At 69.3% G+C, this 57,671-nt stretch carries 41 protein-coding genes (1 of these 41 cut by a window edge); 23 read left to right on the top strand and 18 right to left on the bottom strand.

All coding sequences use genetic code 11. From position 1 onward, the window contains the following. The first annotated feature begins 181 nt into the window (after positions 1-181). Positions 182-478 carry a hypothetical protein gene (locus KF684_02690; GenBank protein MBX3351817.1) on the top strand — a complete coding sequence of 99 codons (297 nt, stop codon included), beginning with the start codon at positions 182-184 and terminating at the stop codon, positions 476-478. A 377-nt stretch (positions 479-855) separates the two neighbouring features. Here the strand turns inward: KF684_02690 and KF684_02685 are convergent, their stop codons facing one another. After that, positions 856-2,451: a hypothetical protein gene (locus KF684_02685; GenBank protein ID MBX3351816.1), complete on the bottom strand. Its 1,596-nt coding sequence runs from the start codon at positions 2,449-2,451 to the stop codon at positions 856-858. A 285-nt stretch (positions 2,452-2,736) separates the two neighbouring features. Next, complete coding sequence (locus KF684_02680; GenBank protein ID MBX3351815.1) at positions 2,737-3,648, bottom strand: SDR family oxidoreductase; 912 nt, start codon at positions 3,646-3,648, stop codon at positions 2,737-2,739. Between the two features lie 278 nt (positions 3,649-3,926). Between KF684_02680 and KF684_02675 the strand changes: the two genes are divergently transcribed. The 4 genes from KF684_02675 to KF684_02660 all read left to right on the top strand — a co-directional run bounded on the left by KF684_02675 (position 3,927) and on the right by KF684_02660 (position 9,898). Further along, complete coding sequence (locus KF684_02675; protein ID MBX3351814.1) at positions 3,927-4,577, top strand: hypothetical protein; 651 nt, start codon at positions 3,927-3,929, stop codon at positions 4,575-4,577. Next, positions 4,574-5,734 (top strand): right-handed parallel beta-helix repeat-containing protein, encoded by a 1,161-nt coding sequence (locus tag KF684_02670; GenBank protein ID MBX3351813.1) that lies wholly within the window; start codon positions 4,574-4,576, stop codon positions 5,732-5,734. The genes KF684_02675 and KF684_02670 overlap by 4 nt, the downstream gene beginning before the upstream one ends. A gap of 185 nt (positions 5,735-5,919) precedes the next feature. Beyond that, entirely contained in the window at positions 5,920-6,510 is a 591-nt protein-coding gene (locus KF684_02665) for a sigma-70 family RNA polymerase sigma factor (GenBank protein ID MBX3351812.1), read from the top strand. After that, a complete protein-coding gene (locus KF684_02660) occupies positions 6,500-9,898 on the top strand; it encodes a protein kinase (GenBank protein ID MBX3351811.1) in 3,399 nt (1,132 codons plus the stop codon). The genes KF684_02665 and KF684_02660 overlap by 11 nt, the downstream gene beginning before the upstream one ends. A gap of 8 nt (positions 9,899-9,906) precedes the next feature. Here the strand turns inward: KF684_02660 and glsA are convergent, their stop codons facing one another. From glsA to KF684_02630, 6 genes are all read right to left on the bottom strand, one after another. Then, complete coding sequence (gene glsA / locus KF684_02655; protein ID MBX3351810.1) at positions 9,907-10,914, bottom strand: glutaminase A; 1,008 nt, start codon at positions 10,912-10,914, stop codon at positions 9,907-9,909. A gap of 47 nt (positions 10,915-10,961) precedes the next feature. Next, positions 10,962-11,948: an asparaginase gene (locus KF684_02650; protein MBX3351809.1), complete on the bottom strand. Its 987-nt coding sequence runs from the start codon at positions 11,946-11,948 to the stop codon at positions 10,962-10,964. 2 nt (positions 11,949-11,950) lie between these two features. Beyond that, positions 11,951-13,615 carry an MFS transporter gene (locus tag KF684_02645; protein MBX3351808.1) on the bottom strand — a complete coding sequence of 555 codons (1,665 nt, stop codon included), beginning with the start codon at positions 13,613-13,615 and terminating at the stop codon, positions 11,951-11,953. A 76-nt stretch (positions 13,616-13,691) separates the two neighbouring features. Then, on the bottom strand, positions 13,692-15,017 hold the full coding sequence (locus tag KF684_02640) for a hypothetical protein (protein ID MBX3351807.1): 1,326 nt from the start codon (positions 15,015-15,017) through the stop codon (positions 13,692-13,694). Between the two features lie 143 nt (positions 15,018-15,160). Continuing rightward, positions 15,161-15,745, bottom strand: coding sequence for a hypothetical protein (locus KF684_02635; GenBank protein ID MBX3351806.1), 585 nt, complete (start codon positions 15,743-15,745; stop codon positions 15,161-15,163). 148 nt (positions 15,746-15,893) lie between these two features. Next, on the bottom strand, positions 15,894-17,516 hold the full coding sequence (locus KF684_02630) for a hypothetical protein (GenBank protein ID MBX3351805.1): 1,623 nt from the start codon (positions 17,514-17,516) through the stop codon (positions 15,894-15,896). 200 nt (positions 17,517-17,716) lie between these two features. Between KF684_02630 and KF684_02625 the strand changes: the two genes are divergently transcribed. Then, complete coding sequence (locus tag KF684_02625; GenBank protein MBX3351804.1) at positions 17,717-19,759, top strand: S9 family peptidase; 2,043 nt, start codon at positions 17,717-17,719, stop codon at positions 19,757-19,759. A gap of 87 nt (positions 19,760-19,846) precedes the next feature. Here KF684_02625 and KF684_02620 read toward each other — a convergent pair whose 3' ends face one another. Next, on the bottom strand, positions 19,847-21,916 hold the full coding sequence (locus tag KF684_02620; protein ID MBX3351803.1) for a hypothetical protein: 2,070 nt from the start codon (positions 21,914-21,916) through the stop codon (positions 19,847-19,849). 261 nt (positions 21,917-22,177) lie between these two features. Between KF684_02620 and KF684_02615 the strand changes: the two genes are divergently transcribed. The 7 genes from KF684_02615 to KF684_02585 all read left to right on the top strand — a co-directional run bounded on the left by KF684_02615 (position 22,178) and on the right by KF684_02585 (position 30,543). After that, a complete protein-coding gene (locus KF684_02615; protein MBX3351802.1) occupies positions 22,178-22,756 on the top strand; it encodes a sigma-70 family RNA polymerase sigma factor in 579 nt (192 codons plus the stop codon). Next, positions 22,753-25,464, top strand: coding sequence for a serine/threonine protein kinase (locus KF684_02610; GenBank protein MBX3351801.1), 2,712 nt, complete (start codon positions 22,753-22,755; stop codon positions 25,462-25,464). Before KF684_02615 ends, KF684_02610 begins: the two co-directional genes overlap by 4 nt. Before the next feature lie 128 nt (positions 25,465-25,592). Then, the gene (locus tag KF684_02605; protein ID MBX3351800.1) at positions 25,593-26,924 is read left to right on the top strand and encodes a right-handed parallel beta-helix repeat-containing protein; all 1,332 of its coding nucleotides are present in this window, start codon (positions 25,593-25,595) and stop codon (positions 26,922-26,924) included. Positions 26,925-27,016: 92 nt separating this feature from the next. Then, complete coding sequence (locus KF684_02600) at positions 27,017-27,694, top strand: hypothetical protein (protein MBX3351799.1); 678 nt, start codon at positions 27,017-27,019, stop codon at positions 27,692-27,694. A 202-nt stretch (positions 27,695-27,896) separates the two neighbouring features. Further along, positions 27,897-28,565, top strand: a complete 669-nt coding sequence (locus KF684_02595; protein MBX3351798.1) for a hypothetical protein — start codon at positions 27,897-27,899, stop codon at positions 28,563-28,565. Between the two features lie 66 nt (positions 28,566-28,631). Next, the gene (locus KF684_02590) at positions 28,632-30,077 is read left to right on the top strand and encodes an MFS transporter (GenBank protein ID MBX3351797.1); all 1,446 of its coding nucleotides are present in this window, start codon (positions 28,632-28,634) and stop codon (positions 30,075-30,077) included. A 22-nt stretch (positions 30,078-30,099) separates the two neighbouring features. Next, positions 30,100-30,543, top strand: coding sequence for a hypothetical protein (locus tag KF684_02585; protein MBX3351796.1), 444 nt, complete (start codon positions 30,100-30,102; stop codon positions 30,541-30,543). Between the two features lie 53 nt (positions 30,544-30,596). Here KF684_02585 and mscL read toward each other — a convergent pair whose 3' ends face one another. Continuing rightward, positions 30,597-31,025 (bottom strand): large-conductance mechanosensitive channel protein MscL, encoded by a 429-nt coding sequence (mscL, locus tag KF684_02580; protein ID MBX3351795.1) that lies wholly within the window; start codon positions 31,023-31,025, stop codon positions 30,597-30,599. A gap of 241 nt (positions 31,026-31,266) precedes the next feature. Here mscL and apaG point away from each other — a divergent pair, with 241 nt between their 5' ends. From apaG to leuS, 4 genes are read left to right on the top strand one after another with little or no spacing between them, the layout of a single operon-like run. Next, a complete protein-coding gene (gene apaG, locus KF684_02575; GenBank protein MBX3351794.1) occupies positions 31,267-31,701 on the top strand; it encodes a Co2+/Mg2+ efflux protein ApaG in 435 nt (144 codons plus the stop codon). Between the two features lie 49 nt (positions 31,702-31,750). After that, positions 31,751-32,608, top strand: a complete 858-nt coding sequence (locus KF684_02570; GenBank protein ID MBX3351793.1) for a hypothetical protein — start codon at positions 31,751-31,753, stop codon at positions 32,606-32,608. Positions 32,609-32,654: 46 nt separating this feature from the next. Further along, positions 32,655-34,154, top strand: a complete 1,500-nt coding sequence (locus KF684_02565; protein ID MBX3351792.1) for a bifunctional folylpolyglutamate synthase/dihydrofolate synthase — start codon at positions 32,655-32,657, stop codon at positions 34,152-34,154. Positions 34,155-34,186: 32 nt separating this feature from the next. Further along, complete coding sequence (leuS, locus tag KF684_02560) at positions 34,187-37,108, top strand: leucine--tRNA ligase (protein MBX3351791.1); 2,922 nt, start codon at positions 34,187-34,189, stop codon at positions 37,106-37,108. 39 nt (positions 37,109-37,147) lie between these two features. Here the strand turns inward: leuS and KF684_02555 are convergent, their stop codons facing one another. The 5 genes from KF684_02555 to tpiA all read right to left on the bottom strand — a co-directional run bounded on the left by KF684_02555 (position 37,148) and on the right by tpiA (position 42,094). Next, positions 37,148-38,344: a PDZ domain-containing protein gene (locus KF684_02555; GenBank protein MBX3351790.1), complete on the bottom strand. Its 1,197-nt coding sequence runs from the start codon at positions 38,342-38,344 to the stop codon at positions 37,148-37,150. A 130-nt stretch (positions 38,345-38,474) separates the two neighbouring features. Then, positions 38,475-39,788 carry a phosphotransferase gene (locus tag KF684_02550; protein MBX3351789.1) on the bottom strand — a complete coding sequence of 438 codons (1,314 nt, stop codon included), beginning with the start codon at positions 39,786-39,788 and terminating at the stop codon, positions 38,475-38,477. 137 nt (positions 39,789-39,925) lie between these two features. After that, positions 39,926-40,801, bottom strand: a complete 876-nt coding sequence (locus KF684_02545; GenBank protein MBX3351788.1) for a YicC family protein — start codon at positions 40,799-40,801, stop codon at positions 39,926-39,928. Between the two features lie 8 nt (positions 40,802-40,809). Next, entirely contained in the window at positions 40,810-41,199 is a 390-nt protein-coding gene (secG, locus tag KF684_02540; protein MBX3351787.1) for a preprotein translocase subunit SecG, read from the bottom strand. A gap of 115 nt (positions 41,200-41,314) precedes the next feature. After that, complete coding sequence (gene tpiA / locus KF684_02535; GenBank protein MBX3351786.1) at positions 41,315-42,094, bottom strand: triose-phosphate isomerase; 780 nt, start codon at positions 42,092-42,094, stop codon at positions 41,315-41,317. Between the two features lie 336 nt (positions 42,095-42,430). On the opposite strand from tpiA, the gene KF684_02530 reads away from it, so the two are divergent. The 4 genes from KF684_02530 (at position 42,431) to KF684_02515 (ending at position 50,635) form a co-directional block, all read left to right on the top strand. Next, positions 42,431-45,265: a hypothetical protein gene (locus KF684_02530; protein MBX3351785.1), complete on the top strand. Its 2,835-nt coding sequence runs from the start codon at positions 42,431-42,433 to the stop codon at positions 45,263-45,265. Between the two features lie 133 nt (positions 45,266-45,398). Further along, positions 45,399-46,367 (top strand): hypothetical protein, encoded by a 969-nt coding sequence (locus KF684_02525; GenBank protein MBX3351784.1) that lies wholly within the window; start codon positions 45,399-45,401, stop codon positions 46,365-46,367. A gap of 49 nt (positions 46,368-46,416) precedes the next feature. Next, entirely contained in the window at positions 46,417-47,727 is a 1,311-nt protein-coding gene (locus KF684_02520) for a serine hydroxymethyltransferase (protein MBX3351783.1), read from the top strand. An 85-nt stretch (positions 47,728-47,812) separates the two neighbouring features. Beyond that, complete coding sequence (locus tag KF684_02515; protein MBX3351782.1) at positions 47,813-50,635, top strand: CHAD domain-containing protein; 2,823 nt, start codon at positions 47,813-47,815, stop codon at positions 50,633-50,635. Here the strand turns inward: KF684_02515 and ileS are convergent, their stop codons facing one another. The 3 genes from ileS to KF684_02500 form a co-directional block, all read right to left on the bottom strand. Further along, entirely contained in the window at positions 50,636-53,677 is a 3,042-nt protein-coding gene (gene ileS, locus KF684_02510) for an isoleucine--tRNA ligase (GenBank protein MBX3351781.1), read from the bottom strand. It lies immediately after the preceding gene. Positions 53,678-53,798: 121 nt separating this feature from the next. After that, a complete protein-coding gene (locus KF684_02505) occupies positions 53,799-54,731 on the bottom strand; it encodes a hypothetical protein (GenBank protein ID MBX3351780.1) in 933 nt (310 codons plus the stop codon). Between the two features lie 174 nt (positions 54,732-54,905). After that, positions 54,906-55,451: a hypothetical protein gene (locus KF684_02500; GenBank protein MBX3351779.1), complete on the bottom strand. Its 546-nt coding sequence runs from the start codon at positions 55,449-55,451 to the stop codon at positions 54,906-54,908. A gap of 264 nt (positions 55,452-55,715) precedes the next feature. On the opposite strand from KF684_02500, the gene KF684_02495 reads away from it, so the two are divergent. Beyond that, positions 55,716-57,611 (top strand): HEAT repeat domain-containing protein, encoded by a 1,896-nt coding sequence (locus tag KF684_02495; GenBank protein ID MBX3351778.1) that lies wholly within the window; start codon positions 55,716-55,718, stop codon positions 57,609-57,611. Continuing rightward, positions 57,608-57,671, top strand: the 5' end (the start) of a protein-coding gene (locus KF684_02490; GenBank protein ID MBX3351777.1) for a hypothetical protein. 293 nt of this gene lie beyond the right edge of the window; the window shows 64 of its 357 coding nt (coding positions 1-64); its start codon is at positions 57,608-57,610; its stop codon lies off the right edge, out of view. The genes KF684_02495 and KF684_02490 overlap by 4 nt, the downstream gene beginning before the upstream one ends.

Here is a 57,671-nt window from a genome sequence, read left to right as displayed (position 1 = left end):
ATCCAGCGAACCCATCTGCTGGCACCTTCTGGGAGCCTCTCCCGTGATCCTGTGTCGATGGCGCAACAACTGGTTCGTGAGCACCGGTGTCGATCGTGAGCGAGGTTTTGTGTGGTTGCGAAGTGGTCCAGGAATGGCTCACCCCGCACACTTCAAACCTCTGCCGCCCATCGGGTCAGTTATGTACGGCGATGTGCGGTTGGACTCAGATATTTCCTTCTACCCCGAGCTGCGCTACGAGGGCTGCAAGGTCTACCCGTGGGGCGGCTGGCGGCCCGACTCCGCAGAGCCCATCCTCGGTTGCTTGATCGGCGACCTGCGGGCGTCTCCCGACGAAACCGCCGACGATGTTCGTGCCCGCCGCGAGCGGCTCGTGGCGCAAGGCTGGGAGGACGGCGGGCGCGACGGCGTGGCGGGCTATGTGCATGTCGACGACCTCGAGAAGATCGAAGGCCCACCTCCCGACGGCCCGTTCTAAGCGCCGCCCTCAGCCCAACCGCTGACGCCAGCGCGGTGTACACCGCGCTCCTCCCCGAAATCGCCCCAAAACCGCGCCAGCCGCCGCATCGCTTGCAATCCGTAAACCCCGCCGGTATCGTGGGTTCTGAGTCCTGGCCACCGGCCTCGAACGCGCTTCCAAGCTGAATGCTGAGGGTTCGAATCCCTTCGCCCGCTGTCGGCGTGAGTTGCCGCGGCATTCACGTTCTGGTTCAGACGCCTGATCGAAAAAGCGACCCGCCTCCCGTGCTCTCCTCGCCGGGGGGGTGGAGGAGAGCGGTGGGGGGCGGGTCGCGAGTGCGGTCGGTCTCTTGCTGTTTGTCGCGACGCCCGCTCGGCGTCACGAAGCGGTGCGAATCACTTGCACGTCGCGCCGAAGTTGCTCAGGACGAGGTTCAGGTCCTGGAAGTTCACGACACCGTCGCCGTTCACGTCGCCCGGCAGGCCCATGCCCGACTGGCCGAAATCGCTCAGCACGGCGTTCAGGTCGGCGAAGTTCACGACGCCGTCGCCGTTCGAGTCGCCCGGGCACGGGTCGCTCGCGCCGGCGTCGAGGCGCATGAACGCCTGCGGCGCCCCGAACGCGGGCGTCGAGTTGTAGTCGTTGCCCATCCCGTCGTGAATGCTCGCGAGGAAGTAGACCACGAGGTCGTCGGTGAGGATCGAGTCGTTGGGCTCGAACGCGCCCGCGGTCAGGTTGCCGCGACCGATCAGCACAGGACCGTCGAACCCGGGCAGGTCGACCGCGTCGCCCTCGCGCACGAGCACGCGCTCGCCGTTGAGGACCATCACGGTGTCCGTGGCCGGGTCGGCGCTGTCCGTCGTGCCGACGAGCAGCCAGTCGCCATTGTTGTTCACGCTGAACGACAGGAACGACGCGCCCCAGTTCTCGCCCTCGCCGGTCGCGATGGTCTCGCCGGTGCGCGCGACGACCACGCCGTTGATCGCGGCCCACACGCCGCCGCCCAGGATCGCACCGCGCGCGTACCACTCGCCGCTGCTCGTGATGCCGGAGGTCACGATCGTCCCGACAACCACACCGGAGGTCCCGATCGCCGAGCCCTCCTGCAGCACGACCTGCCCGTTGAGCAGGAGCACGTCGTCGTTCGTCGTCCCGCCGGTCTCGATCTGCCCCTGCGCGATCCACGACTCGCCGTTGGGAGAGGTGTAAAACCCGTTCGCGCTGAGGTTCTTCACCGTGAAGACGCTCGAGCCGTCGAGGCCGACGACGGTGCTCCACCCGCGCTGGAGCAGGGCGTCGTTGTCGTAGAAGATCGCCGGGCGGCGCAGCGAGTTGATGTTCTGGATGCTCGAGTCCTGCGAGCCCACCGTGCCGTCGTTGAGGATGTGGATCGAGCCCACCGAGTTGCCCACCGTCTCATCGCCCGACGGGTTGGCGCCCGAATCGACGAGCCCCGTGTACAGGTCGCCCATCTGCGTCACGAGCTGGTAGTCGGAGGGTGAGGGCGTCATCCCGCCCGTGTAGACGATGACCTTCTGGAACACGGAGGCCAGCCCGCCGGTCGCGCGCGCCGAGTACGCGAACTGGTTCTGGTCGTTGAATCGCCCGAGACCGGACCCGAAGAAGTCGTAGACCTCGCCCGCGGCGCCGTCGGGGATCGGCTGGCGCCCCTGCGCGAAGTGCGCGACCTGCGAACCATCGCCAGCGCCCAGCAGCATGATGTTCTCGATGCTGCTGCCCTGGTTCGTGCGCCCCTTCAGGATCCACCTCGACCCATCGGGCGAGAGGATGATGTCCTCGAGGGCGCGCCAGTTCGTCTCCACCGGGTCCCCGTTGAGGTCGAGCGCGATCGGCACGATCGAGCTGGGGTGCGTGGCGATCTTGGTGTAGATCACCTCGACGGCGTTCCCAGCCAACACGGACGCCCCGGCGCAGGCCGCGAGAACGCCGGCAAGGCCGGCACGGGCGATGGGTCGATGCGAGTGATTCATCGCGTGATGTCTCCCTTTCCAATTCGTGGTGAATGCGCAGGCCGAATCGCGTGCCGGAGTGCCAACAACACCGGCCGCGTCAGGCCCGTCCAGAGTACTGGGGAAGACGCGGGCTCCGCAAGAGTGATTCAGCAAAAACAGCCGAAAAAGAGCCGCTCCAATTCCGACACTGCGGGACGCACGACCACCAGCGCCCACCCGTTCGTGACGTGTGGGGACCACCACCCCCGTGCTCGCCTCACGCACGAATCGAATCCACGAACACGCAGGACCCCGCTCCCCGGATCAGTTCTCGCCCCCGGTGATCGGAAGCACGACGCCGTTCACAAAGCTCGAGTCGGCATTGGAGGCGAGGAACACGAAGGCGGGCGCGATCTCTTCCGGCTGTGCCGGGCGCTTCATCGGAGATGATCCCGTCTTTCGCCCGAATTCCACGATGTCCCTCGCATCGAGCCCGCTGTCGGAGGGATTCAGCGGCGTCCACACCGGGCCCGGCGCCACGCAATTCACGCGGATCTGTTTCTCGACCAGTTCCTGCGCGAGGCAACGCGTGATCGAATGGATGGCGCCCTTGCTCGCGCCGTAGTCCGCGAGCCGTTCCGATCCGTTGAGTCCCACGATAGAGCCCGTCGCGATGATCGAACCTCCGGGCTTCATGTGGGGCGCCGCGGTCCTCGCGAGACGCAGGTACGCGTACACATTCACCTTCAGGGTCCTGTCGAGCTCATCCTCGTTGAGCTCCTCGATCCGCTTGCGGTTCTGCCACGCCGCGTTGTGAACGAGGATGTCCAGCCGGCCAAAGCTGTCGAGTGTCTTGTACACAACCTCCTCACAGAACGCGTTTTCGCGCAGGTCGCCTTCCGCGATGTGGCAGCAGCGCCCGAGCCTGTGGACCGAATCCCGAACAGCTTCCGCGTCGCTTCGCTCCTCCGGAAGGCAGGTGATCATCACGTCGGCGCCTTCACGGGCGAAGAAATACGCGACGGCGCGCCCTATCCCCGAATCGCCCCCCGTGATCAGCGCCGCCTGCCCCTTCAACTTTCCCGCCGCCAGATACCGATCGCCCTTCCATCGCGGCAGCGGATCCAGCTCCGACTCCAGCCCGGGCGAGTCCTGATGCTGTCGCGCGAACGGCGGCTTCGGCTCGGTGAGGGGCTGGCTGGTGGGTGTGTCGGTCTCCGAACCGTGATCAGTCATCGTGAATCCTCCAGAGTGACCGGGTGAATGCTGCCACGGCTGGATGAGCGGGCGGTGACCCCGGCGTGAGATCCGAATCATTCATCGTGACGCGTGCGACGCTTCCGACTCAGAAATCCGCTGACCGATGGCGCGATGCCGGCACGCCTCACGCGTGGTCGTCTGCACGGGGACCAAAGCCGGGCGTTCTCTCGCAGAACGCACCGGCCCAGTCCCGCGAAGCGGCCGATCCGACGATCGGACCCGCAGTTGAACCACGCACACAGTGAGAGAACGCCATGTCATCACCGTCCTCGATCACCCTCGCCGCCGCTTCCATCGCCCTGCTCGCTGGAGCCGCCCACGCCCAGGTCGTCATCCACAGCAACTTCGGCCCCGGCGACGACTTCAACATGGTCAGCGGCAACCTCGTCCTCGGTCCCGACGAGATGTCCATCGGCAATGTCGACCAGGCCATGCGATTCACCGTCGGGGGCATCGACACCTACTTCACCAACGCGCAGCTCGGCCTCCGACTCACCGACGGCCTCGATTTCGTCAACATCTACCTCATGAGCGACGCCGGGGGCCTGCCCGGCGCCGTCCTCCTCACCATGGGCGTCGGCGGCCTGCCCGGCCCCGATGTCCCGGGCATCGTCACCGCCTCCGCCGGGGCGGCGTTCCTGCTCTCGGCGAACACGACCTACTGGATCGCCGCCGACGCCGGGGGCGACACCGAGATCGTGTGGCATCGCAACAACATCGGCGACCTGGGACGCGCCGGACGCGCCGGCAACCCCGTCGGGCCCTGGAACTTCAATCCCGATCAGGAAACGCTGGCCTTCCGCGTCAACGGTCGTCTCGTCCCCACCCCGGGCGGCGCATCCCTCGCGATCCTGACCTGCGCCGCGCTCGGCGCCCGCCGGCGTCGCGAGGGGGTGACCCGGTGATCCGACCCGCCCTGATCTCCCTCACGCTCGCCTCTGCCGCGGCCTTCGCCGGGCCGATCGACCCGCCCGCGGGCCCGGTCGCGCCCACGATGAAAACACTCGCGGAAGTCGAGCCGCGCATCGCCATCAACGCCCAGAACACACCGGGCGACGCGAACTCGCTCTACCGCATCTCGCAGCCGGGGTCCTACTACCTCACCGGCAACATCACCGGCCAGCCCGGCATGCACGGCATCGAGATCGGCGCCAGCGATGTCACGCTCGACCTCAACGGCTTCCGGCTCCAGGGCGTCCCCGGTTCGCTCGACGGGATCGCCACCGGCTTCCTGCTTTTCCGGGTGACGATCCGGAACGGGACCATCACCTCGTGGGGCGGAGACGGCATCGATCTCACCGAGGGCGGCGCCCTCATGCGCCCTTCGCTGATCGAGGGAATCCACGCGACCGCTAACAGCGGCAGGGGCATCAGCGTCGGCCGCTACGCGACGATCCGCGACTGCACCGCAGCGAACAATGTGGGCGACGGGATCGTCGCTGTCAGGTACGCCATCGTCGAATCTTCCGTGTCCTCCGACAACGGCGGCGCGGGCTTCGACCTCGGCCAGGACTCGCTCGCCACAAACTGCATCGCGAACGGCAACGACAGCTACGGGATCACCGGTTTCGCGCACCTTGTCGTCAGGGACTGCGTGACCGAAGGCAACGGCCTCGACGGCATCCGTGGCCCCGAGGGATCCAACATCTCCGGGTCCGCGAGCCGCAACAACGGCGGGAACGGCATCATCCTCTTCAACGGGTCGACCGTTCGAGGATGCACCGCGGAAGGCAACACCTTCGCCGGGATTTACGCCTCAACCCGCTGCCTCGTGATCGAGAACAACGCGATGAACAACCAGGCCGCCGGCTTCCGGGTCTTCAACATCGACAGCCGCGTCGAGGGCAACAACTCGACGGGCAACACGGTCGGGTACCTCGTCGAATCAGCCGGCAATTTCATCGCCCGCAACACCGCGTCGGGCAACACGAGCAGCAACTGGAGCGTGGTCGCCGGCAACGCCTGCTTCGTGGTCAACGCCACGAACTCCGCCGCCATCAACGGCAACTCCGGCGGAGTCTCGCCCGGCTCCACCAACCCCAACGCCAACTACACCTACTGAAGCACGCACCAATGCAGCTCACGCTCCAGCACGCAGCGACGCCCTGCCCGGCGCACCCCGGTGGGCGTCGTCGCGCGCCAGCCCGGCGCGCGGAAACTCGTCGGGTCCGGGCCGGATCCCCTTCGGGATCGCCCACGCATCTGGTAGCATCTGGGCTCAGCCCTGCCCAGGAGCCCAGGCGCACGATGAGCACCCCAGACCCCAACGTGACCCAGCTCCTCCGCGCGGTCTCCAAAGGGGACGATCGCGACCGCGAGCGCCTGATGGCCGCCGTCTACGACGACCTCCACCGCCTCGCCGCCAGCCACCTGCGGGGCGAGCGCGCCAACCACACGCTCCAGCCGACCGCGCTCGTCCACGAGGCCTATCTCCGGCTCATCAACCAGCGTCTCACCGACTGGAACGACCGGCTCCACTTCTTCTCGATCGCGTCCACCATCATCCGGCGCATCCTGATCGACCACGCGCGCGAACGGCGCGCACTGAAACGCGGCGGGGTCGCCGGGCGCGTCTCCATCGACACGCACGAGCCCGCCGCCCCCGAACAGGACCTCGACCTCCTCGCCCTCGACGAGGCGCTGCGCGATCTCGCCCAGCTCGACGAACGACAATCACGCATCGTGGAGCTCCGCTTCTTCGGCGGCTGCACCATCGAGGAGATCGCCGAGCTGCTCGGCGTCGGCAAACGCACCGTGGACCGCGACTGGATGGCCGCGAAGGCGTGGCTCTACTGCCGGCTGCGCGACTCCGAGACGGAACCCGGCGATGATCGATGACCTCCAGCGCCGCGCGCACGAGATCTTTCTCGCCGCGATCGACGAAGAACCCGACGAGCGCCCCATGCTCGTCACCCACGCCTGCGCAGGCAACGACGCCCTCCGCACCGCCGTCGACAGACTGCTCTGCGCCCTCGAGGACACCGCCCACTTCCTCGAGACCCCGGCGCTCGGCGCGCCGCCCTCGCACCGCGCCGCCCCCGAGCCGCTCGCCCCCGACGCGATCCCCGGCTACCGCGTCCTCGGCGTGCTCGGCGTGGGGGGGATGGCCACCGTCTACGAGGCCGAGCAGCAGAAGCCGCGCCGGCGCGTCGCGCTCAAGGTGATGCACCGCTCCCTCACGCACACGTCGAGCATCCATCGATTCCACTTCGAAGCCGAGGTCCTCGCGCGCCTCCGGCACCCCAACATCGCGCAGGTCTACGAGGTCGGCGTCTTCACCGACTCGACCGGCCGGTCCTCGCCCTACTTCGCCATGGAGTTCATCGACAACGCGCGCCCGATCACCGAAGCCGCCCGGGCGGACGCCATCCCCCTGCGCGACCGGATGCGGATGTTCGCCGAGGTCTGCGACGCCGTCCAGCACGGCCACCAGGTCGGCGTTATCCACCGAGACCTCAAGCCCAGCAACATCCTCGTCGATCATCGCGGTGCGCCCAAGATCATCGACTTCGGCGTCGCGCGATCCGTGCTCTCCGACAGCGAGCGCATCACCACGATCTCCGATCGGGGGCAGATCCTCGGCACGCTCAACTCCATGAGCCCCGAGCAGTGCGCCGGCGCCGACCGCGTCGACACCCGCTCGGATGTCTACTCGCTGGGCGTCGTCCTCTACGAGCTGCTCACCGGGCGCCCGCCCTACGACCTCAGCGGCAAGTCCATCCCCGAAGCGATCGCCGCCATTCAGGCGCATGACCCGCCGCGCCCCGGCGTCATCAACCCCGAAGCCCGGGGCGACGCCGAGGCGATCGTGCTCATGGCGATGGACAAAGACCCGAAGCGAAGGTACCAGGGCGCCGACGCCCTCGCCGCAGACATCCGGCGGTTCCTCGCGTTCAAGACCATCCAGGCGTCGCTGCCCACGCCCTGGCGGCGAGCCGCCCTCTTCGCGCGCCGGCACAAGGTCGTCGCCGGCGCGATCGCGCTCAGCGCCGCGACGCTGCTCATCTCCTCGGCGCTCATCGCCGCCTTCGGGTACTCGAGCTGGCGCGAATCACTCCGACGCGCAGAGGCCGAACGCGTCGCGCTCGCCGAACGCGACACCGCGCTCCGGCAGACCTACGCCGCCAGTCTCGCGAGCGCGTTCCTCGCGTACCGCGCCAACGAGTTCAGCCAGGCCCGGCAGCACCTCGACCGTGCCCCGCTCTCGCACCGGGGCTGGGAGTGGGATCTGGTCAACGCCTTCGCCGACACCGGCGAGATCGTCGTCGAAGCCCACGACGATCAGGTCCTCGATATGGCGCTCGGCGCGAGCGCGCGCCGCATCGCGACCGTCTCGCGCGACGGGACAGCCGCGATCTGGGACGCCGACGGCGGCCAGCGGATCGCACGGCTCGCGCTCGATTCGATCCCACTCTCCGTCGCCATCACCGACGACGCCCGCGCCGTCTACATCGGCTGCGAAGACGGGAGCGTCCGGGAATGGAACCCCGGGGCCGATCCCCCCGCGCGAGTCATCGCCGCGCACGCCGCTGGCGTCCACCGTGTCTCGCTCGCGAACAACGGCCTTCTGGCGGCAACATCGCTCGACGGCGTCGCATCGCTCCGGCATGTCGGCGCCCCCGAGCGGTCGCGCGTCGTCCCCGGACTGCCCGGCGGCGTCGAGCACGCCGTGTTCTTCCCCGACCCGGCGCGTCTCCTCGTCGCCGGTCGCGCCGGCGACCTGCTCGTGCTGCGCACGGAATCGCTCGAGCCGGAACTCACGCTCTCCCTCGGCGCACGCATCGAAGCGATCGCGATCGCGGCGGACGGGCGCACGCTCGCCGCAGGCGGCGGCGAGGGCCACATCCGCGTATGGGACGCCGACACGGGCGAGACCCGCGCGGAAGACCCCGGCGTCTACGACATCAGCACCGTGCGCTCCCTCGCGCTCACGCCTGACGGTTCGTCCATCTTCATCGGACGCGTGAACCGGACCATGGCCGAGTGGCGGATGGCATCCAGTCAGAGCAGACGCTACATGCTCACCGGCCACGACGAAGCGGTCGCCTCGCTCGCCTACGACGCGCTGGCGCATCAGGTCGTCTCCGCGTCGTGGGACCGCACGCTGCGACTCTGGCCGCTCACCGAACTCACCGCGCCCGGCGCGATGATGAATCTGCCCAGAGCCCGCGACCACCTCCTCGCGGTCGCCTTCTCGCCAGGCGGCGACATGCTCGCCTCCAGCGGTCGCGACAACGTCATCCACGTGTTCGAGCCGCTCACCACCAGGTCGCTCGCCGCGCTCCGCGGCCACACCGACGCCGTCTACGACATCAGCTTCTCACCCGACGGGACGATCATCGCCTCGTCCTCCTTGGATGCGACGGTGCGACTCTGGAGCGCCCGCAACGCCGAGCCGCTCGCCACTCTCGAAGGCCCGGGCGGGCCGGTCTGGACCATCGCCTTCAGCCCGACCGGAGACCGCCTCTTCGCCGCCGGGAGCGCCGGCGTCGTCGCGTCGTGGGACCTGCCTTCGATGACTCCCTCCAGGTCCTTCCGGGCGCACGACGATCGGATTATCAAGCTCGTCGTCAGCCCCGACGGGGCCACGCTCGCGACGTGCGTCCGCGACGGCACGGTCGCCCTGTGGGACGCCCGGTCCGGCGCGCTGCTCCACACGCTGACGGGCCATCGCTCCGATGTCTTCGGCGCGGTCTTCTCCCGCGACGGCGCCCGGCTCTACACCGGGTCGCGCGATCAGACGGTCCGAGTCTGGGATGTCGCGACAGGCGAATCACTCCATACCCTCTCGTGCCGAGGCCACTTCATCACCTCCCTCGACATCACCCCCGACGGCGCACGCCTCGCCGCAGGGTCGTGGTACGGGGAGATCATGCTCTGGGACCTCTCCACCCACGAACGCGTGCTCTCGTTCGCATGGAGCAGTCTCGCGATCCGTGACATGTCGTTCTCGCCGCGCGACAAGTTCCTTGTCACAGCGGGCCACGCCGGCGCGCTGATGCGATTCAACGCCGCGCCCCACGCAGACCGCTACGCAGCCCACTCCCGCGCGCTCGCGGCGTGGGACGACGCCAACTCGAAGGCCGCGGACTCGGCGCTGCCCCCTCGCGCCGCGCCAGAGGAGATCGACGCGTTCATCGACCAGCGCGCGGGCTCAGAGGACGAACGCCGGTGGCTTCGCCTCGCGGTGCTCCGGCGCCTCGCGCTCGACGCCGCCCAACGATGACCGCCGGCTTACTCGAACGGGCGCGACGCGAAGAGGTTCAGCCCGAGCCGCTCCGAGAGGAACTTCGCGACGCGCTGGCCCTTCACGCTGTTGCCCGCCTCGTCGAGCAGTGGGGCGAAGGTCCCCAGAGCGCCCTTGCCCGGCGCGACGGTGAAGATCCCGCCGCTCACGCCGCTCTTGCCGGGAAGGCCGACCTCGTACAGCCAGTCCCCCGATAGCTCGTACAAACCGGCGGTCGCCATCACCGCCAGGACGCGCTTGCAGTGGGCCGCATCGATCACGCGCTCCTTCGTGATCGGGTTGACGCCTCCGTCGGCGAGGGTGGCGCCCATCACCGCCAGATCCCTGGCCGAGACATTGAGCGAGCACTGCTTCGTGTACACGTCGGTCGCCTCGATCGCGTCGAAGTACATGCGCCCGTAGCCCTCGAGCAGCTTCGCGATGCCCCGGTTGCGAAGATTCGTCGCCGCCTCAGACTCGTACACGTCCTCGTCCAGCTCGAGCCGCCTCCCCGCGAACCGCGAGAGCCCGGCGCGCACGAACTCCCATTTCTCCGCCGCGGTCGAGCCGGGGGCGAGACTCGTGGCGGCGATCGCCCCGGCGTTCACCATCGGGTTCATCGTGCGATCGTCGTTCAGCTCCACAGCCATCACCGAGTTGAACGGCAGGCCCGTCCCGTTGACGCCCAGCTTCCGGTGCGCCTCGTCCGCGCCGATCGCGTCGCACACCAGCGCGAACACGAAGGGCTTCGACACGCTCTGGATCGAGAACAGGTGGTCGATGTCGCCCGCCCCGTGCACCGCGCCGTTCACGCCTACGACGCAGACGCCGAACAGGTCGCGCTTCGTCCTGGCCAGCGCCGGGATGTAATCCGCCACTGTTCCTTCGTCTACACCCTTGAACAGTTCGTACGCCTCGCCCACGAGGCGTCGAACCGCGTCGGCGCCGGGGAGATGACCCGTCGACACCGCCGCGTTGGCAACCGCGTCGTCGATGGGGACCTTCGAGATGAACATCACGATCTCCGTCCTGGTTCGTCAGGTGTGAAGGGCGGCGGGAACGGTCAACGCTGGTAGGGGGCGAAGGCGGCGCGCACCGCGTCGGTGCTCGAGCGCGTGCGCAGGCACAGCCCGAGTAGCAGGCGCGCCTTCAGGCCCGACAGGAACCCCGTCGGCACGACGCCGCGCTCGATCAGGTCGATCTCTCCGCCCGGGTACCCGTAGGTGCTCTCGAACACCGGACCGGTCATGGAGCGCGACGCGAGCGCGACGGGGATTTTCGCGGCGACCTCGCCGAGGATCGGCGCGACATCCGCCGGCACATGCCCGGCGCCCATGCCCTCGACGACCAGTCCCTTGTACCCCAGCTCGGGCAGCGCGCGCAGGAGCCGACCCTCGTAGCCCATCGCGATCTTCAGCAGCGGCAGCGGGGGTGGCGCCCCGTCGGCGATCGGCCACACCGGCATCCGCTGCACGCGCGCGTACAGGCGAGGTCGACCCTCCGCCACGACGCCCAGCGGCCCGACCAGCGGCGACTGGAACGCCGAGGGCAGCGTCGTGTGCGACTTCTGCACGAAGCGCGCCGCGTGGATGTCGTAGTTGAGCACCACGAGCGTCCCCAGCCCGCGCGCCTCGTCCGAGACCGCGAGACTCGCCGCCGACAGCAGGTTCGCCGGCCCGTCGGCGCCCGGCGCCTCGGCGCCGCGCATCGCGCCGGTCATCACCACCGGCTTGTCGCCCCCCACGAGCAGGTCGAGCAGGAACGCGGATTCCTCGATCGTGTCGGTGCCCTGGATAACCAGCGCGCCGTCGAACCCGCGCCGGAACCCCTCCTCGATCAGCCCGGCGACATGCACCAGGTTCTCGAGACTGATCGAGGGGCTCGGCAGGCGATACGGCGAGTGCGCCTCGATGTCGGCGACCTTCGCGAGCGCAGGGACCGACGCGACGAGTTCCTCTGCGCCCAGACTCGGGGCGATGCCGCCCTTCGCGCTGGGCACCATGGTGATCGTCCCGCCGAGGGAGAGGATGAGAAGACGAGGGAGCGCCATGGTTACTCTCCTTCCTCCGCCTGCGCCGCGGCCGCCTTGAGCTCCTCGGGGCCGTCGGGCTTGGGATGCGCAGGGATCTCGCCGGGCTTGTAATCGGGCAGGCGCCCGGCCGGCATGATGGCCAGAAACGCGATCCCTGCCATCAACAGCAGCCCGATGCGCAATGCGCCCGAACGCGCCTCCTGATTGACTCGGACCGCTTCCGCGACCTGTTCCGGCGAGGCGCCGGTCCGTTCCATGATGACCACGAGCGCGTCGTCGGTGACGAAGTTGATGCTGTCGAGGTTCAGCTGCTCCTGGATCTCGGGCGTCAGCACCGGGTTGTCGGCCAGACGCACCATGACCATCGTGCTGAGCATGCCGACGAGCAGCGCGCCGGCCACCGCGGTGCCGACGCCCGCGGCGAGGTTCTGCGTCGTGCCTCGCAGGGCGCCGACATCGCTCGCGAGCTTCTTCGGCGCGGCGGTCACGAGCACGTTGAACACGAGCGTCACCAGCGCGCCCTGCCCGATGCCGAACGCGATGAGCCCGATCATCACCGGGAACGCCCTCAGGTCATTCCGGACTACCCACGACAGGTACACGAGCGCGATCGTGCAGAGGATGAACCCGTACCGGCCGATCTGTCGCGGCGTCCTCTTGCGGTACAGCTTCACCACGAGCATCGCCGTAAAGAAGATCGTGAGGTTGAACGGCATCATGGCGATCGCCGTCTGCAGTGGGGTGCTCCCCTGCACGATCTGGATGTACAGCGGGACCGAGAAGTTCAGCATCGCCTCCAGCGCGACGACCGCGAACATGCACATGATCGCCGCCTTCTCGCGGCTGGACGTGATCACGCGCAGGTCCAGCAGCGGAGTCTTGCCCGCCGCCTGAACCTTGCGCGTCCACGCGAGGAAGACCTGCAGCAGAACGATGCCGACGACGATCATGACGGGGGCCGGCGAGAGACCCATGATGTCAAAGGGGGCGTTGGGTCGCGCCGTCAACAACCCCCAGCGGTTCAGGTTGTTGAAGCCGAAGCTGATGAGAATGATCGAGGTCGCCGCGAGGATCACCCCGACGAAATCGATGCCGACCTCGGGGCGTTTCTCCTCGGGCTTGAGGCGGAAGCTGAGCACGAACACGATCGCCGACACGACGACGAGGATCCCGAAGGACGGGCGCCATCCGATGAAGGTGCCGAGCACGCCGCCCACCATGAACGCGAGCATGCTCGCGCCGGCGCGAGCAGACCCCAGCGCCCCGATCGCGGTCGCCTGCTGTTTCCCGTGGTAGTGATTCGCGACCAGCGCGACCAGCGCCGGGACGATCACCGCCGCCGCCAGACCCGACCCGAGCTGGGCGAGCAGCATGAGCTGAGAGTTGGGGCTCAGCGTCATCAGCACCTGCGCCAGTCCGAACAGCGCCACGACCGATCGGAAAACCACCGTCGAGCCGTACCGCTGTACGAGCTTCGAGCCGAGCATCACGAACGCGGCCACCGCCAGCGAATACATCACGATCCCGGTCGCCACCGTGGTGGGCGGCACGCCGAAGCTCCGGACCATCCCGCCCATCGCCACCGGCAGGGACGCCACGTTGAACGACATGATCGACTGCCCGAGCGCGATCGTGATCATGGGGATCCATGATTCCTTCGCTTCGTGGTCGGGAATCGTGGTCACTGCTTGTGCACTCGCCATTGCAGGGGGCTCGCTGTCTGGAGTGATTCGGTCAGGGACGGGGCGCGGGCGACGCTCGTCAGAAGGCGATACGCAGACGCATGGTGAACACGCCGACCGCGTCGGTGTCGGGCGCGAAGCTCGGATCGAAGATGCCTTGCACGCTCACGGAGAGCTGCGTGACGTTGGTGAGCTGCCAGCGGTGGAAGACCTCGACGATCTTCTCGTCCTGCGCCGTGCTCAGCGTGGGCTCGGAGTACGCGAAGGCGACGCCTCCCAGGTTGTCCGGGCTGCCCAGCAGGCCGCGGAACCCTACCCCGACTTCGGTCGAGCGCTTGATCCCGGTCAGCACGCCCTTGTCGGCTTCGCCGAAACGGAAGAAGGCCTGCACGACCTCGCCGAAGTCCTGCTCGAGGATCACCGAGTAGCCCTTGTCGCCCGCGATGGAGTCTTTCTCGCGCGAGTCCATGTGCCAGAGCATGAGCCGGTACCGGCCCGGCCCGAGCCCGTCGAAGGTCGGCGTGAGGCCCACCTCGCCGAAGCTGAAGAACTCGAGCTCGTCGAGCAGACTCATGTCGTTGCGGTTGGTCTGGTTGTAGGCGTTGCTCGCGCCCAGGGTGGTGTAGAAGACCTCCGTCGGGCGCACCGAAAAGCCCGCGGTCGTGCCGTGCCCAGGGAACGCGGTGGTCGTGTTCGACGCGAAGGCGCGGTTCACGAACGACGCGTTCAGGTTCCCGAGCCGGTGCCCGCCCACGAAGTCGGACGAATCCGCGCGCCCCACGCCGATGCGCAGGCGATCGTCGAAGAGGCGCTGCAGCCAGTGCAGGTCGCGGATCACCCAGCCGCGATCGTTGAAGCCGCTCGCGGTCTGCTGCAGGGAGCCGATCTCTCCCGCGAGACTCGAAACCGGCTGGTTGCCGATCTTGTGCCGGTACTCGGCCGACATGATCAGGCGGCCTGTGTCCCTCGTCCCGCGCCCCAGCAGCGTCCACGCGCCCATGATGTCGAAGTCGCCCGACCCGGCGCCGCGGCTGCCCGGCCCTCCGGTGGCCTGCTGAAAGATCGTTGTGTACGCGAAGCCCAGACGCAGCCCGGTCTGCGCTTCCAGGTCGGTGGTCCATCCCAGGACGCCCTCGAACGGTCGGTCGAACCACGGGACATCCAGCACGCCGCGCGAGGGCGTGTAGATCTCGTCGAGTTCCTCGGTCAGATAGGTCGGCGACTCACCGGCCGAGAAGCCCGTCTGGAACGAGACCGGCGTGAGCGCCGCGGCCGGCTCGGTCGCCGGGGTCGCCGGGGGCGCCGGGGGCGCGGGCGCCGGGGCGGCCTGCGCGAACGACACGGACGCGATCACCGCGAGCGCAGCGCCCGCAGTGACGAATGACAGTGGGGGAGAACCGTTCACGCGAGTGTCCTTCTTTGAGGGCTCGTCCCGGCGGCACTTCGGGACACGACCCATGAGAAGCGAGAGTTGGGAGCGAAAGCCGGTCAGGCGCCGCGTCAGCGGCGCACGCCTGCGGCGGATGGGCGCGGCGTCCGCGAATCGCGTCACGGCGCACCCTCGGCTTGCCCCGAGCATAACTCCACCCGGGCGTTGGCGAGCCGGTCGCACAGGCGCAGCGATTCTTTGTCAGGGCGCCAGTCGTACACCAGTGATTCCACCGGGCGCCACAGCGTGACCCAGATCACGATGCTCATGCCGTTCGCGAGCGTGCGGACGACGCGCAGCTCCGAGACCTCGGCGATGAACTGCGAGACCACCACGAGCACGAGCGCGACGCCCAGCGCGCCGAAGAGCATCCGCCACCCCCTGGAGCGTGTTCGCGCGATGAGGCGTTCGTGACGGACCGCCTCGCGAGCGAAGTGACGGCTGAACGCGTCGCGCACCGCCTGCTCGTCGCCGTCCGTGCGCTCACGGACATGCAAACGCACCTCGATCGGCCAGTCGCTCGGGAGCACCTCGGCGCGAGAGACGATCCGCCCTGCGATCTCCGGCGAAAGCGATCGCTCGCGCAGGGGCGCCGGGTCGAAATGATCGAACAAATCGGCCAAGGCGCCGACGCACAGTTCGATGCGCGCCTCGGAGTCGTTGTCCGTGCCCTGTGCCGAGGCAATGCTCGGGTCGCGTTGCATAGATTGCTCGGTGCCGAAAGCCCCAGCGGTCCTTGTCCTCCCGATCCACGAGATGGGGGCGGCGCAATCTACCAGTTTCGCGAGCGAGGGGTGTTCAGCCCGGGCGAGCGCTGGCAGCGGAGGTGCAAGTCTGGAATGCCCGCGTTGATCAGCCCGGCCCTTGCAGGCGACCGCTCGCCTGCTGCAGGACCGCGTCGGCGATCTGTTCGGGGTTGTACCCCCCGGTCAGCAGGACGCAGGGTTTGCCGGCCTCGGTCGCGTAGGCGCGAGCTTCTTCGAGGTGCAGGTGACCCGCCAGCTTGATGATCGCCAGCACCAGCGAGGTGTCGGCCCGCTGGATCGGCGCGCGCATCGGCTCGCCCGTGCCGTGCTCGGACAGGCGGACCCAGTCGACCTCTCGCAGGCGAAAGGCGTCCTTGATTCTGGCGATCGCGTCGGGCCTGGGCTCGCCCCCGATGATGACGACGCGTCCGCCCTCGAGCAGCTCGCGCACCGCGATGGCGCGCGGGCTCCACGCCTTGGTCTGGGCGCCGGCGTCCTCGTCGCTCGCGCGATCGTCGGCGCGATCGAGCACCGCCCGGACGACGGCGCGCACCGAGGGCGACGCGTGATCGAGGAGGTGTTCCGCGACGCGGGGGCGCAGCGCGTCGGAATACCTCGGGTCGCTCTCGCGCACGCCGCGGGAGGAGAGATGCTCGATCGTGTCGGCGATCTTGCGCAGGTCGTGCTGGTCCGGCTGCTGGTCGCTGTCGGCGATGCGCCGCGCGTGGTAGTCGATGCGCTTCAGGCCCTGCTCGACCGTCGCGCGCGAGGCGGCGGCCGCCTCGAGCGTCGCGGCCTCCTCGGCGATCGTGCGCACGAGGGCGTCCGCCTCGCGCGGGTCCGCAGGATCGCTCAGCGACATGTGGCGACGGATGTAGATCTGCCTCGAAAAACTCTCTCTGCGCAGCCAGACATGGGAGTCTTCCTGGTCGGCGTCCGGGCTCGTCAGCCAGGTGTCGAGCAGGCCCACGCGGAGCGACGAGCTGGCGCTGGCCATCAACTGCATCGCGCTCGCCAGGTCGTCGCGCGACGCGCGGTCGCCCAGCGCGTCGAGACGCTCCACGAGCGAGGTCGCCTGCGCGAGCGCGTCGTAGCAGCGCGCGATCACGCGCAGCGTGTCGTCCGGCGGCGCCGGGCGCTCCCGCCAGAACGCCCACAGAAAGCAGTCTCGCATCGCCTTCGCTTCGCCGATCATCGCCTCCATGCGCGCGAGGATCGGACGCTCCCGCTCCGGGTCGCCCATCGCCGCCCGGCGCTCGATGAACAGCCGGCAGGAAGATGCCTTCAGCGTCGAACGCCGAACGATCAGCCCGAGGTCGATCGGCTGGCGCGCCGGGGCGATCTCGCGCTCGTCGTCATCGTCGCCCGTGTCCGCCGCCTGACGCGCGCGGCCAAGGTCCTCCGTCGCGCCCTCGACCGAGAGGTGCACCGTCGCGTCCCCGATCTTCAGGGGCACGATCCCGCGCCGCGCGGTCTTGTGCAGCACCACCGGCTCCGCCGGCGCCGGCGCGGACGCAGGAGCGGGGGCCGCAGCCGGCTCGGGCGCGTCCGACTCGGTCGTCCCACCCGTGGGCGACGGTCCGCTCGCGTCCTCGGCGCGTCTCGCTTCCGCGATCAGCCACTCGCCAAGCGCCGACGCGAGCTCGCGCGCGACATCGGACCGCTCAAGGTGCGGCCTCACAACATCCCGGAGAGCTTTGATGACGCGTTCCAGTTCCGGCTCGCTCACGCCCCCATGCTATCCGAATACTCGCCCGACGCGATCGTCTCTCGAAATCGATTCCCCCGATTCTGAGACCGCCGCCGTGCTATCTTCCTCTCGACTCTCGGCCCTCGGCGCCCCCCGCGACCCCGGCGCCCCCACGGCGCCGCACCCGCGCAACCCGAGCCGATAGGCCGAGCCGATTCCCGTGAAAGAAGGAGACCCCGATGACCCTGTTCGTTCGCATCCTGACCCTCGCACTGCTGATCATCCCCTCGATCGCGTGGGGTGGGGGTATGACCCTGCAGCAGATCGCCGACCTTCGCGAGGTCGGCGCCGCCGTCGTCAGCCCGGACGGCTCAACGGTCGCGTACACGTCCATCATCCCGCGGCGCATCCCCGCTGAGAAGGACGGGGCGCCCTGGACCGAGCTGCACCTGATCGGCTCCGACGGCGTGTCGAAGCCCTACATCACCGGCCAGGTCAACATCAGCGCGATCGGCTGGACGCCCGACGGCTCGCACGTCGCCTTCCTCGCGAAACGCGGCGAGGACAAGACCACGCGTCTCTACGCGATGCCCGTCGGCGGCGGCGAGGCGCGGGTCCTCGCCCACCTCGAAACCGACATCAGCGCGTACTCCTTCAGCCCCGACTTCAAGCGCGTCGCGCTGCTCGCCTTCGAGCCCGACGCGCCAGACCTGAAGCGCGATCGCGACATGGGCTTCACCCAGGTCGTCTTCGAGGAAGACTGGAAGCCGCGCCGCCTCTACATCGTGGATCTCGGCGACTCTCCCGCGAAGGGCGCCAAGGACAACCTCGTCAATATCGAGGGCTCGCTGCAGGATGTGCACTGGTCTCCCGCCGGCGACCGGCTGGTCGTCAGCGTGACGCCGCGCCAGCTCGTCGACGACACGCTGATGTTCAAGCGCATCCGGATCATCTCACCCGAGGGGCGCGTGCTCGGCCGGGTCGAGAACCCCGGCAAGCTCGGGCAGATCGCCTGGAGCCCCGACGGCGAGCGCCTCGCGTTCATCGCGACGGACACGGTCTCCGACACCCGAGAGGGGCGCCTGATGGTCGCCTCGAAGAACGGCGGGCAGTTCCGCAACATCCTGCCCGATCTCGAGGGGCACATCTGGCATGTCGGCTGGCGCGACGCGAACACGGTGCTCTTCATCAGCCACGAGGGCGTGAACGCGCGCATCGCCACCATCCGGCACGACGGAACCGGTCAGCGCACGCTCGCGCCCGCCGGGGGTCCGATCTGGGAAACCTTCAGCGTTCCCAAGACCGGTGGCGACATCGTCGCGACCGCCAACGCGCCGCAGCACCCGCGCGAGGCCTTCCGCCTCCGCGGCCCGCAGCACACGCCGACACGGCTCACTAACTCCAACCCGTGGCTCTCCGAGGTCGCGCTCGCGCGCCAGGAAGTCGTCACCTACTCGGCGCGCGACGGCCTCGACATCGAGGGCGTCCTCTTCTATCCGCTCGAGTACAAGGAAGGCCAGAAGTACCCGCTCGTCCTCGCCGTCCACGGCGGGCCCGAGGCGCACTTCTCCAACGGCTGGCTCACCCGCTACAACCTCCCGGCGCACCATCTCTCGGCCGAGGGTTACTTCACCTTCTACCAGAACTATCGCGGCTCCACCGGTCGCGGCGTGAAGTTCATCGAGACCAGCCAGGGCCGACCCGCGAAGGAAGAGTTCGACGACCTCGTCGACGGCGTCGATCACCTCGTCGAGCGAGGCATGGTCGACAAAGACCGCGTCGGCATCACCGGCGGGTCCTACGGCGGGTACGCCACCGCGTGGGGCGCGACCTACTACAGCGACCGCTTCGCCGCCGCCGTCATGAACGTCGGTCTCTCGGACAAGATCGCGATGCTCGGCACTTCCGACATCCCCCAGGAGCTCTACCTCGTCCACTACATGACCTGGCCCTGGGAGAACTGGGATCTCTACAAGGAAGCAAGCCCCATCTTCCACGTGCGCAACGCGAAGACCCCGATCCTGATCATGCACGGCGACGCCGACCCGCGCGTCGACCCCACGCAGTCCAAGATCCTCTACCGCTACCTCGTGCTGCAGGACAACCCGCCCCCGGTGCGCCTCGTGCTCTACAAGGGCGAGGGCCACGGCAACCGTCGCGCCGCGTCGCGTTACGACTACTCCCTCCGGCTCATGCAGTGGATGAACCACTACCTCAAGGGCGAGGGGGGCGAGATGCCCGACCACCGCCTCGACTACGGGCTCGAAGCGAAGAAGGACTGAGCCCGGCACGCTGACACACCCATGCAAAGAGCCCGCGGCGAGTGCGCCGCGGGCTCTTGTCGTTTGGACCGAGTTGTCACGCAATGGTCAGTCGCACGACGCGCCGAAGTTGACGAGCACGGTGTTGAGGTCGAGGAAATTCACGACGCCGTCGCCGTTCACGTCGCCCGGCTGGCCGCTCCCGCTCTGCCCGTATCCAGTGAGGATGGCGTTGAGGTCGGCGAGGTTGACGATGTTGTCGCCGTTCGTGTCGCCAGCGCAGGGGAAGGGCGTGAGGCCGGTGAAGTGGCGCGTGGCGCGCTGATAGGAACCGATCCCCGCGTTCGAGCCGATGACGCGCCCGGGGAAATCGTCGTATGCCGGGTGGATGCCGCCGAAGATGCGCGACAGCCCCGCCTCGTCGGCGGCGTCGTAATAGGTCGCCCAGACGAGCACGACGTCCATCGAGGGGCCGGCCTCGAAGACCAGATCGAACCCGTCGGGCCCGTCGGACGCGACGAACACGCCCTGCCCGCCCGGGAAATAGGGCGTGCCGCTGAGCAGCGTGAGGACCTCGGCCGACGCGCGGCTGAACCCGCTGTGGCCCGAGGTATAGCCGGCGAAGGGCGGCGTCACGAAGTTGAACTGCTGGTAGGGGAGCCACGTGACGGCGCGGATCCAGCCGCACCCGCCGAAGTCGTTCACGGGGTCTGCCGGGTGCCCGCGCCAGGCGAAGATCGCGATCTCACCCACGAACGCGCTCAGGTGTTCGTGGCGCTCCCCCGGCGCGCTGGATTCGGGGGTGATCAACTCCACGAGACCGGCCTGCAGCGGGAGGCCCATCGGGTCGTACGAGGGGAGCATGGGGTCTGTGGATTGCCCGCGCGACGCCATCTCGCGGATCAGCGAGATCGGGCGCGAACCGTCGTAGTGCGCCTTGACTTCCCAGGTCGCGATCGCCGTGTCGTGCACCGCGCCGTTCAGCGACAGGTACATCTTCACGTCCCATTCGAGGTCGTTCACGATGGGCCCGACGCCGCCGATGCGCTTCTCGAACCCGGGGGAGTCGGAGACCTCGTTGGCGATCTCGTTCCAGTGGCCGGGGGGCGTCGAGGAAAGCGGGCCGTCCGCCCAGAACTCGGCGAGCACGCGCCCGAAGTCCCCGCGCAGCACGAAATTGTCGGCGTACGGCATGCCCGTCACGGGGTTGACGGGGTGCCCCGTGCCGTCCTGCGCGCCGAGCGAGTTGTTCCCGGTCACGCTGGGGGAGGTGTTGATCATGACGCTGTCGGTGGGATCGAGCTGGCCGCTCCATTCGATCACCTGCAGGATGTCGTGCCGCACGGTCGCGTCGCCAGCGCCCCCGAGCAGCGGCGGGGGGCCCGGGTCAAGATAGAGCGAGCCCGGCGCAGGGCGCGACATCGCGAAGGGGCGCACGACGCTCCAGTGCGGCGCCAGGAACCCCTGCGGGTTTAGCGCGCCGGGCACGAGCAGGGGCTGCCAGCGGTTGATGTCCACCATCCCGCCCGTGCCGGGGAGGGCGACCACGAGCGGGCCGTTGATGGGCGCGTACCCGCTGGTGTTCGCGTAGTTGCCGAGCTCGTTCGAGCCGTCCGTCAGCGCCTGCGCGATGATCCGCGCCGCGATGCGGTTGCCGATCGCCGCAGGCGTGTCGCCCACGGTCGTCGTGACGCCGGGGTCATACCCGAGCGCGCCCATGAGGTTGTTGATCGCCGTCGTGGTGGCGGCCGCCCCGGGCGACGCGGCGAAGCGGTGCGCGATCATCCGGTACGCCGCGTAGCTGATCGCTTCGGCGCGGGCCGCCTCGATATCGACCGCCGAAGCGCTCTCCTGGCGGAACACCGGGCGAGCCACCGAGTCGTACGCCGCCCACGCGTCGTACATCGCGGCTGACACATGGAACAGGTTGCGCGAGTGCACGGGCGGGCGCGGCGTGTCGCGACGGATCGCGTCGAGGAGTTCCTCGTTCCACAGGCGAGCGACCGAGTGGAGCGTAGAGCGGTCGTGCGAGCGCTCGCCAATCGGTCTCACTCCCGGGGGCAGCAGCACCCCTTCGTGCGAGACGAGCCCGGGCTGCGAGGCGGCGCTGAGCGCGCCTCCCGACGCGCCGAGCAGCAGGCCGGCGGTGACGAGGCGAAATGTTGGTGAATGCATCATGGCGTGTCTCTGCTGGGTGCTGTGTCGGCGTGGCAGTGAGTGGACGACGAGATGTCAGTCCGCTGTCCTGATCAGAGTGCCGACACGCATGCCCTGGTGTTGCGTTTCCTTCCACGAGAAGCGCAGAAGCGGGGTGGGCTCCTGAGCCGAAATTACTGTACCACGAGGTCTGCAATCTGCGAGCAGAAAATCAACAGACGAGATAGCCAGAACCGGCGGGGGCGGAGTCGGCGGCGCCCGTCCCCGAGGTACGATGGCTGCATGCCGGATGCCGCGATCACCAGACTGCTGGAAGCCCACGACAAGGGGGACGCGCAGGCGTCAGCCGCGCTGTTGCCCGCGGTGTACGACGAGCTGCGGCGGCTGGCGCAGGCGCGTCTGGCTTCCGAGCGTCCCGGGCAGACGCTGCAGGCCACGGCGCTCGTCCACGAGGCGTATCTGCGGATCCTGGGACCCGACGCCGACGACCCCGGCGCGTGGGCGGGCCGGGGTCACTTCTTCGCCGCCGCCGCCGAGTCGATGAGACGGATTCTCATCGACCGCGCCCGCGCCAAGGCCACGTCGAAGCGCGGCGGCAAGCGGGCCCGGCTCGACCTCACGCCCGAGATGCTCACCCTCGACGAGCCGCCCGCCGAACTCCTCGACCTCGACGACGCGCTGACCCGCCTGGCCCAGACCGACCCTCAGAAGGCCGAACTCGTCAAACTGCGCTTCTTCGGGGGGCTGTCCATCCGGCAGGCAGCAGGCGTCCTCGGGATCTCGCAGGCCACCGCGGACCGGCACTGGGCCTTCGCGCGCGCCTGGCTCTATCGCGAACTCTCCGGAGAGCCGGACGCGTGAGCTCGCCCTCCGAGGAAACGCTGTTCCACGACGCGCGTGCGCTGCGCGGCGAGGCGCGCGGCGCGTTCCTCGATCGCGCCTGCTCCGGCGACGCGGCGCTGCGCGCGCGCGTCGAGGCGCTGCTGCTGGCCGACGACGCCGCGACCGGGTTTCTGGAGCCCGCCGACCAGGACGACGACCTTCCCCTCGAGCGCGCCGGCGACGCTATCGGTCGCTACCGGTTGCTCGACCGGCTCGGCGAGGGCGGCTTCGGGACCGTCTGGCGCGCCGAGCAGCGCGAGCCCCTCGCGCGAGTCGTCGCGCTCAAGGTCATCAAGCTCGGGATGGACACCAAGCAGGTCATCGCGCGCTTCGACGCCGAGCGTCGCGCGCTGGCGATGATGGACCACCCCAACATCGCGAGGGTCTTCGACGCCGGCGCGACCGATTCCGGCCGGCCCTACTTCGTGATGGAGCACATCGAGGGCCTGCCGATCCTCGAGCACTGCCGGCTCATGCGCCTGGGCCTGCGCGAGCGGCTCGGGCTGTTCGTGCAGGCGTGCCGCGCGATTCACCACGCGCATCAGAAGGGCGTCATCCACAGGGACATCAAGCCGAGCAACATCCTCGTGTCGCTCAGGGACGCCGAGCCGATCGTCAAGGTCATCGACTTCGGCATCGCGAAAGCGGTCGGCGCGGAACTGACCGAGATGACCCTCGTCACGGCGCACCGGCAGATCGTCGGCACGCCCGCCTATATGAGCCCCGAGCAGGCGTCGCTCTCCGGCGCCGACATCGACACGCGCAGCGACGTCTACTCGCTCGGCGTCCTGCTGTACGAACTGCTGACCGGCGCGACGCCCTTTGACCTGCGCGATGTCTCGGGGCGTTCGCTTCCCGACATGCTGCGCATGATCCGTGAACAGGAGCCGCCCCGCCCGAGCACGCGCCTCTCGAAGACGGGGGCCGCGAGCCCGCCGATCGCGGACGACCCGCGCCGGCTGCGTCAGATGCTCCGGGGCGATCTCGACTGGATCGTCATGAAGTGCCTCGAGAAGCACCCCGACCGGAGGTACGACTCGGCGAGCTCGCTCGCGGCGGACGTCGAGCGCCACCTGCGCGACGAGCCGGTGCTCGCGGGTCCGCCCGGCGTCGCGTATCGCTCACGCAAGTTCGCCAGGCGTCACCGCGCGAGCGTGTTGGTCGCCGGGGCGGTGCTCTCGCTCGTGCTGCTCGGGCTCGCGGGGACGACCTTCGGGCTCGTCCGGGCTGAGCGCGAGCGCCAGGAGGCCGAGGCGGCGCGCGTCCGCGCGCAGGCCGCCGAGGCGGTCGCCCTCGCGCGCGCCGACGAGCTGCGCTCTGTCGTCGATTTCCAAGCCGAGCAGATCTCGGGCATCGACACGGCGCGCATGGGCGCCTCGATCCGCGGGCTCCTGCGCGACGAGCCCGCGCTGCGCGACGCGGAGACCGACGCTCTCGCCGGCGTCAACTTCACCAACATCGCGTTGCGCACGCTCGACGAGAACATCTTCTCCCGGGCCGAGACCGCCATCGCCAGCCGCTTCGCGCCCGAGTCGCTCGTTCGCGCCCGTCTCCTCGAGACGGTCGCGACGACCTCGCACGGGCTCGGGCTGCTCGAGCGGGCGCTGCCGATGCAGCGCGAGGCCGGCGCGATCATGCGCGCTGCCCTCGGCTCCGAACACGCGGACACCCTGCGCGCCGAGAACACCCTCGGGCGGATGCTGATGGAGCAGGGGCGCCTCGACGAGGCCGAGCCGATCCTGCACGCGACGCACGACGCGATCGCGCGCACCCTCGGGACCGACGATGCGCTCGCCTTTGACGCGCAGAACAACCTGGCGCGCCTGCTCCAGCTCCGGGGTCGTCTCAGCGACGCCGAAGCGCTCTTCCGGTCCTGTCTCGAGGGCCGCGCACGGGCGCTGGGCGACGACCACCCCGACACCATCACCGCGCGGGGCAACCTCGGTTTCAACCTGCAGGAGCAGGGACGCTTCGACGAAGCCGAACCGATCCAGCGCCAGGTTCTCGCGGCGCGGCTCCGTCTCCAAGGCGAGGAGCACCCGCGCACCATCACAGCGATGAGCAACCTCGGCTTCGTCCTGCGCGCGCAGGGCAGGACCGACGAGGCGGAGCGCGTCTACCGCGAGACGCTCGACCTGCGCCGGCGCGTGCAGGGCGATCTCCATCCCGACACGCTCATCGCGATGAACAACTACGGCTTCCTCCTCTTCGCCACCGGCCGCCCCGGCGAGGCCATGCCGTACTTCCGCGAGACCTTCGACGGAAACCGGCGCGTCCTCGGCCTCGCGCACCAGCAGACGCTGCGCGCCCTGAACAATCTTGGGATGGCGCTGAACGCCGGCGGCGAGCACGCCGAGGCGCTGGCCCTCCTGCGCGAGGGCGAATCCCACGCCCGGCGCGTCTGGTCGGGGCCGAACGAGCGCATCCTGGGCATCTACCTCGTCAAACTCGCCGACGCGTTCGCCGGCGTGCGTTCCTTCGACGACGCCGAGGGCCTGTACCTCGAGGCGTACCCCATGCTCGCCCAGGGCCTCGGGGCGTCGCACGCCCGCACGCGCGAGTGTGCGCAGGGGCTCGCGGATCTGTATGAGGCCTGGCACGCCGCCAGCCCCGGCGAGGGCCACGACCAGCGCATCGCTCACTGGAGGGAGCTGGCACAGTCCCGGCCCGCACAGCCCGCCCAGTGAGGGCGCTCCCCCGAGAAAGAAAATCTGCGGCGGGCTGAGGGACGCCGGGGGCGGTTCTCGCATGGTCGTCCGTCGGGTTCGCGTCGCGTGTCGCGGCCCGTCGGAACAGCCACAGAAGAGAGAACCCCATGAAGCACTCCATGCTGTCGTTCGCGCTGCGCGCTCTGGCCGCGGCGGTCGTCTCCGGCGCCTCCCTCGCGGGCGGGCTCAACCCGCCCGGCGGGCCCATCGGACCCACGATGAAGACCCTCGACGAGATCGAGCCCCGGCGCCCCATCGACTGGCTCAACACCCCGGGCGACGCCGACTCCAACTTCAAGATCATCCAGTCGGGTTCGTACTACCTGACCGGACCGATCATCGGCGGCTCCGGGAAGAGCGGCATCAAGATCGCCGCCAGCAACGTGACCATCGACCTGTCCGGCTTCGAGGTCCGCGGCGCCCTCGGCTCGCTGCACGGCATCACGGTCGAGGGGGTCCAGTCCCACATCACGATCCGCAACGGCACGGTCCGCAACTGGAGGAGCAGCGGCATCTCCCTCGGCAGCGTGCTGGGCGGTTCGAACGCGTTCGGACACACCATCGAGCGCGTCCTCGTCGAGAACAACTCCGGTCGGGGCATCATCGCCGGAAGGAACACCATGATCGACGCATGCGTCGCTCGGAACAACGGGAGCATCGGCATCGAGGTCGGCGACGGCTCGGTCGTCCGCGCGACACGGTCATTCGACAACGGCGGCAACGGCATCGAGACGGGTTCCGGCTCGTCCGTCCAGAACTCCGCGGCGAGCCGCAACACCGGCTTCGGCATCCGGCTCGGCAACGGGTGCTCGGTGAGCAACTCCAGCGCGAACAACAACACGTCCTCCGGATTCTGGAGCGGCGTGGCCACCGTCTTCGACTCCTGCAGCGCCTTCGGCAACGGGGCCGCCGGGTTCACCGCCAGCGCGGGCTCGGTCTTCGAGTCGTGCGCCGCCCGCAGTAACTCGAGCGACGGGTTCAACGCATCCGAGTCGATCTACACCGCCTGCAGCTCGCAGGAGAACGGCGGCGACGGGTTCCGCATCGGCTCCGGATCGTCCGTCGCCGGCTCCACCGCCACGAACAACGCCGGGCATGGCGTCTGGGCGAACAGCAACAACCGCATCGCCGACAACCATGTCCGGGGCAACGGGCCCGATCAGTCCACCAATGCATCCATCCGCGTCGAGGGCTCCGGCAACGACATCGACGGCAACTCCGTCGCCAACAACCACTACGGCGTACGCGTCACCGGCGCAGGGAACCTCATCCGGCGCAACGTCGCCCGGCTCTGCAACTTCAACTTCGTCTTCGCCTCCAACAACCGATTCGGCGCCATCTCCGCGATGACCGGCGAGACCGGCTTCTACAGCAGCGGCAACAGCGTGAACGGCAACATCGGCTCCACCGACCCCTGGGCCAACCTCAGTTTCCGCTGATCCTCACCGACGCGCACACGCACGACGCGCGCCGGGCCCGCACCGCCGGGCTCGGCGCGCCGTCGGCATCACCGACACAAGGAGCCACATCCATGCGACGCACCATCACCGCGATCTCGCTCACCTCTCTCGCCGCTGGCGCGGCCGGCGCCCCCAGCAACATCGCCGACTCGACCAAGCACGCCTGGTCGGAGAACTGCGGCTACATCAACTTCCGCGACGCCGGCAGCCCGCGCGTCGCCTCGGGCGTGATCGTCGGGTCCCGATTCCTCGCCGGCTTCGCCTGGGGAGAGAACATCGGCTACATCAACTTCGGCGACGGCTCTCCAGCCAACGGGGTCGCCTACGCCAATCTGAGCGGCGCCGATTTCGGCGTGAACATCGACCCGGCCACCGGCGACATGTCCGGCTACGCCTGGGGGGAGAACATCGGGTGGATCAACTTCGACACCCGCGCCGCGCTCGCGGCCCAAGGCATCCACGCCAGGGTCGACTTCGCCGCCCGGCGCCTGCGCGGCTACGCGTGGGGCGAGAACATCGGGTGGGTCAACCTCGACCACGCGAGCGTGTTCGTCGGCTTCGGCGCGCCGTGCCCCGGCGACACAAACGGTGACGGGCAGGTGAACTTCGCCGACCTGAACGCCGTGCTCACCTTGTTCGGCGCCGCCGGTGAGCCCGGGTTCGCCGGGGCCGACCTGAACTCCGACGGGGTCGTCAACTTCCTGGACCTCAACACGGTGCTGACCCACTTCGGCAGCGACTGCGACTGACCGGCGTTCGTTCGTCACGACCAGCGCGGCCCGGGCTCGACCCGGGCCGCGCTTTCCTCGTGCGCACCGCATCAGGGAACTTTTCGCAGATTCCGTGGATGTCATCAGCCGGGGACTTCTTCTCCGTCGCATTGACCCATGACCAGCCGCGCGGCACAGGGCGCGGCTGACAGGCACACACCATCCCCTGGAGGAGTTTCTCATGCGAACCGCGCTGCCCGTTCTCGGTCTGTCCGCCCTCGCCCTCGCGTCGTCGATTGCCTCGGGCGCCACAACCTTCACCACCCGCGCCGCCTTCGAAACTGTCGTCGCCGGCGCCGATCCGGGCATGGTCCACGCCGACACGTGGGACTCGCTCCCCCTCGGGTTCATCATCAACAGCGGCGACACCATCGACGGGCTGACCTACTTCTACACCCCGGTGTTCGATGGCTTCTCCCTCGCCGTCACCGACGCCCTGGCGCCGACCGCGCCGCACGCGCTGGGGACCTACTACGCGACGGGCGACTACTTCTCGGGCATCGGCCCGGGCGACGCGTTCACGATCGTCTTCTCGAGCCCGGTCGACACCTTCGGGTTGTGGGTGAACACCGCCGACCTCGTGCCCGGCGCCGTCACCATCACGACCAATACCGGCGAGGTCGCCGTCAGCGGGAGCGATCCGATCACGCAGGACAACCCTTACGGGCAGTTCGTCGGCATCGCGACGACCGGCGCGTTCACCTCCGTGACCTTCAGCGTCCGCGATGGTTTCGGCGCGGCGTTCGACGGCATGACCTGGGTGGAGGCTGTCGTGACGCCCGCGCCCGGGAGCGGGGTTCTCTCGATGCTCGCGTTCGCGACCATGGCGGGCGGACGCCGACGCCGGTAAGTCGCCCCCCGGTCCGGGCAGCGGCGCGGCGGGGCCCCTTCAACCCCGCCGCGCTACTGTTCGGGCGTGAGCAACGAGTCAGGCGGTTCGGCCGTTCGCGACGGGCTTCCGTTCGGGGTAACCGAGGCGGCGGATATCGCCCCGCCCGGCGAGCGTTTCGGCTCGCCCTCCGGCAACGACCGGGTGGTGGTGGCCCACATGGGGCGCGCCCCCAGCGTCGCGGAGCGCGCCAACCCCGAGGTCCGCGCGGTCGCTCGCAAGCGGTACTGGCTGCTCAACGCGTCGCACACGCTCGTCGATGTCTACCCGATCTTCTTCGTCTCGCTGATCGTGCTGCTGACCAACCGGCTCGATCTCGCGGCGTGGCAGGTCGCGACCGTCTTCGCGCTCACGCCGATCTTCTCGGGCGCGCTGCAGCCGTTCTTCGCGATCCTCACCGACCGGCGCGACACGCGCATCTGCGGCCCGCTGGGGATGTTCCTGGGAGCGGTGTGCATCTCGTCGATCGGTTTCGCCCAGAACTTCTGGCAGCTCATCGCGCTCCAGATCGTGGGCGTGATCGGGACCGGGATGTACCACCCCATCGCCGCCGCTCTGGCAGGGCAGGTCGGCACGCGCGCCATCGCGCGCGGGCGCGGGTGGGCTCTGGCGATCTTCTTCACCTTCGGCATGCTCGGGCAGGCGATGGGCGCGCAGATGGCGCCCACCATCGCGACCAGGTACGGGCTCGAGTCGCTCGCGCTGCTGGCGATCCCGGGCGTGATCGCGGCGGTCGGGCTGCATGTCCTGCTGCGCCACGTGCCGCACAGGCACGAGAATCACCGCGACCTGCACGCGTCGATCGGCGACGCGGAATCGAGGAAGCGCTGGCGCGCCGTGCTCACGATCTGCGCCGCGAACTGCCTGCTCTACACGGTGAACATCGGCGTCTTCGCCATGCTCAGCGTGTGGGCGAAGTCGCAGCACCCCACCAGCACCGACGCCGCGACGAAGCTCCACGGCACGCTCGTCGCCTTCGCGACCGTCGGCATGGGCCTGGCCGGCCTCTTCGCGAGCAGGGTGATCCGGCCGGGCAAGGAGAAGTGGCCCATCGTCGCGCTGTGCGTGGTCGGGGCGCTGCTCGCATCGAGCTTCGGGTTCGTGGGCGACTTCGGCGTGCGCGTCGGCGCCGGGACCTTCTGGGCGTTCTGGCCTGCGTACGCGTGGGCCGCGATCACGGCGGTGGGCTTCTTCGCGACGATGCCCGTCAGCATCGCGCTGGGGCAGCGACTGCTGCCAGGGCGAACCGGGCTGGTCTCGAGTCTGCTCATGGGCGTCGGCTGGGCGTTCAGCGCCAGCGCGCCCTTCATCGCACCGCTCTTTCTGGGAGGCGTGTCGCTGCGCGACGCGTACATGCTCCCGAAGTGGCGGATCGACATGGGGTTCGTCGGGTTCGCGGCGCTGGCGATCCTCGCCGCGGCGCTCTACCTGACGATCGATCGCAAGGTCGTCGAGCGGGCGGCGACTGAGTGAGCCGGTCGGGTATCGTGCCGGCATGAAGGTCGACCTCAACAAACTCGACGAGCGGATCGCCCGCTGGATGGGCGGCGTCGGGCATCCCGCCCACGAGATCTGCCTCGGCGTCTTTTTCGCCTGGCTCGGCGCGCTCAAGGTCTTCGGGCACCCCACCGGGTCGTCGCTGCTCGCGCACACGATCTACATCGGCTCGCCCGAGGTTATGGTCAAGGTTCTGGGAGTGTGGGAGATCCTCATCGGCGTCCTCCTGCTCTGGCGCCCGACGGTGCGCGTGGCGATCCTGCTGCTGTTCCTCCGACTGCCCGGGACTTTGCTGGCGCTGCTGATCAAGCTCGACGTCTGCTGGGTGTCCTTCCCCTTCGTGCCCACGCCCGAGGGGCAGTACCTGATCAAGGACCTCTTCCTGTTCGGGGCGGCGATGGTGATCGGCAGCAGCGTTCGCTCCGAAAAGCACGCGCATTAAAAAACGGGTCGCGCCGGAGCGCGACCCGTGGTTCTTCCTGGATGGTGGCGCTCTCAGCCCTGCTTCTGGAGCAGATCGCGGATCTCACGAAGGACCAGGACATCCTCCGGGGTGGCGGCCACGGGTTTGGCCTCGTCCTCTTTCTTCTCGAACCGTGCTCTTGCGGTGTTCATCGCCTTAATGACGATGAACAGGGCGAAGGCGACGATGATGAAGGAGATCATCGCGTTGATGAAGCTCCCGTAGCGGATCGCGACCTCGGCGATCTGGGCGCCGTCCTCGGTCGTCCCGGCGCGCTGGAGGTAGAACTTCAGTTCCGAGAAGTCGACCTCGCCCAGGGCCATGCCGATGGGGGGCATGAGGACATCGTCCACCATGGACCGGACGATGGTGCCGAACGCCCCGCCGATGACGATGCCGACGGCCATGTCCACGACGTTGCCTCGCATGGCGAAGTCGCGGAACTCTTTGAAGATGCCCATGGGCTGGTTTCCTGTTCGAGAGTGCGTGGGAGGGGGAGAATCCCCCCCGCCTTGAGGGTCGCAGTATACAGCCCGGGGGCTGCGGCGCCCCTCCCCGGGGGGGCGGCCCCTGACGCCGATATCCGGCTCCGCTTTCGAGTATGCAACGGGCCTTCGGCGCGGTATGCTGTTCGCGGTGAGATGGGCCCGGCGCACCTGAGAAGGCGCCGGGAGGAGGAGCTTTCAAGTGCCTAGCAACACGATGCGTACTCGAAGCGGAGTGGACCGTGCCGGAAGGCGTCTCGGTTCCGAAGCCATGACGGACGGCGTGCGCGTGAGCGTGACGCCCGCGTATCTCCCGGAGCATTCCGATCCTCTCGACAAGAGGTTCGTGTTCGCGTACCGGATACGCATCACGAACGAGAGCGAACGCTGGGTCAAGCTGCTCAGCCGTCGCTGGGTCATCGTTGATTCACTCGGCGAGAGCCAGGAAGTCACCGGTGAAGGGGTGATCGGCGCGCAGCCCGAGCTCGAGCCGGGCCAGTCGTTCGAGTACTCGAGCTATTGCCCGCTCACCACCCCATGGGGGACGATGGAGGGGCAGTACACCATGCGCCGCGACGACGGCTCGAACTTCCTCGCGACGATCGCGCGGTTCTTCCTCGTCGCGGAAGAGGACATGGACCCGGTGCGCTGACGCGGTTCGAGTCGCTGCCCGGGCGGCGACGATGCGTTAGTCTGTGGGCATGACGACACCGCTGTTCGTGTTCATCCTCGTCTGCGCGACGCTGCTGGTCGGCGCGATGTTCCTGCATCTGGTCTCGCGGTTTGCGCCATCGCTGCACGATGTGTTCTGCAGGGCGCCGCTGCTCGATCTCGTGGTGGCGTTCTTCACCGTGTCGCCCTGGGTCATCGGCCCGGTGGTCGGCGTGCACGCCGGGCGGATCGCGCCCGGGCTGGTGGGGGAGGGGGCCTCGCTCGCGTGGGGTTGGGGGCTGCTGGCGGGTGTCGCGGCCCAGATCGCGACCGTGCTGGTGTGGTCTCGCGCACACGAGTGGCGACATCGCGAGGCGGTGCGCGGGCCCCGGATCGTCAAGGCGCTCAACCGCTCGGTCGGCCCGCTGCGCAACCACGCGGCTGTCTGGTGGACGGCGCTGGCGGTCCCGGTGTTCTGGTTCATCCGCGCCGCGGAGGTCATTGTCTATCCGCCCCTTGTGTGGATCGTGCGCTTCCCGAGGTACCGGCAGGGCGAATGGATCAACGTGTCGCGCCACAAGTTCAGCGGCCTCGTCGGGCACGACCTGATCTGGTGTCTCTACTGCGACTGGATGACCGGGGTCTGGTCGCTGGGCTCGGAGATGCTCCGCAACGTCGAGTCGTTCTGGTGCCCCATCCGGTTCCTCGACGACAAGAAGTGCGAGAACTGCGTGCTCGACTTCCCCGACGTGGAAGGCGGATGGGTCCGTCCGGAAGCCGGGATGGCAGGGGCGGCGAAGGTCGTCGAGGCGCAGTATCCGCCGGGACAGCGCGAGAACTCCTGGTTCGGGCACCCCGGACGGGCGACGACCCGCGTGACGATCGAGGGGAAACCGCCGACTTCATGAAGAAACGGTTTGGGGACCCCCTCCCGGCGTGCTATTCTGGTCCCGTATGCCCAGATCCTCCGCCGCAAAGCCCGCGGCTTCTTCGAAGACAACCAAGCCCCGGGTTTCCACGAGCGCGAAGGGGGCCCCTCGCGCCAAGGGACAGGGGGCTCGCCCCGCCAAGGAGGCCCGGCTTTTCGCGTCCTACGAGGATGCGAGGGCCTACCTCTTCGCGCGCGTCGATCTGGAGCGGGCGCGCCTGACGCGCGAGCACCTCGACAAGTTCAAGCTCGATCGCATGCGCGCCATCGCGCAGAAGCTGGGCGATCCCCAGGACGCCGTGCGCGTCGTCCACGTCGCCGGCACCAAGGGCAAGGGCAGCACCTGCGCGATGATCGCGTCGGCCCTCGAGGGCTGCGGCTACACGGTCGGGCTCTACACCAGCCCCCATCTGGTCGATGTGCGCGAGCGGGTCCAGATCAACGCCGAACTGGTCTCGCGCGAGGATTTCCGCGACGCGATGGACAAGGTGGCCCAGGCCGCCGCCGCCGTCGAGGGCAAGCACGGCGAGGCGACCTTCTTCGAGCTGATCACGGCGCTCGCGTTCGTCTACTTCGCCGACAAGGCGGTCGACATCGCGGTGGTGGAGGTCGGTCTTGGCGGCCGTCTGGACGCGACGAACATCGTTCGCCCGGATGTCGCGATCGTGACCGAGATCAGCCGCGATCACACGCAGATTTTGGGCGAGACGCTGCCCGAGATCGCGCGTGAAAAGGCGGGGATCTTCAAGCCCTCCGGCGCCGCGATCACGATGCCGCAGGCCCCCGGCGTGCTCGAGGCGATGCGCGAAGTCGCCGAGAAGGCCGGCGCGCGTCTCGAGGTGCTGGGCAAGGACATCGACTTCAGCTACCGCTTCGAGAGCAGCGCGGACCTTGGCCCGCACCACCGGGTCTGCGTGACCAGCCCACGGAGCAACTTCGAGCATTTCGCGTCGCCCCTGGCCGGCGAGCACCAGGCGTACAACTGCGGCCTGGCGCTGGCGGCGATGGACAAGCTTCGTGAGCGCGGGCTCGAGACCCCCGAGGGCGACGTCGCCCACGGGCTGTCGTGCACCGTGATCCCCGGCCGGATGGAGCTGGCGTGGAAGCACCCGCGCATCCTGCTCGACGGGGCGCACAACGCGGCGTCGCTCGGCGCACTGGTGAAGACGGTCGGCGCGCACGTCCCCTACGACTCGATGGTGATGATCTTCGGCTGCGCCTCCGACAAGGACATCCCGGCGATGCTCGAGAAGATCGACATGGGCGCCGACAAGGTGATCTTCACCCGGTCCTCGCTCAACCCGCGCGCGTCCGAGCCGCGCGACCTCCAGCGGCGCTTCCACGAGATGTCCGGGAAGATGTCGCAGGTCGAGAGCGAGCTGAAGGGCGCGATCAACCTCGCGGCCAAGGCGGTCACCAAGGGCGACCTGATCGTGGTCACGGGCAGTTTCTATCTGGTCGGCGAGGCCAAGATGCTCCTCGCCGAGCTGGCCGCGAAAAAGCTGGCCGGCGCCCAGGGGGCGTGATCCGCCGGGGCTGGGCGATAGACTCCCGGCCTATGCCCGACGACACCCGACCGACGACGACGCAGGACGCCGGACCGCGTTTCCGATACACCGCCGCTCTCGCTGACGAGATCGAGAGCCGGTGGCAGTCGCGCTGGGACGCCGCCCGCGCGTTCCGGGCGCTCAACCCGGGCGACGCCGGCTTTAACCCGTCGCGACCGAAGTTCTACGCCCTCGACATGTTCCCCTACCCGAGCGGGTCGGGCCTGCACGTCGGGCATCCCGAGGGCTACACCGCGACGGACATCCTCGCGCGCAAGCGGCGCATGCAGGGCTACAACGTGCTCCACCCGATGGGGTGGGACGCGTTCGGGCTGCCGGCCGAGCAGTACGCCATCGCGACCAATGTCCACCCGCGCGAGACCACGCGCGCCGCGATCGACACCTTCCGGCGCCAGCTCAAGCGATTCGGCTTCTCCTACGACTGGGAGCGCGAGTTCGCGACCATCGACCCCGACTATTACAAGTGGACGCAGTGGATCTTCCTGCGGTTCTACAACGCGTGGTACGACCCGCGCGCCAACGACGGCCGGGGCGGAGCAAGGCCCATCGACTCGCTCGTCGAAGACCTCTCCCAGAAGCGACTGCTCGTCTCTCCGGACGGCGCGGTCGTCCCTGCCGACAAGGTCTCGCGCGATCTGTCCGCCCTTGAAGGCGGCGTCGCGCACGGCGTGCTGCGCACCTGGCACGACCTGACCGACGAGCAGCGCGACGCGCTCGTCCACGAACACCGACTCGCCTACCTCGGCGAACAGACCGTCAACTGGTGCGCCGCGCTCGGCACCGTTCTCGCTAACGAAGAGATCATCGACGGGCGCAGCGAGCGCGGCGGGCACACCGTCCGGCGCGTCCCCATGCGCCAGTGGATGTTCCGCATCACCGCCTACGCCGAGCGGTTGATCGACGACCTCGCGCTCGTCGACTGGCCAGAGAGCACCAAGGCCCAGCAGGCGGAGTGGATCGGACGCAGCGAGGGCGCCGAGATCGACTTCCCGCTCCTCGCGCCCAGCGGCGAACCGACCGGCGAGACCGTGCGCGTCTTCACCACGCGCCCCGACACCGTCTTCGGCGCGACGTACCTCGTCCTCGCGCCAGAGCACGACGCGGTCGACGACCTCGCCGCCCCCGAGCAGCGCGCCGCGATCGACGCCTACCGGCGTCGGGTGTGCTCGCTCTCCGACGTGGAACGCCAGGAATCGAAGGAGAAGACCGGCGTGTTCACCGGCGGGCACGCGCTCAACCCCGTCAGCGGCGAGCGGGTCCCCGTCTGGATCGCCGACTATGTGCTGATGAGCTACGGCACGGGCGCGATCATGGCGGTCCCGGCCCACGACCAGCGCGACTTCGAGTTCGCCAAGGCGTTCGGCCTGCCGATCCGCGCCGTCGTCCGCCCCGACGACGACGGCGCGTGGGCGAAGGTCGCCGCGTGCGAGGAGTGCTTCCCCGGCGTGGGCGTCGCGGTCGAGAGCAGCAACAGCGAGGTCTCGATCAACGGTCTGCCCACGGTCGAGGCCAAGCGCGCAATCGTCGAGTGGATCGAGAAGAGCGGCGTGGGCGCGTCGAGGGTGAACTACCGGCTGCGCGACTGGCTGTTCAGCCGCCAGCGCTACTGGGGCGAGCCGTTCCCGATCGTGTTTGACGAAGCCGGGAACCCCGTCGCGCTGCGCGAGGGCGACCTGCCCGTGCGCCTGCCCGAGCTCGAGAACTTCAAGCCCGACACGGGCAACGCGGACTCACCCACGCCGCTGCTCGCGACGGCCACCGATTGGCTGCGTGTGCAGATCGACGGCCGCTGGTACACGCGTGAAACGAACACGATGCCCAACTGGGCTGGCTCGTGCTGGTATTACCTGCGCTACTGCGACCCGCGCAACGCCGAGCGGTTCATCGGCAAGGACGCGGAGCGCTACTGGCTGGGCAACGCGTCGCCCGAGGGCGGCTCTCCGGCGCGCTGGGGCGTGGACCTGTACATGGGCGGGGCCGAGCACGCGACGCTCCACCTGCTTTATGCGCGGTTCTGGCACAAGGCGCTCTTCGACCTGGGCGAGGTCAGCACGCCAGAGCCCTTCCGCACGCTGCGCCACCAGGGCCTGATCCAGTCCTTCGCGTACCAGCGCGCTCGCGAGGACGGCGGCGGGCTCGTGCCCACCGACATGGTCGAGGAACGCGAGGAGGGCGTGTTCTTCGAACGCGCCACCGGGAAGCCCGTCACGCAGATCGTCGCGAAGATGAGCAAGAGTCTGAAGAACGTCGTCAACCCCGACGATGTCATCCGCGAGTTCGGCGCCGACACCTTCCGTCTCTACGAGATGTACCTCGGGCCGATCGAGGCGAGCAAGCCCTGGAACCCGCGCGACATCGTCGGCCTGTTCCGCTTCCTCCAGCGCGTGTGGCGCCTCGGCGTCGACGAGGAGACCGGCTCGCTGCGCCTCGCCGGGGCGCGCGACGAGGCGACCGAGCGGCTGCTGCACAAGACCATCAAGAAGGTCGGCGACGACATCGACCGCCTCGGGTTCAACACCGCGATCGCGTCGATGATCGAGTTCGTGAACGGCGCGATGAAGACCGGCGTGACGCTCGATCAGCTCGAGCGGTTCACGCTCATCCTCTGCCCCTTCGCGCCGCACATCGCCGAGGAATTGTGGGCCAAGGCGCACGGCGAGGACGCCGGCTTCGCCTCGCTCTCCGAGTGGCCCTCGTACGACGAGTCGATGCTCGCCAGCGAGACCGTCGAGATCCTGGTGCAGGTGCTCGGCAAGCCGCGCGACCGGCTCGTCGCGCCGGCGGACGCCGACGAGAAGACGCTCGAGCGCCTCGCCCTGGAGTCCCCGAAGGTGCAGGAGGCGATCGCCGGCAAGACCGTCCGCAAGGTGATCGTGGCGCGTGGGCGCCTGGTGAACATCGTCGTCGGGTGACGCCGCTGGCGGCGGAGCCGGCCGAGGCCGAGGCTCCGCTCAGTCGTTGCGATCGGCCCAGCGGACCATCTCGAGCATGATCTGGCGGCGCTGCAGCGCCAGTTGCTCGAGCGTCTCGCGCAGTTTCTCGTGCTCGCGCTGCGGCGTGCGTGCGTCGGCCATGCGCTGGCTGAGTTCGGCGATCTGGGTTTCGATGAGCTTCATGCGCTCGTCGAGGGCGCGCTGCACGTCCGCGCCGCGCGGCTCGGGGGCGATGCGAGGGTCGACCCGCTCGACGCGTCCGATACGCGAGTTGTCGATGTTCGCCACCCCGCCCGCGAGACGCCCGGGAACGGGCGCGGGCTCACCCCCTGCGACCATGCCGGTTCCCTGCCGGACCAGCGAGGCCCGCTGCGCCGCGCGCCTCCAGTCGAACAGCGAGACGGCGGGCGCGACCGCGGCGGCTTCGTCGTCCGAGAGGCCGAGCCGGCGTGAGCGCAGGTTCCACGCCTGGCGCAGGATCATTTCGTTGCGCTGGCTGAGGTTCGGATCCAGGTTCGCGAACTGCCCGAGCTCGACCTCGACCACGATCTCGCGCTCGTCGCGCAGGATCGTCATCGGGACGCGATCGCCCGGCTGGTACGACGCGATGACCTCTTGCACGCGCTGGTTCGTGGGGTCGGCGCGCAGATCGACATCGCCGATGCGCATCAGCACATCGTTCGCGCGCAGCACGCGCGACGCGGGATAGTTCTGCATCACGCTCAGGATGACCACGCCGTTGACCGAGCGCTCGGGCGACATGCTGATGCCGACGGCCGGACCGGGCGACGCCGCGAACCGGGAATAGAGGGCCTCTCGCACGCGGACGCGCGCCTCGGGGCAGAGATCGACCGTCGCGCAGGCCTCGGCGAGCGCCCGCTCGTCCCACATCGCGACATTGGCGAGCAGCTGCGTCGCGACCTCGCGCTGGGCGTAGTCCTCGGAGGAGAGCTGCGCGAGCACCTCGGTCAGCGTCAGTTCCCCGGTGGCGACGTCGACGATCTCGCGCGGCGCGGGCGCTTCGCGGACCGGGTTCTCGGCGCGCTGCTGCTGGCGCGCGCGCTCGACGACGTCCGCCAGCTCGCGCGGCAGGAAGGGGGGCGGCTTCGCGATCGCAGGCGAGAGCGCGGCGAGGCCGACGACCAACGCCGCGACGGCGGGGGCGCGTCCCGTGTCGGGTCGGGCTCGCTCGGGATGGCGTTCGGCTCGTCGCATGGGTGGCCCTTCGCTCAGCACAGTCTACCCGGACGCCCCGGGTCGGGGTGCGGTTCACGCCGGAATGCTCAAACCGGGGTTTTCGGACCCCGATCGGGGTCGGGGGGCCGGGAGTGCGAGGCAGAGCCGGTCAGTCGGAGATCAGGTTGATCAGGCGCGGCGTGTTCTCACGCATCCAGCTGCACTTGCGCTCCACCATGCGCAGGAACGCCCCCCCGTCGTGCCCGGCGAAGGCCCCGGTCGCGGCGATGGGGGTCGCGGCCTCGAGGATCAGCGCCTCGATCATCAGGTGGGGGATCGCCTCGATCTCCGCCGTGGCGAGGATGCACTCCTCGACGGCGTCGTACCCCCGGCAGAACCGCTTAAATCGCGATTCATCGAGGTGGTCTGGCCAACGGTGCAGGTCCTGCCCGTCCATGGTGATCGAGAACTGCAGCGCGCCGTTGGCGACATCGAGCACGCGCGGCTCGAGCCGGAGCGAATCGAAGTCGATGACGGCGACGACATGCGCGCCGCGGTAGAGCGTGTTCCCGGGGTGCCAGTCGCCGTGGACGAGCTGCGTGGGCCAGTGCCGGATGCCGATCCTGTCGACGGCGCGAGCGCTCTCGTGGTACTGCTCGCGCAGCGCCTCACAGGTGGCGATGAGCGACGCGTCCTGGTTCTCGTTCGCGCGGGCCGCGATCGCGACGAACTGGCGGTCGATGCCCTCCGCCGCGTGATAGCCGAAGGTTGGGAGCAGGTCCTCGGTCTGGACGCTCGAGATGAGTTTGTGGAAGAGCGCGAGGGCGTGCCCGGCGTCGGAGGTTGCCGGGAGCGACGCGTCGTAGCGCGTGCCGGGGATGAACTCGAACAGCTCGTAGATCCGCCCGCCGTGCTTGACGAGCGTTTCGTGGGTGGCGCGGTCGTGGAGGAGCTTGGGGAGCGGGAAGTGCTGCTCGGCCAGCTTGAGCTGCACGCGGTGGCTGAAGCGGACGCGCGCCGCTTCGTCGCGCCCGGGGGCGCGGCGTTTGAGCAGGAACCCGCCTGCGGCCGACTTGATCAGCGCCTTGGGCGCCCGGCGCGACCCGCGCCGGAACTCCTGGATCGCCTGGATCACCCCGATGTCGAAGTGCGAGAGCACGATCGCCAGCTCTTCGGGAGCGAACTGCTCGCGCGCCTGCTCCGACCCGCCCGGCGTGCGGTCCGCGCTGCTCGCGACGAGCCCGACCCCGGCGCTCAGCGAGAGCCCGGTGCCCGACAGCGTGTGCATGGACAGGAGCGAGGACCCCGGTGAGATCGCCGGGCCGATCATCGACGAGCCGGACGCGCCGGGGTCCAGCGTCGCGTCCGGCCCCGGGGCGCCCCCCAGATCGGACGGAGCCTCGGACGAACCCGGACCACGGGCGTCATCGCCGGCGAGGTCGACGGGGCGGTCGTGGCGTGAGATGCCGGGGTTGCTCGGCATCGAGAGTGGGGTCCTCCGCGTGCGTGGCGGCGGGGTGCGGCGGGGACAGGCCGCGGCCTGACTATCCCTACGCACCCATCATGCGTCAGGACGCATCATCTGTCCAGCCGATGTCCCGGAAAGGGCCGGAGATGCGATCACTCCACATTCTGGACCTGTTCCTTGATCCGATCGATCGCGCCCTTGATCTCGACGACGTCCCGGGCGATTTCGGCGTCGGCGCACTTGCTCCCGATCGTGTTCGCTTCGCGCAGCATCTCCTGCGCCAGGAAGTCGAGCGTGCGACCGACGGGCTTGTCCGCCGGGGCGTCGAGCAGCTCCGAGAACTGCTCGATGTGACCGCCCAGGCGCTGGATCTCTTCCGCGATGTCGGCCTTTTCGGAGAACGCGGCCACGTCCCGGATCACGTCCGAGGGCTCGGCGGTGAACCCCGCCTGCTGGAGCAGACGCTCGGTCCGCTCCTTCAGGCGTCGCTCGTACTCCTGCACCACCTCGGGCGAGCGGGCGCGGACCCTCGCGAGCTTGTCGTGGATGACGCGCTGGTGGGCGCGGAGCTCGTCATCGAGCTTGCGCCCCTCGTTCTCGCGCATCGCGACGAGCTGGGCCACCGCGCCGTCGAGCATCGACATGAACGCCTTGCGCGCCTTGTGCAGGCGCTCGTCGTCGTCGGGGGGCTGGAGCACGCCGGGCAGCGACAAGAGACTCGCGCCGTCGATGGACAGGGTCGCGTTCTTTGGCTTGGGGAGCGCGTCCAGTTTCTCGAGATAGCCGCGCAGCGCCGCCTCGTTCACGACATAGGTCGCGTCGCTCGAGGTGTCGGACACCTTGGCGATGAGCGTGAGCGCGCCGCGCGAGATGCGGTTGCGCAGGGCCGCCTCCAGCTCGGCCTCGAGGCCCTGAAGGTCCTCGGGCAGCCGGATGGACGCCTTGAAATACCGGTTATTCAGCGAGCGCAGCTCGAGGTGATAGTGCGCGCCGCCCTGGTGGAGCGACGCCTCGCCGAACCCTGTCATGGACCGGATCAGGGCTGGGGCTCCGACGTCGGGGCCGCGGGGACATTCGCCGGGGTCGTCGCCGGCGCGCTGTCGGCCGGCTGCTGCATCACCGGCTGCGCCGGGGCGCGCGTCGAGGGCCGGATGGCGTAGTTCAGCCCGATCGCGACGCCCAGGTACAGCACGAAGACCGTGATGGTGCCGATGGTCAGCGCGTCGCCGGTGCGTGCGCCGAAGACCGTCTGGCCCGAGCCGGACGCCGCGCCCGAGCCGAACGCGCCGGACAGGCCGCCGCCCTGGGGCTTCTGGATCAGGATGATCAGGATCAGCAGGAGGCACACAAAGAGGAAGGCGACGACGAGCATCGCCGTGATCCAGGGCGCGAGCGCAAGCGTCGGGACGATCGGGAGCGAAGGCATCGAGTACGGTCCTCGCGTGGGGGCAGGGTTCGGGGGTTCGGGGCAGGTAAGGGCGAAGTGTAGGTCGGGGGAGGGCGGGAGTCGGGGGGAGCGCGCCCGGGGACGCCGGGGGTGCTCAGGTCCCCGCCGCCGCGCAGATCGCCCCGAACTCCTCGGCCTTGAGGGAGGCGCCCCCGACGAGGAAGCCGTCGATGTCGGGTTGGGCGATGAGTTCGGGCGCGTTGGAGGCCTTGACCGACCCGCCGTAGATCACACGCACGGATGCGCCGAGCGCCTCCCCAAAGAGGTCGACGAGGACGCTGCGGATGCGCAGGTGGGCGCGCTGGGCGTCCTCGGGGGTGGCGGTCTTCCCGGTCCCGATCGCCCAGACCGGCTCGTAGGCGATGACCAGCGACGACGCCTGCGCGCCGGTCACCCCGGCGAGCCCCGCCCGGAGCTGCTGCTCGTTGATCGCGTCGGTCGCGCCGTCCTCGCGCTGCGCGAGGGTCTCGCCCACGCAGAGCACGGCGGTCATGCCCGCGTCGAGCAGGGCGCGGGTCTTGACGTTGATGAGCGAATCGGGCTCGAGCAGGACGTGCCGGCGCTCGGAGTGCCCGGTCAGTGCGCAGGTCGCTCCCAGGTCCTTGAGCATCGCGACCGAGACCTCGCCCGTGAAGGCGCCGTCGGGTTCGTGATAACAGTCCTGCGCGCCGAGTCGCACGCGCGTGGACCCGGCGGCGCAGAGCGCGTTGACCACGGCGTCCAGATGAACAAACGAGGGGAAGACCGCGACCTCGGGCGTTCTCGGACCGGGGGCCAGCCCGGCGACGGCGTGCGCGACGCTCTGCGCGAGGGAGACAGCGCCGGCGCGAGAGAGGTTCATCTTCCAGTTGCCGCCGACGTAAGGCGTGCGCATCGGTCGTGCTCCGTGGCGTTTGGGCGCGTGCGAGTGTTGGCTGCGCCGAGTGTAGCGGGTCGACGCGTTCGGGTCGGATCGCGCCGGGTTCTCGGGCCGGGGCGGGCCTTGGCGTGGAGATGTGCGGGCTGTGACGCGCGTGCCGTCTCGCGCGTCGGTGCGATGTGCGAGGGGTCGCGCGATCGCGAGAGGGGGGTGGTGCGTGAATCGGGGGCGGAACGGGGCCGATGACGCATCGCGAGTCGCGGGCTGGTAGGCGCGCCCTGTTGGTGGGCGCGTACAGACGCGTCCGTCGGTTTTCACAGGGTTCCACTCACGCACGAGGACAAGTCTCTCATGAACACCCCCAAGCACATCCGCGCACTGAATGCCCCGTCTGCGGTCCGAGCCGCGCTCGAGAGCCGCCCGATCTTCATCACCTCGATCGTCGCCGCGCTCGCCGCCGGCACGCTCGTGGGCTGCTCGTCGGACTCGAACAACACCTACAGCTACCGCTCGGGCGCGCTGACCCGCGACCAGCTGGCGAACAAGGCCACGGTGTCGATCGACCCCGCCGGCACGAAGGGCGCGCACGACAAGCAGTGGTTCGAGAAGCAGGCGTCGACGATCGAGCTGCCCGCTGTGTGGCTGAGCGAGGCGCGCAACTCGACCTCCGAGATCGAGGCGCGTCGCGCCGCGGCGCAGGCCCAGCGCGTCGAGCGTGACGCCGTTCAGGCGTCGCAGCTCGCGACCCGCGAGGCCGCGTGGCAGACCGCCGCCAGCACGCACGAGGCCGCGATCGCCCGCGCCGGCTCGCTCGACCGCCAGTACGAGGCGAAGCTCGAAGAGCTCTCCGCCCAGGCGATCGCGAAGCAGGAGGCGTACGACGCCAAGTCCCGCGAGGGCGCCGCCCTCGTCCGCGCGACCCTCAAGGAGCGTCAGGCCGAGTTCGAGCGCATGCGCTCGCAGTCCGAGTCCGAGCTCCGCGCCTCGGAGGCCGAGTACCAGAAGATGCTCGCCATGCGCGTCGCCGTCGAGCGCCAGGGCACCGCCGAGATCCAGCAGATGGTCAAGATCGCGGACATGACCGAGTCCCGCGCGACCAGCAAGATCCGCGCGCTGCGCATCGCCAGCCGCTCGGTTGGCGAGCAGACCGACGCACGCGTCGCCGAGCTCAACGAGCAGATCAAGTCCGTCACCCAGCAGACCGCGGCCAAGAGCGCCGAGCTCCGCCAGCGCGCCGCCTCCCTCGAGACCAAGAGCAAGGCCATCGCCGACGAGCTCAACGCCAAGGCCGGCGCCAAGACCAGCGGCGACGCCGAGGCCGGCTACAAGCTCGCGATCAAGTCCGCCGAGATGGAGTTCGAGCAGGTCAAGGCCGAGGCCGAGGCCATGCGCCGCCAGGCCGACGCGGTCGTCCGCGAGGCCCAGGCCGACATCTCGCGCATGCGCAGCGAGGCCGAGCGCCTCGTCGGCGTCTCTCAGGCCGATTTCGACGGGCAGATGAGCTCGCTCGAGACCTTCCGCGAGCACGGCATCGCCGAGTCGCAGATGCTGCGCGCCCAGGCCGATCGCGTCGAGACCGAGGCCCGCGCCAACTTCATCAAGGCCGAGGCCGAGGCGCTCGCCAACGCGCTGCGTGAGGAAGCCACCCACCAGGTGGTCCTCGCCGAGTCGCAGTACGAGCAGCTCAAGGCCGAGGCCGACGCTCGCGCCGCGACCATCCGCGCCGAGGTCTTCCGCACCCTCGCCCAGCAGCTCGCCCAGGGCAGCGTCGAGTTCCCCGGCAAGACCGATCCGAAGTCCCCCGAGGCCAAGCCCGACCAGCCCGCCCCGACCTTCCCCACCGCCGCCGGCATTCCCATGAATGTCGACCCCGGGCACGTCGCGCAGTTCAAGGCGCGTCTGGGCGAGGCGGTCAAGCTGCGCGTCCAGGCCGACGCCAAGCAGAAGACCACCCTCGCGTCCTACGAGGAGCGCGCCCGCAAGCTGCAGGTGTGGCTCGACTCGCGCGAGGCCGAGGCCACCGAGACCTTCGCCCGCTCCAACTCCTTCCAGAACGTCGCCAACGCCGAGGCGCAGGAGCTCACGGCCCAGGCCGACGCGCTCGTCCGTCGCGGCGAGGCGCAGCTCACCCGCGCCAAGGCCGAGGCCGACGCGTCGCGCAACGACGCCTTCGCCCTCGTGACCAACCTGCAGGCCGAGGCCGGCAAGGTCATGGGCAAGGGCAAGGCCGCCGCGACCCAGCTCCTCGCCAGCGCCGAGGCCAATGATCGCGCCGGCGCCGCCGAGGTCGAGTCCATGCGAGTCCAGCTCGACGCGACCCGTCGTCGCGGCGACGCCGAGGTCAAGCGCCTCGTCGCCGAGGCCACGGCGCTCGAGACCTCGCAGAAGGCCCTCGTCGCCCAGATGCGCCAGGAGATCACCTCCGCCCAGCGCATCCTCAGCGCCGAGCTCGCCCGTCTCGACCAGGCCTCGCAGTCCTTCATCGAGGTCGCCCGCGCGACCTACGACGAGGCCGTCAGCGTCGCGACCGCCTTCAACACCAAGGCGATGGCCGAGATCGAGAAGCTCGAGGCGTTCAACGAGAGCCAGCGTCTCGTCGCCAAGGCCGATGTCGCCCACATGCTCAACGTCGTGAACGCGCAGCGTCTCGCCGCCAAGGCCGACGTCGAGCGCACCATGGCCAACGCCGACGCGCAGCGCGATGTCTTCCGCGCCGACGACGCCGCCGCCCGCGCCACCATCCTCGCGCAGACCCGCATCAACGACGCCACGGTCAACGCGTGGCTCGCCGAGGCGGACGCTCTCGAGACCGCGACCGTCGCGACCTTCAACTCGCGCATGGTCCAGACCGTCTCCGAGCGCAACCAGGCCTACGCCCAGCGCTACCTCAGCAACCAGCAGGTCGTCGCCCGTCAGGAGCAGGCCCTCGCCGCCGCCGAGGCCCACCAGCACATGGCCCAGCAGGCCATGCTGACCCTCCAGGAGCGCAGCAACCAGTTCCAGACGGCCGCCCGTCAGAACTGGGATGTCCGCCTCGCCATGCCCACGACGGCGCCCACCCCATCCAGCCCCGAGCAGTCGTACCAGTTCGTGAGCGAGTCCTTCAACGGCAACCGCACCACCGGCCCCAACCCCGGCACGCGCACCAGCCGCCCCTCGTTCGCGAATGTCCCGACGAACGACTGAATGTCGCTCGGGCGGTGAGCAGCCACCCTGAGTGAACCCGACGGGCGGATCGTGCAAACGGTCCGCCCGTTTTCGTTTGTCCCGTGCGATTCCGCCCGGCGCGCGACCCGGGTCCCGTGGTACATTCCGAGCCATGACGAGCGGGGCGACCAAGCAGAGAACTCCGCGCTGTCCGCGCTGCGGATACGACCAGTCGGGCCTCGCGGCGACCTGGACGTCGTCGTGCCCTCTCGCCGCGACCTGCACGGAGTGTGGGTACGAGTTCGACCCGGGCGATGCGTTCAACCCGACGCGCCGACGACTGCCCTGGCTCTGCGAGCACGCGAAGCGCCGCTGGCTGGCGCTGGCCATGCTGCGCACCCTTGCGACGCTGCTCTGGCCTCCGGCATTCTGGAAACGGGTCCGTCCCGAGCACCCGGTGCGTGCGCGCCGGCTGGTCGCGCTGCCGCTGGCGATCTTCTGCGTCATGCCGCTGCTCGTCATCATCCTGCGGTTCGGCGAGAGCGTCGCGGTGATGCGGACGAACTACTGGGGCGGAGGACGCGGAGCGCCCCAGCCGTGGAGCGACGCCGTTACATCGGGCTGGCGTGCGTTCGTTGACGGAGCCCGCGCGGGCGGGTTGACGAACATCATCCTTGACTTCGTGCCCATCGGCCCCGCGTTGGCGTACATGATGTTCGTCTGGCTGCCGGTCAGCGCCGCGTTCCTCGCGCTCCCCAGCGCGTGGTGGGGCACCCGCCTTCGAGGCTCCCACCTCCTGCGCATCATCGCGTACGCGCTGACGCCAGTGCTCGTGATCTACATTCTGTTTTCGCTGGGGTCGATCTGTGTGCAGGGGTATTCGACCACCTATTACCTGTCCGGGGCGGGCCAGCGTGGCTGGCCGCACCCGCGCGATATACCAACATTCCGAACGCTCATGCGACTGACGGTTGGGGCGCTCTTCTTTGTGTGGCCCGCGCTGTACTGGCTGGCGGCCCTTGGCACCGGGTACCGGCTCCCTCGCGCCCGGGCGACCTGGGGCATCCTGATGGGTGTCCATCTGGTCCCGATCGCGTTCTTCCTGATCTACTGGGCCTTCACCGACAACGCCTTCCGGTAGCCCCCTCTACAATCCCCCGACCACCTGCCAGGAGCCCCCGATGCCCCCGATGTCCGGTTCATCCCTCAACGACGCCCTGCTCGACCTCCTCCGCGCCGCCGACCCCGACGCGGCCCGCATCCTCGAGGCCGAGCATGATCGCCAGGCGACCACCATCGAGCTGATCGCCTCCGAGAACCACGTCTCCCCGGCGGTCCAGCACGCCGCCGGGTCGTGGATGACCAACAAGTACGCCGAGGGTTACCCCGGCGCACGCTACTACGGCGGGTGCGTCCACCACGACGAGATCGAGAACCTCGCGCGCGAGCGCGCCAAGGCCATGTTCAACTGCTCGTTCGCCAACGTGCAACCCCACTCGGGCGCGCAGGCCAACGCCGCGGTCTTCATGGCGCTCATGAACCCGGGCGACACCTTCGCCGCCTTGCAGCTCAAGGACGGCGGGCACCTCTCGCACGGGCTGTCCATCAACTTCTCCGGCGTGTTCTACAAGCCCGTCTTCTATCCCCTCCACGCCGAAGAGAGCCACCCAGAGTTCGAACGCATCGACTACGACGCCGTGCGCAAGGTCGTGCGCGAGCACAAGCCGAAGATGCTGCTCTGCGGCTACTCGGCCTATCCGCGCACCATCGACTTCGCCAAGTTCCGCGAGATCGCCGACGAGGTCGGCGCGCTGCTCATGGCGGATGTCGCGCACATCGCCGGGCTCATCGCGGGCGGCGCGCACCCCTCGCCCTTCCCCCACGCGCACGTCGTCACCACGACGACGCACAAGACCCTGCGCGGGCCTCGCGGCGGGCTGATCCTCACCAACGACGAAGAGATCGCCAAGAAGGTCGACCGCGCGCTCTTCCCCGGCCTGCAGGGCGGCCCGCTGATGCACATCGTGGGCGCCAAGGCGATCGCCTTCGGCGAGGCGCTCCAGCCCTCGTTCAAGACCTACGCGAGGAACATCGTCGCCAACGCCAAGGCCCTCGCCTCGGCCCTGCAGGAACGAGGCTTCCGCGTGACCACCGGCGGGACCGAGAACCACCTGATGCTCGTCGACCTGCGCCCCTTCGACGCCGAGCTGACGGGCGCCGACGCCGAGAAGATCCTCGAGAAGGCCGGCATCATCACGAACAAGAACGGGCTGCCGGGCGACACCCGCCCGCCGCGGGTGACCTCGGGGCTGCGTCTGGGGACGCCCGCTCTGACGACCCGGGGGTTTGGCCCAGACGAGATGCGTCGCGTCGCGGAGCTGATCAGCCGCGTTCTGAAGCACCGTTCCGACGAGCAGGCGATCCGCCAGGTCCGGGAAGAGGTTCGGGTTCTGTGCGCCGCGTTCCCACTCCCCGGGCACGCGTCCCACGCGAGCGTCTGACCGGGCGCGCGCGGGCTTTGTGAAGATCCGCCCGGAACCGCCCGATGCGCGCCGGGCGGGAACGCCCTTCCGCCTAGCATCGTGCGTGACGAACAACACGGAGGAGCAAGCCCGGATGCCCGAAGCCAGCAAGTGGATCGAGACGCTCCGTCCGGAAACCCCCCTGCGCGACGCCGCGGGCGAGGTGCTCTCTCACCGGCTCGAGGCCGTTGAGGGGTGGCTGAAGCGTCTGGGCGACGACAAGCACGATCAGGTCCGCGCCGTGCACCAGCTGCGCGTCAGCACCCGTCGCGCCGGCGCGGCGTTGCACACTTTCGCCGACCCGCTCTCCGACACGCAGCGCAAGAAGTCCCGGAAAATCCTCCGATCCCTGCGCAAGGCGGCCGGTTGCGCGCGCGATTGCGATGTTCACGCGGCCCTCTTCGCGTCCCTCGCGGACGAGACGCTGAGCGAGGCCTCGCACGCGGCCCGCGACGCGGTGCTGGCGGTGCTCGAGGCCGAGCGCGACATCGCGACCGAGCGTCTGCAGGATGTCGCGAAGCGGTTCCCGGCGTCGAAGGTGAAGCGTCGGCGCACTCGCCTGCTCGAGTCGCTCGCCGACGCGGAACTGCCCGGCGATGTCACACTGCGAGACGCCGCCGCCGACATCCTGCCCGAGATCATCGGCGCGGTGCGAGACGCCGCCGCATCGCACCACGGCGAGCCGGCGGGGCTCCACGCGATGCGCATCGCGTGCAAGCGAATGCGCTACGCGGTCGAGGTCTTCGCGCCGTGCATGGGCGAGGGCTTCAACGACGACCTCTACCCGCGCCTCAAAGAGGTGCAGGAGCGTCTTGGGCGGATCAACGACGCCCACACGGCGCGACTGCGCCTCGAGCGGATCCTCGTCGACCTCACGCAGGCCCAGGAATCGGTCGCCGACGAGAGCCACGACGACGACGACGATGACGCCGAGACCGTCCCGCTCGTCGAGCGAGGGCTCCGCGAGCTGATCGAGCGGTTCGCGCGCGAAGAGGAAGCGGCGCGCGTCGACTTCCTCGCGTGGTGGGACTCGGTTCACGCCGGCGACTTCCTCGCGCCGTTCTCCGACGCCGTCCCGCGCTCGCGAACCGTTGAACTCACGCCCTCCGCCCCGGCGCCCCCGGCGCCCCCGACGCCCCCGACGCCCCCGGCGCCCCGGACGCCGCCGATTGCGACGACGCCTGCGAACGACGACGCGACGCACGAGCCGGAGCTCGACGCGCCGAACCAGCCGCGATTCGGGTCTCGCCGGCTCGCGGCCATCGACGTGGGAACGAATTCGATCCGCGTCATCGTGGCCGAGGCCTTCGCCGACGGGCAGTACCGCGTGCTCGACGACGAGAAGGAGATCGCGCGCCTCGGCAACGGGATGACCGAGACCGGGCGCCTCGACGACGCGTCCATCGAGAAGGCCATCCTCGCGATCGATCGCATGAAGCGGATCGCCGAGGGCTACGGCGCCACATACATCCGCGCCGTCGGCACCGCCGCCGTGCGCGACGCCGACAACGGGCAGGCGCTCGTCGATCGCGTGCTCGAACGCACCGGAGTGCGCATCGAGGTCATCACGCCCGAAGACGAGGCGCAGCTCACCTTCAAGTCCGTGTCCGCCGCCTTCGATCTGACGTCGTTCCCGTCGGTCATCGCCGACATCGGGGGCGGCAGCGCCGAGGTCGTGCTCTGCTCCGGCGGGCTGATCGAGCAGGTGTTCCCCATCCCGCTCGGCGCGGTGCTGCTGACCGAGATGTTCGGCGGCCCCGAGCTGAGCGCCGGCGAGCGGTTCTCCGCGATGAGCGCGTTCATCCGCGAGCAGGTCGACCGGCACTTCGCCGACGCCGCGATCGACCCCGAGCTCCTCATCGGCGCCGGGGGCACTTTCGAGGCGCTCGCGAAGCTCTCGATGGGGCGCTTCGAGCCCACGCCCGGCGCGCTCATCCGCGGCTACGACATGGAGCGGTCGGAGGTGAAGCGCCTCCTCGATCGCGTGCGCGCGCTATCGGTCAAGGATCGCGCGAAGCTTCCGGGCATAAGCCCCAACCGCGCCGAGATCATCGTCGCCGGCGCCGCCCTCGTGCTGGCGCTCATGAAGCGCCTTACCGTCGACCGCCTGCGCGTGCACGACGGGGGCATCCGCGACGGGCTGCTGCTGACGATGGTGGAGGAGATGTTCCCCCAGGAGGGCGCGTCCGGCCAGGCGGCGGGTGAAGACCCGAAAGACCCGATGCGCTCAGTGCGGCGCTTCTCGCAGGTTTGCAACTACGAGCGTCGCCACTGCGCCCATGTCTCGCGCCTCGCGCTGCAGTTGTTCGACCAGCTCGTGCGCGACCACGGGCTGGCGTTCCAGGGCTGGTCGACCGATCGGGCGCGCGTGCTGCTGCACGCCGCGGCGTTGCTGCACGACATCGGCTACCACATCGACTACAAGAAGCACCACCTGCACAGCTATCACCTGATCATGCACAGCGCGCTGCGCGGGTTCAGCAGGCGCGAGATCGAGGTCGTCGCGCAGGTCTCTCGGTACCACCGCAAGTCGACCCCCAAGCTCAAGCACAAGCCCTTCGCGAAGCTGCCGCCAGAGGACCGCGCCATCGTGCGCACCCTGAGCGCCGTGCTGCGCGTCGCCGACGGGCTCGATCGCACGCACATGCGGCTCGTCAAGTCCATATCGCTGCGCATCGACTCGGGCGAGGCGCACTTCGACCTGGTGGCGGAGAGCGACCCCTCGGTCGATGTCTGGGGCGCCGAGCGCAAGGCGGACCTCTGGCAGAAGGTTTTCTCCCTCACCCCCGTGTTCCGCTGGGCCAACGCGCCCGAGCCCGCCGCCGCCGCCGAGGCGCACGAACCGGCGCCGGCTCCTCAGCCCGTGGGCGTCAACGGGACGCACTGATCATCGCTGCAGGCGTTCGACCGCGATCCAGTCGCGCTCGGAGAGCATGCCCCCGTCGGGGCGCTGCTTCACCGTGCCGTCGCGCTTCCACGAGCGCTCGCAGCGCGGCTCGTCGCGCAGGTCGATGACCTTCGCGTCCGTCGCGCTCGCGTCGAGCGTGACGCGCGAGACGCCCAGCAGGTCGGCGAGGTCGACGGGGTCGAAGTGCGCGAGGGCGCCTTCGGGGTCGGGGAGCGCGAGCCCGGCGTCGAGGGGGTTCTCCACGCCGCCGCCGGATTTCTTCGCAGTCTCGAGCGCCATCAGGCCCTTCTCGCGCGCGGCGAAGACCTGCTTCCAGCGCTCGTCGGCGCTCACCGGGAACACATCTGCCTTGCGCTGGCCCGGGAAGGTGTGCAGGTGCACGCACGCGCCCGAGGCGCTCTCCGCGCTCGCCTTGTCGTCAATCTTGTGCAGCGCGCGGAACGCCTCGTCCGCGGTGTGCGGCATGACCGGCGCCAGAAGGCGGCAGAGCAGGTCGGCGATATCCCACAGCGCCGACTGCGTGCGCCGGCGGCGAGGCGAGTCGGGCGCGTCGCAATAAAGCCGGTCCTTCACTGCCGCGAGGTACACGGCGCTGAGCGTGTCGTTGCAGAAGTCGTAGATCGCGCTGGATGCGCCCTTGAAATCGAACCGGTCGTACGCGGCGCGAACTTCCTTGGAGAGGTCGTTCGCCTGCGCGAGCGCCCAGGAGTCGATGCCGGTGGGCGTGAAATCGGTCCACGCGACGCAGTCGCCGGTGCGCGTGGAGTGGCCCTGCTCCGCCGGGCAGGGCGTGAAGTCGTCGAGATTGGACAGCAGGAAGCGGATCGTGTTGCGCACCTTGCGGTAGGACTCGCCCGCTGTCTCGAAGAACGAGAGATCGACCTTGATGTCGTTCTCGTACGCGAGCGTCGAGACCCACCAGCGGCAGACATCGGCGCCGAAGTTCTTGAGCAGTTCCTCGACATTCAGCGCGTTGCCCAGCGACTTGGACATCTTCTTGCCGTCCTTGTCGACCATGAAGCCGTGGGTGAGCACGGCCTCGAAGGGCGGACGCCCCGTGCCGCCCAGGCCGCAGAGCAGCGAGGACTGGAACCACCCGCGGTGCTGGTCGGACCCTTCGAGGTAGAGGGCGACGGGGAAGCCGGCGTCGCCCAGGCGCTCGCGCATCGCGCTGTGCCAGGACGAGCCGGACTCGAACCACACATCGAGGATGTCGCGCGACTTGTCGAGCGCGTCGAGGTTCAGGCCCTTGGGCGCGTCCTTGTCGCCGGCGTAGTCGTAGTGCGCGAGGAGGTCGCGCGCGCTCAACTGGAACCACGCGTCGGAGCCCTTCTCGCGGAAGACCTTGGCGACGGCGCGCACCGAGGCGGGCGTGAGGAGCGTGGTCGTCGAGTCGTCGGCGTTCTTCTGGAAGAACGCGGGGATCGGCAGCCCCCACGCGCGCTGGCGAGAGACGCACCAGTCGGGGCGAGACTCGAGCATGCCTCGCAGGCGGTTGCGCCCCCACTCGGGGATGAACTTGAGCGAATCGCTGGCGGCGGTCATGGCGAGCTCGCGCAGCGACTTCTTGTCGCGAGTCGTGGCGCGATCGACGCCGATGAACCACTGCTCGGTGGCGCGGAAGATGACTGGCGTCTTGGAGCGCCAGTCGTGGGGGTAGGAGTGCATGAAGTTGAACGCGTGGAAGAGGTGCCCCGACGCGCACAGGTGTTCGACCACGACGGGGTTGGCGTCCCAGACGGTCTTGCCGCGCACGAAGTCGGGGGCGCTGTCGTCGTAGGTCCCGTCGTCGCGCACGGGGCAATAGACGGGCAGGTTCTCGCGCAGGCCGGTCTGGTAGTCCTCGACGCCGTGGCCCGGCGCGGTGTGGACGAGCCCGGTGCCGTCTTCGAGGGTGACATAGTCGGCGGCGACGACGCGGTGGAGAGGCAGACCCTCCCCCTGCCCCTCCCGCGAGCGGGAGGGGGGAAGAGTGCGAGAGAGCGCTGCGCCGTCGACGAAGGGGTGGCGGTAGCGCAGGCCGACGAGTTTGTCGCCGGTCGTGGTCGCGAGGATCTCGATGTCCTCGGCCTTGCCGATCTTCGTGACGGTCTCGACGAGTTCCTTCGCGAGGATCGTGAGGTTGCCGTCGAGGCGCACGAGCGCGTACTCGTAGCGCGGGTGCACGGCGATCGCGAGGTTTGCCGGCAGCGTCCAGGGGGTGGTCGTCCAGATCATGAACGAGGGTCGCTGCGTGGGGCGCGAGGGCGCGTCGTCTTCGTCATCGTCGGACGACGCGGGCAGGCCGAACGCGTCGTAGACGGCGTCGGCGTCGAGCGCCTCGAAGTCGACATAGATCGACGGGTCTTCGCGGTCCTGGTACTCGAGTTCGGCCTCGGCGAGCGCCGTCTGGTTCGCGATCGACCAGTGCACGGGCTTCAACTGGCGGAAGACGAGCCCCTGCTCGACGAGCGTGGCGAAGAGTTCGATGGTCGCGCCCTCGAACGAGGGCGACATGGTGAGGTAGGGGTTCTCGTAGTCGGCGAGGGTGAGCAGGCGCTCCATCTGGCCGCGCTGGAGTTTGACGTACTTCTCGGCGTACGCCTGGCACGCTTTACGCACGGCCATGCGTCGGGTGTCTTCGGGGAGGTCGGCGAGCTTGGCGATCTTGCCGGTGGAGACGAGGTCGGTCATGACCTTGTGCTCGATAGGCAGGCCGTGGCAGTCCCATCCGGGGATGTAGGGTGTGTCGTAGCCCTCCATGGTGCGCGAGCGGACGACGAAGTCCTTGAGACACTTGTTGAGGAGGTGGCCCAGGTGGATGTCGCCGTTGGCGTAGGGGGGGCCGTCGTGGAAGACGAAGGTGGGTGCGCCGGCGCGTGCCTCGCGGGTGCGCGAATAGAGGTTGATGGACGACCAGCGCTTCATAGAGGCGGGCTCGTTCTGGACGAGGTTCGCCTTCATGGAGAAGGGGGTCTTGGGCAGGTTGAGCGAGTCGCGATAGGAGCGCTTGGCCTGGGATGGGGAGGCGTCGTTGGGCATGGGGCGGACCGGCTTTCCAGAAGGTGGACGGATCGGGCTTGGATAGTAGCGCCGAGGTCCAAAAAGCACGCCGCCCGCTCTGTGGGAGCGGGCGGCTGTGGTCGGTCATCGTGAGGGCGTGTTACGCGACGCGCCGGCGCCTGCCTGCCAAGAGGGCGGAGCACGCCAGGATCGCGCCGGTTCCGGGCGTGGGGACGAAGGCGACATAATCCAGCCCGGACTGCCCGGTGACGGAGTGGATCTCGAGCACACCGCCGCTGGCGTCGCGCACGATCATCTCGACGATGCGCATGGTGTTGAACGCGTCGGAGGAGATGTCATGGCTTGCGCCGTCGGGAAACCCGGAGTCGTTCAGACTGAACGAGACCAGACTCTGCAGACCGAGCCCGATGTGGGCGAGGCCGTCGGTGATCGCGAAGGTCGGCGTCTGGACGATCTCATCGACGAGCAGGGGGCCGGATCCGCCAGGGTTGGTGATCGTGCGGAAGTTGGAGGTCCCGCCGCTGGGCAGTTCGCGCCACAGCACGATCTGACCCGCGGAGCCGACCGGCGTCGCGCTGATCTCGCCGGTGATGCGCACGCCGAAGGAGATGCTCGCGGCGGCCCCTGACGCCTGGACCGTGATCTCGTCGGAGAAGCGCGCGAAGGACTGGCCAGTGAAATACGAGGGCGATCCGGTGGCATGGTCGTCGATCCAGCGCGTGTTGGCGGCGTTGAAGTACGCGTTGTCGATCGTTGACCGGAAGCGTGATCGAAGCAGGCCGTAATCGGACTGTGCCGCGCCGTCGAAGGTGTAGGTCATGGTCTGCATGGCGCCCGCGCCGTCGAGTCCGGAGAACTGGAACGAGCCGGTCTCGGCGAGGACGGTGCTGTCGTGGATGCGAAAGAAGCCGCCGGTCAGCGAGGCGACGGAGATGCTTCCCCCGGGGTTGTGATTGCCGGCGCTGGGCGCAACCGTGGACTCCACCCGGACCGCGCCGTGCGAGACGGCGCAGCCGAGGGCGAGAACGGCGCACGCGAGGGGCGTGCGTCCACGCTGAGCGTGTGTGAGCATGATGTTTCTCCTCCCCGGAGATCGAGGGCATAACTCGGTCGGGGCACTCCGCCTCGACCCACCCTGTAATGCGCAAAGGACATCACGCGTCCGCAGAAGGGACACGAGGAATAGCGTGGCCGGGGGTGCCGCGTCGGCGTGTCGTCGCTCGGATCGTGTGCGGCCCGGGGCTGCTCAGGCGTGCTCGAAGATGGTCTGCGAGCGGATCACGATGCCGCCAATGGCCAGGAGGTGGTAGGACTGGATGTGGATCTCTTTGCGGTAGCGCTGGACATCGAGGATGGAGGCGCAGCGCCCGCCGTCGTCGGTGGTCCAGAGGTGGGTGGCGGCGTCGTTGTCGCGCGCGAAGTCGACGAGTTCGCGATAGGTCGCGTTGAAAAGATTGTCGGCGAGGGTCTCAGTCTGGACGGTGAAGACCGAGCGGACGCCCTCGTCGAAGCGCTGCTCGTGGTCGCGCTCGCCCATCGCAGGGAAACCGGCGATGACGCCGCGATCGGGCAGCCCGCCGTCGATGTTGGTCAGGAGCTCGACGGCGCAGGCGCCGTTGTGCTGGAACCGAAGGACGTGGGAGCCGGGGAGGACCCAGCCCTCGAACTCGTAGTCTCGATGGACGATCGCGATGCGATTGCAGACTTTGAAGAGTTCCGGATGGAGGGCCCGGCGGTAGAAAAGCACGCGATAGGCCTGGAGGAGGGTTTGCGCTTTGGGAGGGGCGTTCATCGCGAGACCTTGGAGAGAGAGCACCGGAGAATGTTTGCGATCACTCGCTTCAGACCCGCCGAGTGTACGGCAAGTCTGGAAACCTACAAGAAGAATCTTCGGAGAACGCGCGAAAAACCACGAAAAAATCCCATGGGTAGCGGCAAGAGTTGCGCTCGAACCCAACACATGGTGGGTCTTCCCGGGTGAACCCCGGGCCCGCCCTTTGCTCTACGCTTCGCGACGCGGCGCTGTTCGCGTCGTCGCACACACGGGAGGGAACGGATGCCCCCCCTCGGCATCGGACTGGCGGATAGATTGTCGGTCTTGCGCAACGCGAGTCGGCGCAGCAGGTTGGCTGCGCTCACCGAGGCGCTGCGCCTCTGCGGCCCCAGCGAGGCCGACGCGATCGCGCGCGCCCTCCTGGCCGACCCCCTGCCCAGGGATCGCGCACTTGATGCGCTCGCGCTGGCCGCGCTGCGTTGGCCGCGTCTGAAGGACCAGACTCGGTCGCTGTGGCTGGCTGCGGCGGGGGATTCGGTGTCGGCGCTTGTGGATAAGTTGTCGCGATCGGCGAGCGTCGAGCAACGACTCGCCGCCGCCGAGCTGGTCTGCCACATGCCCAGCGCCACCGGCATCGCCCGGCTGCCGCTGCTGCTGGCCGACAAGGACGAGGGCGTGGCGCGATCGGCCGAGGAAGCCATCCGGCTCGCCGTCGACGCGGCGTCTCGCGACCCGTCGCTGCTGCCGGTCCTGGACGCGACCCTCGCAGAGGCGGCGACGAGCTACCCCGAGCACCGCCGACGGGGAGTCTTGGAAGCGATGCTGCCCCTCCTGGAGGCGCCCCCTGCGCGACTCGCGCAGTGGCTGGGCGACCAGACGCAGCCGGCGATCCTCGCTCTGCGTTCCGTGATCCGCTCGGACCGATCCGACGGCGCACGGGTGCGTGCGTTGCGCGTCCTGTCGATCCCGACGCTCGCGCCCGCCGCCGCCGCCCGCCTGAGCAAGCGAGCGAGCGTGCGTGAGCACCGCGTCGCCTTCGACCACGCGCACCTGCTCGCGCGAGAGTCGCGCCGAGCCGAGTTCGCGCGCGTCCGCCCCGAGCGGGACGCGCTGCCCACGTCGCGCGAGGTCGCCGAGATGCCGGAGCAGGCGCGCGCCGGCTTCGTGCGGATGGTGTGCGCCAGCGGGCTCGACGTGTCGAAAAAATCCTCGCTGCTCGCCGGGACGCTCGTGGATCCGAGCCCGACGGTCCGCGCCGTCGCCGCCAGAGAACTCGCGCGCACCGCGCCTTCGGACGCCGAGGGGGCGCGAGAGGCGGCGTCGCTGCTCGCGGACTTCGCGTTCTCAAGGGACGAGGCCCCGTCGCGGATTGCGGTCTCGGCGCTGCTCAACGACCGTCGTCTCCGGCGCGCGACGCTCCCCGAGACGCGCGCCGCGATGACGCGCTCCAGGCACGAGTGCGTGCGCACCGCCCGAGAGATCCTCGACCGTCACGAGGACCCCTGGACGAACCCGGCCGCCGCGCGCGTCGCGATGGATCTTCACCGCGACGCGTTCGTGCGTGAGCTTCGCCGGCGCGTCGCGAAGGGCGACGCCCCGGCCCGCGTCGCGGCGCTGCGGATCGGCAAGCGCCTGGCGCTGGCGCGCGAGCTGGAGCTGGAAGTCATGGCAGCGGCAACCGACATCGACCCGCGCGTGGCGGCGACGGCGGCCGCGGCGCTCGCCGAGGTGCGCAGCGCGTCGGCGGTGCAGGCCCTCGAGCGCCTCGCGGAGCATCGCGACGAGCGGGTCCGCGCCAACGCGATCGAAGCCATCGGCGAGCAGCGCCCGCTCCACCCGCTCGTCGAGGTCAAACTCCGCGCGATGTTCCCGCGTGAACGCGCCAACGCCGCGCGGGCGGCGCTCGTGGCGCAGCCCGGCCACGCGCTCGCCGCCGACGCGCTGGGGGCGATGCTCGCCGACGCCGACGGGCGCCAGCGTGTCTCGGGGCTGTGGGCGATCGAACGGTCCCGCGCCGTGGTCATGGCCCCCCAGATCGCGCGTGTGGTGCGCGAGGCGCGCGACGAGCACACCCTTCGTCGCGCCAAGGCCGCCGCCAGGATGCTTCTGGCCGTTATGCAGCCCTCGCCCGGGCCCGACCAAAGTGCCTCTCCCGAACGGTCGATAACCCAAGCATGACTCTCGTCACCCTCTCTCTGGCCGGTTGGGTTCTCCCGGGGACGCTCGCGGCGCTCTCGC

This window comes from Phycisphaeraceae bacterium (assembly GCA_019636675.1).
Lineage (GTDB): Bacteria > Planctomycetota > Phycisphaerae > Phycisphaerales > UBA1924 > JAHBXC01.
This window is presented reverse-complemented; position numbering and strand designations above follow the sequence as displayed.

Coding starts and splice junctions, on each gene's coding strand:
- KF684_02525 (MBX3351784.1), top strand. CDS start 45,399: ATGACGAGCGGGGCGACCAAGCAGAGAACTCCGCGCTGTCCGCGCTGC.
- KF684_02690 (MBX3351817.1), top strand. CDS start 182: ATGTACGGCGATGTGCGGTTGGACTCAGATATTTCCTTCTACCCCGAG.
- KF684_02505 (MBX3351780.1), bottom strand. CDS start 54,731: ATGCTCACACACGCTCAGCGTGGACGCACGCCCCTCGCGTGCGCCGTT.
- KF684_02660 (MBX3351811.1), top strand. CDS start 6,500: ATGATCGATGACCTCCAGCGCCGCGCGCACGAGATCTTTCTCGCCGCG.
- KF684_02495 (MBX3351778.1), top strand. CDS start 55,716: ATGCCCCCCCTCGGCATCGGACTGGCGGATAGATTGTCGGTCTTGCGC.
- leuS (MBX3351791.1), top strand. CDS start 34,187: ATGCCCGACGACACCCGACCGACGACGACGCAGGACGCCGGACCGCGT.
- secG (MBX3351787.1), bottom strand. CDS start 41,199: ATGCCTTCGCTCCCGATCGTCCCGACGCTTGCGCTCGCGCCCTGGATC.
- KF684_02555 (MBX3351790.1), bottom strand. CDS start 38,344: ATGCGACGAGCCGAACGCCATCCCGAGCGAGCCCGACCCGACACGGGA.
- KF684_02500 (MBX3351779.1), bottom strand. CDS start 55,451: ATGAACGCCCCTCCCAAAGCGCAAACCCTCCTCCAGGCCTATCGCGTG.
- KF684_02675 (MBX3351814.1), top strand. CDS start 3,927: ATGTCATCACCGTCCTCGATCACCCTCGCCGCCGCTTCCATCGCCCTG.
- KF684_02550 (MBX3351789.1), bottom strand. CDS start 39,788: ATGCCGAGCAACCCCGGCATCTCACGCCACGACCGCCCCGTCGACCTC.
- KF684_02625 (MBX3351804.1), top strand. CDS start 17,717: ATGACCCTGTTCGTTCGCATCCTGACCCTCGCACTGCTGATCATCCCC.
- ileS (MBX3351781.1), bottom strand. CDS start 53,677: ATGCCCAACGACGCCTCCCCATCCCAGGCCAAGCGCTCCTATCGCGAC.
- glsA (MBX3351810.1), bottom strand. CDS start 10,914: ATGTTCATCTCGAAGGTCCCCATCGACGACGCGGTTGCCAACGCGGCG.
- KF684_02685 (MBX3351816.1), bottom strand. CDS start 2,451: ATGAATCACTCGCATCGACCCATCGCCCGTGCCGGCCTTGCCGGCGTT.
- KF684_02650 (MBX3351809.1), bottom strand. CDS start 11,948: ATGGCGCTCCCTCGTCTTCTCATCCTCTCCCTCGGCGGGACGATCACC.
- KF684_02680 (MBX3351815.1), bottom strand. CDS start 3,648: ATGACTGATCACGGTTCGGAGACCGACACACCCACCAGCCAGCCCCTC.
- KF684_02620 (MBX3351803.1), bottom strand. CDS start 21,916: ATGATGCATTCACCAACATTTCGCCTCGTCACCGCCGGCCTGCTGCTC.
- mscL (MBX3351795.1), bottom strand. CDS start 31,025: ATGGGCATCTTCAAAGAGTTCCGCGACTTCGCCATGCGAGGCAACGTC.
- apaG (MBX3351794.1), top strand. CDS start 31,267: ATGCGTACTCGAAGCGGAGTGGACCGTGCCGGAAGGCGTCTCGGTTCC.
- KF684_02545 (MBX3351788.1), bottom strand. CDS start 40,801: ATGACAGGGTTCGGCGAGGCGTCGCTCCACCAGGGCGGCGCGCACTAT.
- KF684_02530 (MBX3351785.1), top strand. CDS start 42,431: ATGAACACCCCCAAGCACATCCGCGCACTGAATGCCCCGTCTGCGGTC.
- KF684_02665 (MBX3351812.1), top strand. CDS start 5,920: ATGAGCACCCCAGACCCCAACGTGACCCAGCTCCTCCGCGCGGTCTCC.
- KF684_02520 (MBX3351783.1), top strand. CDS start 46,417: ATGTCCGGTTCATCCCTCAACGACGCCCTGCTCGACCTCCTCCGCGCC.
- KF684_02605 (MBX3351800.1), top strand. CDS start 25,593: ATGAAGCACTCCATGCTGTCGTTCGCGCTGCGCGCTCTGGCCGCGGCG.
- KF684_02635 (MBX3351806.1), bottom strand. CDS start 15,745: ATGCAACGCGACCCGAGCATTGCCTCGGCACAGGGCACGGACAACGAC.
- KF684_02565 (MBX3351792.1), top strand. CDS start 32,655: ATGCCCAGATCCTCCGCCGCAAAGCCCGCGGCTTCTTCGAAGACAACC.
- KF684_02570 (MBX3351793.1), top strand. CDS start 31,751: ATGACGACACCGCTGTTCGTGTTCATCCTCGTCTGCGCGACGCTGCTG.
- KF684_02615 (MBX3351802.1), top strand. CDS start 22,178: ATGCCGGATGCCGCGATCACCAGACTGCTGGAAGCCCACGACAAGGGG.
- tpiA (MBX3351786.1), bottom strand. CDS start 42,094: ATGCGCACGCCTTACGTCGGCGGCAACTGGAAGATGAACCTCTCTCGC.
- KF684_02595 (MBX3351798.1), top strand. CDS start 27,897: ATGCGAACCGCGCTGCCCGTTCTCGGTCTGTCCGCCCTCGCCCTCGCG.
- KF684_02600 (MBX3351799.1), top strand. CDS start 27,017: ATGCGACGCACCATCACCGCGATCTCGCTCACCTCTCTCGCCGCTGGC.
- KF684_02585 (MBX3351796.1), top strand. CDS start 30,100: ATGAAGGTCGACCTCAACAAACTCGACGAGCGGATCGCCCGCTGGATG.